The organism is Agriterribacter humi, assembly GCF_009192765.1.
Taxonomy (GTDB): domain Bacteria; phylum Bacteroidota; class Bacteroidia; order Chitinophagales; family Chitinophagaceae; genus Agriterribacter; species Agriterribacter humi.
In genome coordinates this window covers 115,344-173,014 of sequence record NZ_VOHQ01000008.1, presented here as the reverse complement: position 1 = coordinate 173,014, position 57,671 = coordinate 115,344, and the positions used below count along the sequence as shown (strand labels likewise).

Here is a 57,671-nt window from a genome sequence, read left to right as displayed (position 1 = left end):
GCTGTAGTTTCCAATGCAAAAATAATGGAAGTGAGCAGGGCCCTGGATGCGCCGGCAAACATAGCCGACATACCCACTAACGCTGCCAACGGAATAGTAACGCCACTTTGCGGAAAAAAATAAATAATAACGCTCCCCAGCAAAACGCCTGTAGCACCACCTATTGTAAGTAACGGCGCCAATGTGCCACCCGATGTACCACTGCCCAAAGCGATTGCCCATGATAAAAATTTGAGGAGGCACAACGACAATACAAATTGAATGGTAAGCTCCCCGGATAGGATATTCGTTATGTTTTCATATCCCACACCCAGTGTTGCCGGAGAGAAATAACCTATAATACCAACTGCCAATCCGCCAATGGCGGGCCACCACATCCAGTGAACAGGTAATTTCTCAAATCCATCCTCGATATAATAAACGATCTTGGTAACCAAAACCGATAATACTCCAATAACAATACCCATGCCGCTATAAGCAGCCAGTGCAGTGTTGGAAGGAGTTGCTATAACATGTTTAATAGCAAATACCGGATCGGATCCAAATAACAGGTGGTGCCCTGCTGCACCGGTAATACATGCCAGTGCTACGGGAATGATAGAACGTGGCGAAAATTCAAACAATAACAATTCTACGGCCAGGAAAATAGCAGCAATAGGGCTTCCAAAAATCGCCGACATACCTGCTGTGGCCCCAGCCGCCAGTAATATTTTTCTTTCATTGTGGGTAATCTTCATCAGTTGCCCGAGTGTAGAACCCAAAGCTCCACCGGTAGCTATAATTGGGCCTTCTGCTCCGAAGGGGCCACCGGTACCAATGGATACTGCCGATGACAGCGGTTTCAAATAGGTAATGGTTGGTTTTATTTTACTTTGATTGGTTAATATTTGCTCCATGGCCTCCGGAATGCCATGCCCTCGTATTGCTTTCGAACCATACAGCGCCATTAATCCCACTATTACCCCGCCTATTACCGGAACTGCAATTACAAATAGGCCAACCGTGTGATTAACCGGCGTGGAATGCACTGTGGAAAAACTTCCATAAAAAGCCACGTTGGTGATTAAATCAATAAGATGAACAAGCAGTTTGGCAATAATACTGATGCAGAGGGCAACCAGAACAGCCAATACAGAAATGGTTAATAATCTTTTTTTGTCCTGGGCTACCAGCGGCTGATCAATCTCTGCTTCTATGGTTGGATTCAATGAAATGGAAACAGGTATGCCCTTGCTTAAAATTTTACTTTTGATCATTTAATATTTGTCTTTTTACTATCCGCTGAGGATGATACAGATAGCATCAAAATAGATGAAAAAAATTCAGCATTATAAATTTTAAAGACGCGAAGGTAAGCACTAATGAGCAAATCTTTAACATGCGGTTATAATACCAATGACCGGTAGTATTGTGTGATTGCTATATCATTGATTTGTGAGTGGTCTGAAACAATACCAAAAAGACGATTGTATTTTACCTGGCGCTTATCGCTTCCTGGTCTTCCAGAATGGCATTATTTATCTTCCTGTTCTCAAGAATTTTTACATAGCGCAACGCCAGTTTATTATTATAATTCTCATAGGCCTTTTGCGCCCATTTTATAGCCCCGTCAAGGTTGCCATTAATTTCATTAATAATAGCCATATTGTAACAGGCTCTTCCGGCTACTTTACTTTTATCGCTGGTGGTTTCTTTTTCCCATATCGCCGCGGCATCATCCCAGTTACCCGTTTGGGCCTTACGCCGCGCCATTCTGAAATTATCCGTTCCTCTTACATAATAATCTCTTGATACCCTCAACCAGTAAGGAATAATCCGGAAAGCATAATCCTGCCCGGCTTTATTGCTCACCTGCTTCAACGCTTCTTTTCGGCCGATTAATGCGCCAGCTGCTTTCACCGGGTTAATTCCTTTTCCGGTGAATACCATTTTACCTGCCACTGGAAATTCATCTAAAATATTTCTTTCAACAGGATCATATATGCGCCAGCCCGCTTTTACCGTAGTAAGCATTGTAGCCCGGTGCTCAACGCCGGGCACTTTGCCCAATGGTGTGTTAATGGTAACAGGGTTGGCCGCATAACTTATTTTAGAATCGGTGTCGAACAATTCCAGTGCAAAAAGGGCATCCGTATTATTTTCTTTGCATATTTTTTCCACAATATCCCATGTTAGCGGTGACGGAAAAACACCGGGAACCGGGCTTTTAAGCCTGGCATCGTCAATTGTTTTTACCCCGGTAAACCTGTTATTCTTTATCAGCTCATTTTCCAAACCGGCTATACTCGCCTGCGCGCCTTCTTTATCCAGGTCACGTCCTTCCAGCGAAAAAATTTTATCTACCACTTCAACCACCTTATTCTGTTCAGCCACCTCGCTCCTGTTTATTACGCCAATGTTTTTTATATGACCGGGAAGCGTTACAGGAGCCGGTTCAAGCACGCTTAAGCGCACCAGCTCTGTTGATGCACAGGAATATAAACTAACAGAAATTAAAATATAGAACACTGTATTTTTCATACTATTGGATTTATGCATAACATGGGTGTTATACCATATTAAAACGTTTAATATCTATATATAGTATGAGGAAGTGAACAGGCAATGCCTGCCCGGATGACACCAGTCGGACGGGCGCTGGCATTCAGGCGGGCTGAACGCCGCTCGGACGGGGACAATAGTGAATTCAGCGCTACCCTCGCGAGACGATAGATGATAATCGTAAAACCATTCACCCCTCACCTTTTTCGTTTCACCTTTCACTATGATTCAGACCTCTCACACCAGCCTGCCAGCTGGCAGGTTTCACGTTTGACACTAATGCATCACCAATGTGTGTTCTAACTGTTCCAGCGATTTACCCTTTGTTTCGGGCATGATCTTCCATACAAATAGTAGTTGCAGCACCATCATAATGCAGAAGAAAAGAAAAGTATGCCCGCCCCCTATATTTTCGGTAAGCATGGGAAATATAAATGCAATGATGGCCGCCATTACCCAATGTGTAAGACTACCAAGCGTTTGTCCCTTTGCCCTCACCTGGTTAGGAAATATTTCTGAAATAAATACCCATATAACGGCCCCCTGCGAAAAAGCAAAAAATGCAATGTATACCAGCAGCAGGATCGTTACCGAAAATCCGCCAAAATCGTTGAGGTAAAATGCACGCGATACCAGTCCAAGCGTTATTATTAATCCAACGGAACCAATAAGCATTAATGTTCTTCTTCCAAAGCGGTCAATAAAATTAATGGCAAGCAACGTAAATAAAAAATTAACGGCGCCAATGCCAACACTCGACAGCAAAGAAGATTCCTTACCGAGCCCAGTCATTTCAAAAATGCGGGGCGCATAATATATGATAGCATTAATACCCGACACCTGGTTAAATACTGCAAAAACAATCGCTAAAAAAACGGGGAACCTGTTTCTGCGGGTAAATAAAATATCAGATCTTTTCTCATTGTGATTGGCCATATCCTCTTTGATATCATTTACTTCGGTAGCGTAATCCTGCGGGTTTACAATTTTAAGAACGGCTGTTGCTTCTTCTACCCTCCCCTTTTTTACGATCAGCCATCTTGGGCTTTCGGGTACATATTTCAGAAGGATAAGAAAAAGAACGGAAGGAATTACCTGCACACCCAGCATTAACCGCCATGAATGTTCACTATCCTGGCCAATAAGATAGTTGGACAAATAAGAAAGCAGTATACCAAATACAATATTAAACTGGAACAATGCCACTAATCGTCCGCGCGACTTAGCCGGCGATATTTCAGAAATATAAACAGGGGCTGTAACAGACGAAGCGCCAACACCGATACCACCAAGGAAGCGGAAAAATAGAAAAATATACCAGTTGGTGGCAAGAGCGGTACCCACTGAAGCCAGGAGGTAAATGACTGCAATAATAATGAGTGTTTTTTTACGACCCAGTTTTTCCGAAGGTATACTTCCGGTTAATGCACCGAGTATAGTGCCTATTAACGCAATGGAAACGGTAAGTCCGTGTTCAAAAGTTGAAAGCGCCCAATATTGCTGAATAGCCTGTTCTGCTCCCGAAATAACAGCCGTGTCAAATCCGAACAGAAAACCTCCAAGTGCTACTACAATACTCCAGAAAATAACCTTTTTATTCATAGCGGCAAGTTTATATCTTCTAAATATACAAAAGGAATGGATGTGGTGCAGATTCCAGGTTTCAGGTTCCAGGTTCCAGGTTCCAGGTCTCAGGGTTCAGGTTAACTGATACCTGTTCATAGCAGGTGAAGCGGGGAAAGTAAAATAGCGATGATACAGCTTTGGAAAAGGCTGAAAGAGGAAGATATTGAGCCCGCGCACATATCCCGCACTACAGGAATTTGCTTATAAAAAAAGAAGATAAAAAACACCAGAAAACGGAAATTATTTCCAGGGGGTCAGGGATGAGGTTATGGGACTATTTACTCAAGGGTAAAATTTCCATCTTCTGGTGAGGGTTCAGGGTTGTTTCTCAGGTTGTGGTTTCAGGTTTAATACTTTTTCTTTCGGTTGCAACAGCTTTATACTTTATACTTTAACAAGGAAAAGGGAAGTCCAGGGCTTACGGGATTAGGTTCTTATTGATCAATGATGGTACAAAGAAAATGCATAACGGGGCGATAAAAAATAGTACTTTATATGTTTGTTGTGTACTATTTATAATAAAAGACCTGTAGGTCTTGTACTACAAATTATACTGCGTTTGCTGCTGAAGTGCTGACTATGGATCAGCATTTCTTTTATACTCATTATCAAAAATGAAAATATTTTACTTGCATTTATAACAGGATATGAGTATATTAAGACTTTGTTTGCTAACGCCAATTATTATAACCTAATAGCTTTTACCTTTGGAAAACATGACCTCTTTCGATACATCTAATGTACATTTTCAGCGGGCGCTGCAGTTTGTAAATCAAACCAACAGGCATATTTTTTTAACCGGTAAAGCAGGCACAGGCAAAACCACTTTCCTGCGTTATATACGCGAAAACTGTTTTAAGAAAATGGCTGTGGTAGCACCAACCGGTGTTGCCGCCATAAACGCCGGCGGCACCACCCTTCATTCTTTCTTTCAACTGCCTTTTGGACCCTATCTGCCCACGCATCATTCATCTGTAAATGAAACGCAGGTTACCAATGAACATACCCTGTTCAGAAATTTAAAGTTGAACAGCAGTAAACGGGAATTGCTGCAGGAGCTGGAATTACTGGTGATAGATGAAGTAAGCATGATGCGTGCCGATACCTTAGATGCCATAGATACTATACTGCGGCACTTTCGCCGCCAGCTTTTAGTGCCTTTTGGCGGCGTGCAGGTATTGTATATCGGCGATCTGTTTCAATTGCCGCCGGTAATCAATAACGCGGAGTGGGAAATATTACAATCTGTTTACAAAAGCCCGTTCTTTTTCGATGCGCTGGCTTTACAACAAAGCCCGCCTGTATACCTGGAACTGAAAAAAATATACCGTCAGAATGAAGCGGATTTTATACAGATATTAAATAATGTCCGGAACAACAATACTACGGCTGCCGATCTCGAACGTTTGCATCAATATTATAAGCCAGGCTTTGAACCGCCCAGGGAGGAAAATTTTATCGTGCTTACCACGCACAATGCCCGCGCCGACCAGATCAACAGGCAGGAACTGGAAAAGCTTCCCGGAAAACCATCTGCCTTTGAGGGGGAATTAACAGGCGACTTCAATGAAAGGGCACTTCCTGCAGAAAAAATACTGAAGCTGAAACCCGGAGCCCAAATCATGTTTACCAAAAACGACAAAGGTGAGATCAGGAGATTTTACAATGGAAAGATTGGTATGATAAGCCGCATCAGCAAGGACAAGATTTATGTAAAGTTCCCGGATGACGATAGTGAATTATTGCTTGAAAAAGAAACCTGGAAAAACATCCGCTATAATTACAACAAAGAAAAAGACAATATTGAAGAAGAAGAATTAGGCGCTTTTATACAATATCCTATCCGGTTGGCATGGGCAATTACCATTCATAAAAGCCAGGGACTTACATTTACAAAAGCGATCATTGATGCAGGCGCATCCTTTGCACCCGGGCAGGTATACGTAGCGCTGAGCAGGCTTACTTCCCTCAACGGACTGGTACTCTATTCAAGAATACATCCCCAATGCATTAATACCGATCCACGGATAATAACATTTGCCCAAACCGAAATGGGCGATGATGAAGCAGAAGAGCAATTGCAGCAGGAACAAAAAAGATTTATCACGCTTTCATTGGCCCGGGCTTTCAATTTTATAAAACTCTCGGAAAGCATCGCTACGCATTATGAAAATTATGAGCATCGCCAGATTCCCGAAAAGAACACCGCCATACAATGGGCACAAAATTTATTAGCATCGGTACAGTCTCAAACAGAAGTAAGTGAAAAATTCAATAAGCAATTGACGATATTGATCACCGAAGCTGAACAAAATGGATTCGTCAAACTAAATGAACGTATAGCCGCAGCCTATACCTACTTTGCTAGACTATTAGATGAAATGCTGGCTTCCCTGAAACAGCATGCCAATGAGATAAAGGTTAAAAAGAAAGTAAAAAAATACCTGAAGGAATTGCGCAACCTGGAACTGGATATTACCAGGAAAATACAGCAGATCACACAGGCTGTTCAGCTATCGGAAGGCTTAATGAAAGGAACGCAATTATCTGATTTGTTACAATTAACAGAAACGCAAAAAGGCCCGGCAGCCATTGATGAAACAATACCCGCAGCAGAAACCATTATTACCGGAAAAGCTAAAAAGGGCGATACCCAGCGTATGAGCCTTGAATTGTTCAGGGAAGGGAAAAGCATAGCTGAAATTGCGAAACTGAGGGAACTGGCTACCAGTACCATTGAAGGACATCTGGCGTATTTTATTCCAACAGGAGAAATTAAAATAACGGATATTGTTCCCGAAGAAAAGATAGAACCCATCTGCAAGGCCATTGAAGAAACGGGATCAGGTTTTGCCACATCGCCCGTTAAAGAAAAACTCGGAGATGCTTTTTCACATGGTGAGATAAGGGCAGTTATTACTTATTTGAATATCAGGGAAGTTGTTAAAAATTAGTGCTGTGTCAAACGTGAAACGTGAGAAAGTGGTGAATAATGAATAGTGAGCGGTGTAATTCACCATCGCCAATTGCCTATTCACTTACTTTCGCCTCGCTATTTGCCGCCGGCCTGGTTCTTTACATCCATTTGCCAGTTGTTATCAAAAAAGCCTGCCAGTTCAATAGCCTGGCTCCCATCGCGCAGCATATCTAAGCGAAAGATCATATAATCAGGGAAACCGCTGCCTCCGGCAAAATACTGGTTGGCATTGGCGGCATTCATACCTTTTAAGCCGGTGCCTGCAACAACGCCTACAGCGTTCATCGGTGAATTTTTAATGGGCCGGGTGAAATATACAGCCAGGTCATCACCACTCCATGCATTGGCTCCGGCGCTCACATGGTTACGGCTTACCTGCACAGGTGAATCGTTCAGTAACAGGCTCCAGGCCGAATTGGTACTGGCATTTCCATATATGATCACATTGCGGCCTGCATATTCGCTTGTATTATATTCTTTATCCTGAATGATGTCTACTGCCCCATTGCCCCTGTAATACCAGGTCTCCGCATCATAACGGGCCTTATTAAACGCCCATTCGTTTTCGGCTTTATTGCCTTTTGTGCCGTACACAAAAACCATGTTATGATTGAATGATTCTTTGAACGTGCCATAGCGTTGCGGCCCTTTTTGTTCAGCACCGGGTGCTGCCGCAATTTGCCATTGATCGTTTTGCTTTTTTAGCCAGATGCTATCTTCAGCGCTGTTAATGGAATAGTGTAGCGACGCCAAGCTATCCAATGTTATGGTGATGGATGCTCCTTTTCCAAATTGCCCAACCGCCAGTTTCATCGTCTGAACATTTTCGGTGGAACCGGTTATGGTTTTGGCAGCTATATTTCTGTTCAATTGTATACGGCTGAATTGCAAAGGAGCAATTTGTTGTTGTATGGCTGCCCAGCGATAAGAAGAAGATATACCGGGACTTGAAGTTTTGAAATCAATCGTATTTACGGCACTGTCCGGCAAGATAGTGTGCGATTTAAAGAAATTGAATAAAGGAGGCCAATCCACACTCTCATTGCTGAACCAATGGCTCCCCCCGGGATATTCTTTATAAGCGAAATCCGGGTGAAAATCGGCTAACACTTTTTTCATTTGCCGTGCATAGTTTACCGAAACTACCCGGTCGGAGTCGCCATGAAAAATATAAACCCCCAATGGCCTGTAATTTTCGGCCAGCTTTATCACATCGCTTTGGTTACCGGCCTGCAATAATATTTTTTCTGTAAGCGAGTTGGTGCTATCTGGGATCTTACCATCATGTGAACCATACTCTTTAAGGGTTGGATATCCTGCACAAGGTGCTATAGCAGCCCACAATTCGGGGTAGGTAGCGCCCAAAAACCAGGTGCCGTGTCCGCCCATCGAATGACCAGTAAGGTATATGCGTTGGGGGTCGGGGTTAAATTTTTTCTTAGCAATATTCAATACTTCCATCGCGTCTAATCGTCCCCAGTCTTCCCAGTTAAATCCGCGCGGCCTGCGGTTGGTTGCAGCCACGAGCGTGCCCCAGTCTTTTGACTTATAGGCCCGGGCCTGTCCAATGGCCTCCACCCCTGCGCCATGCACCGAAAGAAACAATGCCGCGTTTGTAGTATTTGAGCCCGATTGAGGTGTTACTGCATAATATTGAAGGCTTCCGTCAATAGCGCTTACAAAGGTATTGCTGTACGGTTCACCCTGTTCCACCGCTTCAATAAATATATCCTTTTCATCCAGCGTTTTATTACCGTTTGTGAGCACCAGCTTCATCTCCTGCTTTCCCTTTTGTATAACCTGGGTTGCATTAAACGAAAAGGCAACTTTGCGTGTGCTCATTGCCGGTACAACAGGTAAAGCGGTAACCGTTTCATTGCCTGCAATACTGCTTTTTATTTTTAAATTGCGGACTGGTTTTGAAGAACTGTTAATTACAACCACTGCACCCTGCAGCGATGCATTATTGTTTTGTAAAACAACAACAGGCAAAGTAGGGTCTTCGGTATTTAAACCAACTGATTTTACAGGAAAGATGAGGCTGGCTGTTGTTCGAAAGCCCGATCTGATATAAAATTCATTCAGTCCTTTTTTTAATTGTATTGGAATATACAACCAGCCCGAAGCGTACGGGTCGCCGGTATGAGGTTCTCCGTTTACATATACACTACTGCCACCCCTTGTGTTGAGGAGTGCCGTTTTTTCTTTATCAGCAGTATAGGTAAGATACAGGTACCCGCTATTGAAAAAGCCCTGTCTTCTCATACCATTTTGCCTGGGCATTCTGAAACTGTTCAGGCTGTCTGCATTAACGCCTACCCATTTAACTTCCTGTTGCTCATCGTTAACACCTGCTATACTGCTTTCCCGTGGTTGCTGCAATGTATTATTATATAGCTGATAAGCCAGCAGATCGGTATACAAAGCCTCACGACCATAACGGTGCAATCCGCTAGCCATTAAACCGTTTTTAAAATAAACCGTATCCTGTGCAGTAACAAACAATACGGGGGCCGTAAGAAACAGTAACAGAAAAATATGCAGTTTCTTCATACTTAAAAATTTAGGGGAAGAATCAAAGTTAGCTGAATGTGCTTTGCATACAAAGTATAAACATAAAAAAAGCCCTGTAACCAGGGCCTTAATGATGTGGTTGTACACATGAATGGATTTTAGCAAAAGCTATTCACTATTTATTGCAAAGCAGCCAGGGCTTTTTTAATGCGTTCCACCGCTTTTTCAATATTGGTCATACTGTTGGCAAAAGAAATACGGATACAGGTAGGTTCGCCAAATGCGGTTCCGGTTACCGTAGACACATGCGCCGTATTCAATAAATACATGCACAGATCATCGGCATTGGCAATAACAGCATCTCCGTGTTTTTTTCCAAAATAAGCATCTACTTTCGGAAATACATAAAAAGCACCATCAGGCACTGCACACTGAACGCCGGGGATTTCTTTAAGTAATTGCAGCATACGCTTACGGCGATCTGTAAACGCTTTCAGCATATCGTGAGATGCAGTCAGGTCGCCGGTAAGGGCCTCAATAGCCGCCCGCTGTGTAATGGAGCAGGTAGCACTGGTGATTTGTCCCTGCAATTTTTCACAGCCTTTTACAATAACCGGGTCGGCGGCAATATACCCTAAGCGCCAGCCCGTCATGGCGAATCCCTTACTCAAACCGTTTACAATAATAACGCGGTCTTTAATGCCGGCAAACTGGGCAATACTTTCATGTTTGTCTTTATAGTTGATGTATTCATATATTTCATCCGAAATAATAAGTACATCGGGATGTTTACTAAATACATCTGCCAGCCCTTTTAACTCTTCCCTGCTGTATACAGAGCCGGAAGGATTACAGGGTGAAGAAAACATAAACAGCTTTGTTTTGGGCGTAATGGCCGCTTCTAACTGCTCCGGCGTAATTTTGTAATTGCTTTCTATAGACGACTGAACGAACACCGGTTTACCGTCTGCCAGACGCACCAGTTCCGAATAGGTAACCCAGTAGGGTGTAGGAATGATCACTTCATCTCCTATATCTACAACCGCCAGTATTACATTCGCCAAACTTTGCTTGGCGCCGGTTGATGCCAGAATATTTTCAGGCTTGTAGTCTAAATTATTATCGCGTTTTAATTTGGTACATACTGCTTCGCGCAGGTCGGCATAGCCTGCTACCGGCGTATAATGACTATAGTTGTCATCAATCGCTTTTTTAGCAAACTGTTTAACATGATCGGGTGTGTCAAAATCGGGCTCACCAAGGCTAAGGTCAATCACATCTACACCTTTAGCTCTTAATTCACGGCCTAATTTTGCCATCTTTAATGTTTCCGGCTCATTAAATTTCTGTAATCTCGAAGAAAGTTTCATGTTTGTTAGATATATTCAAAATGTTATACCACTGGTTTTTAAAAAAGCCAGCAAACCTACGTCAAAATGATGATTTTAAGCGCAGTTAATTCAGATATATTGGTTGATTATATTTTCCAGCCATTCCTGCTTGCCGCTCAATTGTTCAGGTTCTCCGTTTTCTGCGGCAAAATTTCTCAGATCTTCTAATTTCAGTTTTCCCTGTTCAAAGCTTTTACCTGTGCCACTGTCAAATGAAGCATAGCGCTCTTTACGGAATTTTTGATAAGGAGATTTTTGCAACACATTGTCTGCAATAACCAGCGCCCTGGCAAATGCGTCCATACCGCCAATATGTGCATGAAAAATATCTTCCAGGTCGGTTGAGTTCCTGCGGGTTTTAGCATCGAAATTGATACCCCCGCCAGCAAAGCCTCCTGCTTCAAGAATGATAAGTAAAGTTTCAGCCAATTCATTCAGATTAGTGGGAAACTGATCGGTATCCCACCCGTTCTGGTAATCACCACGGTTGGCATCCATACTGCCCAGCATACCATTGTCGGCTGCTACCTGCAACTCGTGCTGAAAAGTATGTCCGGCTAATGTGGCATGGTTTACTTCAATATTCAATTTAAAATCTTTGTCTAAACCATAATGCCGAAGAAACCCAATTACTGTTGCGCTGTCATAATCATATTGGTGCTTGGTAGGTTCGCAGGGTTTGGGCTCAATAAAAAAAGTACCTTTAAATCCATTGCGACGTGCATAATCGCGGGATATCGTTAAAAAATTAGCCAGGTGATCCAGCTCCCTTTTCATATTGGTATTCAGTAGTGTCATATAGCCTTCCCTTCCACCCCAAAACACATAGTTCTCACCATTTAAAGCGATAGTAGCATCCAATGCATTCTTAACCTGTGCTCCGGCATATGCTACTGCATTAAAATCGGGGTTGGTAGAAGCGCCGTTCATATAGCGGGGATTGGAAAACACATTGGCTGTGCCCCACAAAAGCTTTACGCCGCTGGCCTCCTGCTTGGCTTTTGCGTAATCCACAATCGCCTGCAGGCGGCTTTCATATTCGGGTAGGGAATTTCCTTCATCCACCAGGTCTATATCGTGAAAACAATAATAGGGAACGCCCAATTTGGTGATGAATTCAAAAGCAGCATCCATTTTATCTTTTGCACGCTGAACGGCATCCTGGTTAGCATCCCAGGGAAAACGTTTGGTTCCCGGCCCAAAAGGATCGGCGCCGGTTCCGCAGAAGGTATGCCAGTAAGCTACAGCAAAACGAAAATGATCTTTCATGCTTTTGCCAGCCACTACCCTGTTTTCATCATACCATTTATAGGAAAGCGGGTTATCGGATTGGGGACCTTCAAATTTGATTTTGCTGATACCGGGAAAATATTCGCGGTTGCCTAAAGTAACGCTCATGATTTTGTTATTATTCGTTTATACAAAAATTAAGGGTGCTAAAGATAAGGCAAAAGGGAATGTGGGAATATGAGAAATTTGAAAAATATGGAAATTAGAAAATTTGAAAATAGCAGAACACACCAGGATAAAATGGCGGATGACATGAGGGGGTATAAAATATACGTACATCCGTTTCAAATACAAATTGCATTCGATACCCGATCCTGTATTGAAAGACTGCATACCCTAACTATAAACTGTAAACTTACCAACTTCCAAACGCCACTCAGCGCTCTTTCTTTACCAGCACTACCCTGCTCCTGTCGGCCTTATACAGTTGATCATAAAACTTCACCAGTTCATTATAATCAGATGGGGGAAACTGGCCACTGAATTTTTCGATATTCCTGTAATATATGATCTGATCAGGCTGAACATCTACAGAAGCACTGTACTTTCCAAATTTGCTTTCTATTTTTACTGCAGCAGGCATGGCTTCTATGCGGTATCCTGCCGGAATATCTATAATTGCCGTATCAATATCATGATATTCAAACTGAAGCGAAATGGGGTATTTCCGTGTTTCATCTGCTTTTAATTTAGATGAAAAACGGCTGATGATATTAGGGGTAATGAACAAACGCTTGCCGGTTATAGATGCGTAATTCAATGCGGTTAAATCCAGTATTTCATTTATTACAGGAAGTTCTGATTTCGTTTCTTTATACTCAAACTTCACTACATCATAGTGCGGCAGATCAATTCCCCTTTTCAGGTATTCCAATTGCTTTTCATGCGAATAACCATTTACCAAAAAATGCAGATCATCCTGTTGCATGGCTCTGTAACGGGTGTTGATTTTTACGGTTAGCAGCCCTTCATTATTTATTTGACCGGACGCCTTTCTTACCTGTGTATTTTGTGCCATACCATACCGTGGTGTTTTTACCAATTTCCCTCCATCTTCATCTACCAGCAATACCGGCCTGTCTGAAGTAAAGCCGCTCAAATACCCTGCAGGTGTTGTTTGACTGGTGCATTCCAGCCACACGGTATCCTTCTGCAATGGAACACATAAAATGATATGATTAAACTGATCGCTTGGGAAATCCTCACGAAAATAGTTTTTTCCGTTACCTGCCTTTACCAATGTATAATTAGATTTTATGCCGGCTTCTTTTAAAAGCGAATACATATAATTGGAAAGCGCTTTACAGTCGCCATATTTCCTGGTAGCCACATAGGTAGCATCAAAAGGCTGAAGCCCTCCTATACCCAGTTGAATACTAATGTACCTGGTATTTTGCTGCATGTAGTTATACAACTTTGCAATTTTTTCTTTGGGATCGGTAATCGGATCCGCAATCTGGTGAACTGCCTGTTTAATGTTTTCGGGTAGTTTATCTCTCCCCTGGTTGAGTGTATAAATAAATTTGCCCAACCCCTGCCAGGTAGACATATCGCCCTGATACTTTTCTATTTCAAATTTTGCAGGAGCCAGATATACCATCGGCACCAGATAATCCCATGCGGGATAGGCATATTCAAGTTCTATAGATTCAAAGTCTTTTATTTCCCACCGGTAGGTCTTATTTCCTTTTTCGGACTTAATCGCTGGTTCTTCTTTATAGTTGAAAGCCTTGTACCGAACCGGGAAATCTGCAGGTGCCACAACCGTTATGGCACTCTGCATCACTGCAATTTTCTCATTATCCACCGGATCCCATGGAGGGAAGAAATAGGTACAATTATATTGTACAACCGTTTCATATTCTACAGTATAAGGATAAAGGCGGTGATAAAAGCCATGTACTTTAATGCGATTATCATCCATAAGGCTAATGTCATCCGTAGCGCTTAAATCTTTGATTTCGCTCTTTTTGAGACTCTTGATTTTCCTCCCATTTGCATCAAACAAGCTGCCTTCCATACTTTTGATCTCCCGCAATTTATCATACCCAATCACTTCCATAGCATATTTATCTCCATTTTCATTAAGTATGGTGAGTGCGTACTTATGATAGTTGCGCGACCTGCCAATGTCCTGTACTTCAAATCTTATTTCTTCCATCCGCTTCACCACATCTGCATTTTTTAACAGTGCTTCGGGTATTTTATTCACGGCATAATCACCATCACCCGCAAAAACAGATACCGGAAATATAATTAGCGCGATTAAAGCTGTTCTAATTTTCATGGCTGATTTTCTTTTTCAATACAATAGGTTCTGCATGCTTTTTTACCACATAACTAAAAAATTCCCGCAGGTCATTGTATTCTTCGGGAGCATAAGTAGCGCGGTTCAGCTTTAGCCGCGAACGGAGCCTGATGGTTTCGCCTGATTTATCTATCATGTATTCAAAAAAGCCATCCGCTTCGCCAAATTTTACTTTTGCAGATCTGGGAATTTCCTCTACGGTATAACCGGCTGGTATGTCCATATTCAGAATATAGGTTTCATCAAACAAATAGGGCATTTCCACAGGATATGATCTTTCTGCCGCTTTAAAATAATTGTCCTTATACCCTTCCCACATCATCGGGTTAAAATAAATCATATCCTCTTCCTCTTTCATAACAAAATCATACTCCACTTTAACCGGACCATCCAGTTCTTTCAATAGTTCGATTTTGTGTTTGCTCAGTGTCATGTCTCCCGTATAAGCTGTTTGTATATTTTTAAAAAAGGGTTCTTCACCTTTATCTTTTATTTTTTCCCGAACACCGATGGATTCGTAGTATCCCAAATTGGTACTGCTATGTCCCTGCCATTCACCCGGTTTTGTACTATTAATAAAAACAGAAGTTAGCTTTTTCTCTACCACTGAATCTGCACTCAGGTAAACAGCTTTAGCCAAATCAGGCATGATCAGCCTTGCATGCCCGTTATAGCATTCATCCGGTAAATGATTAAACCCTAATAAAGGAGTACTGGCATCAAGATAATACAGCTTGTCATCAATATTTACACCGCAGATTACATAATTAAACCTGTCTAATAACGGGTAAAACTCATGTGTATACCCATGTCCACGGGTACTTAATATAATGGGATATGCTTCGATATCCTGTTCCTTCATCATGGCAGTTAGCAGTAAATTGATGTCGGCAACATAACCGTTTTTATTTTTATTGATCGTTTTGAGCGGTGCGGAAAGCCCGATACCTCTTTTGCCGGTAGAAGTAAACCTGTCGCGCACATACGCATATATCTTCTTTGCCTTTTCCAGCTTATCTGCCGCACCCTGAGTAACGGGCTTTAATTCATCATCTAACCAGTTATTATTTTTTAAAAGTCCCGCACCGAAATCATCATCTTTCATTAGCTCTACGGCAAGACTTGCCCAGTTGCCCATAATATCTTTTACCGGCGAATTGGGAAACCGGTATTGCGATAATTGAAATTCTATTTTGGCAATGTGATTGCGGATAGTGGACGTAAAGCTTTCTGTTTTTAATGCGGGCACATTTCTGGCTATCCATTTGTGCTCCACAGCATTGGCGGTAAAACTATAATGAGAAGAACTTGAAGCACCGCCGGGATCCACCATGCTAAAATTATCGCGGGTTGTTTCGGAACTGTGCTCCAATGGAAAACTGCCCTGCGACAAGAACACATAATTAAAGAACTCAGGCATTTTTACTTCGTATTGGCTCCATAAAACAGGATAATCGCCCTGGAATTCCCATGGCTGCAGGTTGCGTAAAAAATCTGATTGAACAGTATATACATATTCAATAAGCGATCCCTCTTTTACAGCAGGGAGTGTGAACTTAACCGTTATATGGTTCTTATCATACTTATCCTTAAAGACAGATTTCTTGTCTAATTCCGTTTCCACTACTTTTCCGTTCTCAAGATTATAAGTGGATGCTTTGAGATTGATCACTTTTTCTTCCGCACTGCCACTTGCATAAAGCGGTATTTCCACATTGGCGGCGTCCATGCCGTTTTTATTCAGGATTTTTATGCGGGTATGCTTTTTAAACGATAATGAAAACCAGCCATCGTTGTTTCCTTCAAAATCAGATTTGCCTATATCCGCAATAACAACCGCACTAACACTGGTATCAAATTTACTTTTGGAGAGATCAAAATCGGAGGAAGTTATTTTTCCGTATTTTATATTCAGCTTTTCCTGTGCAAAGAGATAATTTTGCGAAAGGCTAAAGAAAGCTATCGCAAGGACAAGGGTTTTGCTTTTCATTATTTAACAAGGTTTAAGGGTGTGGTGCGAATATAGTATTTTTCACATATCAGAAGTATAACAATATATTATTTATCAATTTGACTACAAGCCATCATACCGCCACTGTTAAACATATAGCAACGCAATGCGGATTTGATTATTGTGGCATTGCCCGGGCCGTTCCGCTTGATGACGATGCCCGCAGGCTGGAAACCTGGCTGAGCAAAGGCATGAACGGATCCATGCAATACATGGAAAACTATTTCGACCTGAGAGTGAACCCGCTTAAATTAGTGCCGGGCGCTCAATCGGTTATTACACTTTTATTGAATTATTTTCCTGCGAAATCATCCCATCCGGATACGCCAAAGATATCCCGTTACGCCTGGGGAAATGATTACCATGAAGTGATCAGGGCCAAATTGAAGAACTTCCTGCAGGAAATGAAAGCTAAAATCGGGGAAGTAAACGGAAGGGGGTTCGTGGATTCGGCGCCGGTGCTGGAACGCACATGGGCACAGCGCAGCGGACTGGGATGGGTAGGGAAAAACGGAAACCTTATCAATAAACAATCAGGATCTTTCTTTTTTATCGCTACGCTTATTGTTGATCTTGAATTGGAATATGATGACCCGGTAGCAAAAGATTATTGCGGCTCCTGCAGGAAATGCATTGATGCCTGCCCCACTGATGCGATACAGGAAAACCGCGTGATAGATGGCAGTAAATGTATTTCGTATTTTACCATTGAGCTGAAAGACATGCTGATACCCGGTGAAATGAAAGGCAAATTCAACAACTGGATGTTTGGCTGCGATATATGCCAGGAAGTATGCCCCTGGAACCGCTTTAGCACCGCTACACATGAAACGGCATTTGAACCCATTCCGGAAATACTCAATTTTGATACGCAGGACTGGGAAGATTTAACGGAAGAAAGCTTTAAAAAGATCTTTAAAAACTCGCCGCTGAAAAGAGCCAAATTTAATGGCATTAAAAGAAACCTGAAATTTATTCAGTCATAACACGCCTACAAATAAAAAAGGAGCAACGCAAAATACATCACCGCTAACCGTCCCGGATATTTGAAATTTGAAATTTAAGATTGCATCCGTTCCAAATTTGAGTTTGTGGCAATCAGCAATGAGCCGTCAGCAATCAGCGGAGTAACTACTAATGACAGGCAAAATGCTCCTCCTTTTCCCTCTCCTTCGATTTTCAGGCTTTACATCTCATATCTGAAATTTTCTATTTGAATTTTATTTGGTTCTTCAGAATTGTTCAATTTTATTCAATAGTTGAAGTGGAAGAAACTATACCTGACGTTGTTATTAAGCACCGTCCCTCTACACAGTGTGAGAGGGAAAGAGGGTAAGGATTAAAACTGCCAGCCCAGTTTAATCATTAACCGGTTCATGCTATAGGTGAATTTTTGTATATCTACCGTTTCCGTGTTTTCCCCCATAAGGTTAGTAGTGGTTCTTTTCTCACTAAAATATTTATGCGAGTAGCCGGCACTCAGCAAAAAAGCATCCCCACCCTTTAAATAAACGGCGTATCCAAAGCCGGCATCCATATAGGCGCCTCCCTTATATTTATAGTCTGTATTGCTTGGCCAACTCCAGATAGTAAACTCCGGTTCTTTTCTCTTAACCCAGGGCAAATTATAACCGCCATCTGCATATACAAACAGCTTATTTCCTTTCTTTACATCAAACGATCTTCTCAGGTCAAGGAATACAGGCACGGAACGGTAACGGTAAAAATCAATTCCTGCCCCTATGCCGGCAAACCATTTACCATAACCTACGCCGTTAACCGTTTGCAATGCACCCGACACTGCACTATTGCCGTTAACCAGCGCTAACTGTTCAACAGAGTGAAAAACAGGTTTGGGCAATGTTTTTTGTTGTGCCGGCAAATGCAAATCCAAAGCAAAAAGTATTATGATTAAAAAAACAATCTGTTTTCTCATTATTTTTTCACTTTAATTTTACTGAGCAATTGTATATTACTGGGATCAGCGTAAAGGTATTGATACAAACCATCGCTGGTTACTACCAGTGCAATGTTATTCATTGCAATAACATCATAGGTTTCAATTCCTTCAATGGTAGTTATCAGTTCAAGGTTATTTACATCCGCGGCGTTATATACTTTTAACCCATTGGCACCGTCACACACAAATAACATGTTGCCATCTTTAGACAAACCATGAGGGTTAGTCATTTCATAGGTTTTAACCAAAGAAGGAGTATTGATGTTGGCAATATCCAGTATTTCCAGGCGATTATTAACACCATTGCATGTGGTGCCGGTACGCAAGGTTACATAAGCATACTTTTCATCGGCAATTACGGGATCACAACTTTGTACATGTAAAAACTGTCCTTCCTTTACAGGATTATTTCCATTGGCAATACTATATATATACATGCCGGTGGTGGAACCTATAAATAATTTTTGCCGGAAAGGAAAAAGGGTTTCAATATTCCAGCCAATATTTATTTTATTGATAAATGACGGATTTTGAGGGGCACTTATCCCAAAAACATTCAGATCGCTTAATGTAACGCTGTACAAATTGTTACCTGCAATGGCAAATCGCGCCATGGAACCACCTGCGCCAAAAGGTGATACGCTTTTAGATGACGAAGATGAACCGGCATCATTTGAATAATTGGAAAGCGCAATCACATCGTTATACATCAGCACTTCGCTTTTATTAAAATCAATACCAAAAAAACCACCATTGCCACAATCCATATTTACTGTTGTATCTCTTTTCAGCCAATCCACAATTACCTTGCTGGTATCGGCATAAAAGGTACCGTAATAGTGACGGAACGGAAAGGCATTTTCTACTATCTTAGTGGTTTTGGCATTAAGCGGATCGGTAATATCAAGCGCAATCAAATCAGTATATGCATCTGCGTACAAAGTGTTTCCCTTCACCGCCATATCCATATTACCGGGAATATCAATAAAAGCTACATTTTTAGGTGAGGTGGGGATAGCATTATCAATAATATGAATCCCCTTGTCTATTTCATTTAAAAAGATATAATTGCCCCGGATATATAATTTACCTGTTCTTTCTATTTCCCGTGGAGCATTACTTTTAATATTTGCTCTTACTTCTTCGGAGGTTTTGTATACAGGAACAAAATAGCTGTAGGTTTGTGTGCAATGATCTTTAATGCATCCCTGCATAAATAATCCTGCTACCATAAAAACAAGAACAGGGTTGAATATTTTTTTCAGCATGGCAATGGTTTAATGGCTTGACAAACGATCAAGTATAACCGTTGCATGAATAAATTATTTTATCCATGCTGCCATGATATGCTTACAGGAAGAAACAAAAAGCGGGGTATTCTTATTTTTTGAATAGTACCCATTCCGCTTTCAACCCCGCATACAAAAAATGCTGGTTCAAGTTTACAGAAGGTTTAAGTAAGTTGGTAAGATTATACTGAACAACAGGTCCTGCATAGAGCGGTCTGCGGCTGTTGGCAAAAAATTTAGCGGAAACACCTGCATATATCCCCGCTTGTATTTTATTGAATAAAGTCTTGTCTTTATAATACGATCCCGTCTGCGTGTGATAATGTACCGCGGTTGTATTTGCAAGATACGAAACGGATAAACCTCCGTTGAGCAGCAATGGGAATTTGGCGGCTTTATTTAATTGCCATTGTACTCCTGCAGGTATTTCAATAAAATGATAACGGTTGGTATAATTCCTGTTTTCCCTGCCGGCATAATATCCTGCATAACTGGCATTCGCGTCATTTTGGGTATTGCCCAGTGCAAGCCTGTAGTTGTTGATATCATTCCCTACTGCCCTGTTGGTTGAATAATAACCGTACTGCAATCCACCTGTAATCGCCAGCCGCGAAGTCATCTTCCATTTTACAAACCCGCCTGCCTGCCAGGCTAACCCTTTTTTTACAGTGGAGGCAGGAGGTGGTAGGGCGGCAACCAAACTATTTTGCCCGGTAAGAAATCCAATATTATTTGACATATTTGGAGCGTTTGGCATAGCGTTGAGGAGCGATTTCTCAGTGCTGCTATTACCAAAAAGCTCAGATAAACCATCGCTAACTGACGACACCCCGGCCCCACCTGAAATGCCCCATTCCCAACCTTTCTTTTTTGTTAACTTAACCGGGGTATTCGTGTTTTCAGGAACATCTCCTTTTGGAATACCACTAAGCATTTTCTCCGTTTCAATGCCGGGAAGCAATGAAGGATTTGTTCCAACGGACTGCGGTACAGCGGAAAGCGGTGCTGCTGATATTAAATTTTCATTTCCGGAATTAAATGACTCACGCTTGCCGGTGTAAGCCATATCTTTTTTTTCACTTCCTCGTATTGAGTGAACCGGCTTATTCTTTTTTCCGGCAATGACATTACTATTACCGGCATTATCAGGCACTGGTAATTGAACAACGGGCTGAGCCTGTTGTTTTATATTATCCAATGCCTGAATGTTTACCGGTGGCTTCACGGAATTGCGTTGTCCGTTTGAAGCATGAGAACCAGAACCTGAACCGTCGTTATTTAAATTGGCATCAATATCTGCATTGCCAGCAGATGGTGGCACCTCTATATTTATTTTTTGTTGATCTGCTTTTGAAATATCACCGGGAATTTCTGAAATTGAGTGGTCGTGCTTTGCATTTAAAGGAATATCTCTGTTATCGTTTCCTGGAGCAGGAATTGTTTTTGTGATGCGGTTTGAAGGCAGCATGCCGTCATTATTTTGCAGGAGCCAATACCCGCCAGCGCCCAAAAGAAGTAATGCTAAAGGAAGCCATATAAATGCCTTTTTACGTCTCTTTTCTTTACGGATCCGATTGCTCACTTTGGGCCAAACTTCAACAGATGGCTTCAGCCTCATTTCATTAAATAGCTGTTGCACCTGCTTTTCAAAATCATTTTCCGGCATAGAGTCCCAGTTTAGATTCAACAGAATGTTTTTCTATCCAATTGATCAGTAAATTTCTTGCTCTCATATACTGAGAACGGGAAGTACCTTCATTTATACCTAATATCTCTCCAATCTCTACGTGTGTGTATCCCTCAACAGCATGCATATTAAATACCGTTTGATAGCCTGTTGGTAATTGTCTTACTAAGTTTGCCAGTTCTTTTGCCTGCATATATACCTGTGGATTATCTTCCGATACCGGGTGCAGCGCAGGGTCTGTAAATGAAAGATCGTACTGGTATTTACTGTTTTGTTTAAGATAGTTGATAGCTGTGTTCACCATAATGCGTCTTATCCATGCGCCTAATTCCCCATCGGAACGGTACTGGTGTAAATATTTAAAAACCTTTACAAAGCCTTCCTGTAGTACATCTTCCGCATCTGCAAGGGATTTGGTATAGCGATAGCATATGCCAAGCATCTGCTCAGCATACAAATCATACAATTTTTGCTGGGCCGTAGCTTTTCCCTTCAGGCAATCTTTTACTAATTGTTGATAGTCAGTCATCCGGTTCTAACATTCTAACTGACAATGCTACTATATAAACCGTTGCACAGCACCATATTTTATTTGAACGGAAAATAATCGCCTGAAAACCCGCAATTTAGCCATCCGTCCTTTCTGCCTATCTTCGCAACAATGGCCTTATTTGCACTACAAAAGGAGCTTATTTTTCCACCTGTTCACCTGGCAGAACCCGATGGACTGCTGGCTATGGGTGGAGATTTATCAACGGAAAGGCTTCTTTTAGCCTATCGCAGTGGTATTTTTCCCTGGTATGAAGGAAATGTGCCTTTATGGTGGTGCCCCGACCCGCGGTTTGTGCTTTTTCCTGAAAAACTAAAGGTCAGCAAAACCATGCAGCAACTGATCAAAAAAGAGGCGTTTCGTTTTAGCATTGATACCGGTTTCGGGTCTGTTATACGGGCCTGCAAAACCAGCTCCCGTAAAGATCAGCAGGGTACATGGATAACAAACGAAGTGGAGCAAGCTTATTGCCTCCTCCATGAAAAAGGATACGCTCACAGTGCCGAAGCGTGGATGGGGGATGAACTGGTGGGTGGATTGTATGGCATAAGAATGGGCAAGGCATTTTTTGGAGAAAGCATGTTCAGTCATCAAAGCAATGCAAGTAAGTTTGCCTTCATCAGGTATGTGCAGCTATTGCAGCAGGAAGGAATTGAATTAATAGACTGCCAGGTGTATACAGCACATTTAGAAAGTTTGGGGGCAGAAATGATAGCGAGAGAAATATTTATGAAAAAACTAAAGCAGCTTCTGCCTGCAAAATAAGAATGATCTTATGGAATATAACTGCAGCATTGTCAAATACGAACAATAAGTTTCCCGGAAAATTAAAATAAATGAGCTGAATGGAGTGAAAGCCACACTGTAGAATGCAATTATCGCGGCACATATTTCATTAAAAATGCTTCCGGCGTCAAAACTTCGATCTGTGCAAAATAAAAATCGTTCAGATCATTGGTTATTATATGCCCGCAACCGGCATGCAGCGCACAATAATATTGTAAGGCATCTTCAAAATCATGGGCCTGCTTATTTTGAATAGCCATCTTTGCTTCTTTTCCCCCGCAATCTGCCACTTCAATATGTTCCAGTAAAAGCGCTATTTTATTACGGGCCGCTGACGTACCATGCTTTTTTTCAGCAAAATAAAAAGCTATGGCAAGACATACGGATGAAGTGATGAGCGAAAACTGGCTGTACCTGGTAAGGCTTAATAATCTTGCCGAATAAGAAAACAGGGGATATTCTTTATTTAAAACAGAAACGAGAATATTGGCATCTAAAAAAATACGCATTATTGTTTCTTTCTGCTTTCGAAGAATGTTGCTTTAAGCTTTTTGTTGCTTTTGGGTGTGGTAATATATTCGGCCTCACCCTCCGAAACCATGCTCACCCACTCATCAACAGGGAAATCTTCAATATTGCTATAGCCTCCGCTGGTGAGCTTGCGAAGTAAAATTTCAGTAAGCCTGCTAAGGCTTATTCCCTGACCTTCTGCATATTCTTTTGCCTGCTTAATGATTTTTGCATCAAAACTTAAAGTGACTTTGGCATCCATAAAACATTTTTATACGACAAAAATAAAAAATTAATACGTATAAATGTAAAATTAATAAAAATTTAGTTCTTCTTTAATTCAATACTCCAGTCTGATCCGCTCCCAATGGCATATTTTTCAGAAAAATTTCCCCTGTTAAGCGCCAGGGCAATGTTCATCAGGCTGTTCATATAAATCAAAGCATTTTTTTCGCTCACCTCACCAAATGCTTTTAAATAGGGAAGATTACCCGAATAAATTAAGGAATCATTATGCCTGATTTTTACGTTCAGCGTGTCGCCAAAATTGACCTGTAAACGGCCGAAAACAGAAGTATCTATATTGGTCCATGCATTTCCATACTGCGGATCAAGCACGGGAATATTTCCTTTAATTGTACCATTATCATAAACCGGTTGCTGGTAAGGAAGCATTATTATGCCTGCCGGAAGTTTAGGTCCCACTTCTTCAAAACTTATTTTCCCGGAGGCCATCTTAGCGGCTGTATATGCAAAAATATCCCGTCCGTGAAAAGTGTAAGAAGCGGCTGACCCGGGCCGCCTGTTCAGGGTTTCATCAATTTGCCGAACCTGGTCTATCCCCATTTTTTGAGCAACCAAGGTCAAAGAGCCATTATCCGGACTTACAAAATAATGGCCGGTAAGCGTTTTCAATACTACAGGTTTTCGTGCAGTACCCACACCCGGATCTACTACTGAAACAAAGATGGTTCCTTCAGGCCAATAAGGTGCAGTTTGCTGTAAACGATATGCCGCCTCCCATATAAGATATGGAGGAATTTCATGTGTAAGATCAAAAATGGGAATGGATGGAGAAGTTGTAAAAACTACTGCTTTCATTTCAGCTACCGCACCGTCTTTTACACCAAAATCGGTTTGGAAAACAATGGCAGGAGATTGCTTTCGGCTGCAGCTTAAAAAAAACAGGATGACAACAGGTAATAATAAATATCGCATGGGTTAAGATATATCATCGTATTTATCACGACTCACCAGCAGGCAATAATCGTGTTCAATTGAAAGGTACCCATATTCATAACAAAAAAAATAGGTTAATCCTTTTTTAGTAGTATAAGTATGCGTGATAAACTGGAAATTAAAGCCCTTTTGAGCGAGTTTTTTCTTAGGTGCTTTGGCTACCTCCTTTCCGTTTGGAATTAATGTTTCCAATATCCGCCTGTTCTTCCGCAGGATAGTATTAACGTTACGAACAAAATTGGAAGTTTGGCTGTAGCGCTTATTGTTGTGAGCGTTGCGGCACCAGTCGTCACAGAATTTTTTATCAATCCTGCCTTTAACCGGTTTGCCACAATACAGGCAATAAACCTGTTGTGGGGTGTCTGTCATAAGTTTCATTTTGGAAGTAGCGTAAAGTGTTTTTCATCTCCGTATTAAGGAGAACACAATAAAATTAAACTTTTACACTAATATTTCCGAAAGAAATTCACTCTTGTTTATCCGTTTATAAACGCTTATAAACGACTATAATCGGTTTTAAACGACTATATACCGGCTAAGGCTTCCCGGTATTTGCATCTTTGTATGGTCAAAAGGGAAGCGCTTTCACCAGACAACCATAAAAACCCGCAGAAAGGGAATACGAATTTAAAAACAATTAAAAACTTAGTATTATGAACGCTTTACAAAACAAAGTGCAATTGATTGGCAACTTAGGCAATAATCCGGATGTACGCAACACAGAATCAGGAAAGAAAATGGCACGTGTATCAATTGCTACCAATGAAAGTTACCGCAACGCAAAAGGTGAAACAGTAAAAGAAACACAATGGCATAACGCTGTAGCATGGGGCAAAAACGCGGAAGTCATAGAAAAATACCTGACCAAAGGCAGTCAGGTGGCCGTTGAAGGAAAATTAGTTACGCGTAATTATGTAGATAAAGACGGTATTAAAAGATATACCACTGAAGTGCAGGTAAACGATATATTACTGCTGGGTAGTAAGAACAATGGGAAATGAACCCTCCTCCATTCACTTTAAAAGGCCGCTTTAACAGTGGCTTTTTTTATGTTGCAATTGTATTTGCGCCCTCAATTATTAATTGGTAGATTCTTTTCAAAGTCATACAGCGTTACCCGGCGAATGTCATAATAAGATTGCCAGTATTGTTGCAACATTCGCACATAATCTACTATTGCATTATCTTTTGCTTCCTGCGCCAGTCCCAGATCGGTAATACTGATCTTGCCCAGCATATACCTGTTGCGGGCCACTTCATATCTTTTCTGGGCGATCGTGTCGCTTTTTGCAGATATGATCAATGCCAACTGCAACTGTAAAAACTGATTCACCGTGTTTTCAATTTCAAGCTCAAATGTTTTTTTCTGAAAAGCGATCTGGGCCTGTGCAGATTCTAAATTAGCTTTGCTGGCAGCAATATCATGCTTGTTTTTTCCAAATCCAAATAAAGGCAACGAATATCCAATATTCACCTGCTGAAAATCCAGTGGGTTTTGATAGGCTCCCGCCAGTGTCATGGCGGTTTGATTTAGCCCATAACTAAGCCTTATATTTCCACTGGCAAAAGCGTTGGACTGGCTTTGCCTTACCTGCCTCCTGGCACTATTCTCCTGCAAATCGAAACCCAATATATCGCTCCGGTTATTTTTAGCTTCTTCTACAGCGCGTTTCATATCTACCGCAAATACCGGCGCGTTCGTTACAGGAACAAGTTCAAATTCCGTATTGCTGTCTAAGCCCAAAAGGTTCGCCAGTCGTTTTGCATTTGCCTGCACATTCACCTCTCCCTGGGTTACGGCATTGCGGGCATTCATTAACTGCAGTTCAACCTGCAGCAGTTCATTTTCCGCTATTCGGCCCACATTAAAACGACCCGTGGATATTTTATACAAGGTGTCATTTATCTGCACGTTCTGACGTGCATTGTTCAATACCATTTTAGATACATACAAATCAAAATACGCGGCGGTTATCTGACCGGATAAATTTTCATATAATTCTATCTGTTGCTTTGTTGCCTGCTTCATCCGCAGCTTCTCCTGCTCAAAATTCCATTTTACCGTATTAAATAAACTCAGAGGCTGATTGATCCCTACCTGGAAAGGAGCCGTTTGCCACTGGCGTTGGTCGAGCCCAGAACCTTTATTGGTAAACAGATTAGCGCCCGATGAAACAAAAATGCTACCCCCTGTCCAAAAAATATTCTGGGTTACAGTAAGATTGCTTCCTAATATAGAGCGACGTACTGATTGTACCTTATAGGAACCATCCGGTTGAACAATATTAATCAGTGATCTGTCATAAGATGGCAATGTTCCATCCAGGCTTAACTGCGGTTTAAGAGAAGCTTTAAAAGATTTGTACCGGTGCACATAACTGCTGTAATCGGCCTCAATTTGTTTAGCAAGTAAGCTTTGCCCTCTTGCCACTCCGATGGCTTCCTGCAATGATAAAGTCATTTTCTTTTGTGCTGTAACAGGCTGGTACAGGCATATTACTGCAACAATAAGGTATAAAACAGGTTTCAAGTATATAGTATTTTATGGTTTAGAAATCGGCTTAAAAAAGGAGGCTTACATTCAACTGCTTTAATCAGATCTTAACGATACCACAGGATCACTTTTTGCGGCACGCTTTGCAGGCAGTATACCAAATATTAAGCCCACGGCTATGGATATAGTAAATGAAATGATGATAGATGCAGGGGAAATAATAGTTTGTATTCCCGTTGCGCTTTTAATCAGCAAACTGGTAGTAATGCCCAGTATAACACCAATTAAACCTCCTGTAACACTTATACTTACCGCTTCGCCCAGAAACTGCATAACAACGTCTCTTTTAGTTGCACCCAGGGCCAGGCGTAACCCTATTTCACGGGTTCTTTCAAGCACTGAGGCCAGCATGATATTCATAATGCCTATACCTCCCACAATTAATGAAATAGAAGCGATAATGGCCAGCACCACATTAAAAAGGGCTTTTGTCTTTTGTTCCTGTTTCAGCAAGAGTTCGGGCACCACAATTTCATAGTCCTCTACCTGCTGGTGACGTCTTGAAAGCAGGCGGGATAATATTTCCACCGTTGGCATCATCGTTTCACTTTTGGCAACGTGAACCACTATCCTATCCAATTGGTTATAGTTAGAAGGAGATTGATTTCTCCTGTTGCGTATTCTCCTTATTTTCTCAGTGGTTACCAGTGAACGGTTGCTGTAGCGGATAAGCATGGTATTGACGGGAAGGTAAACTTCATTGTTTAGATTACGAACAGACAGCTTCTCCATATCTTTCGCATCTACGTTCTTATTGCCCAGAACCCCTATGATTAATAGCCAGTTATTACCACATTTCAGGTATTGACCAACAGGGTCCTTACCAGCGAAAAGCTTTGTTTTAATGTTTCTTCCTATGATACAAACGGGTTCCGCGTTTTCCATTTGCTGATCCGAAAAAAAACCACCGTCAAAAAGTGTTGCACCCGTGGTTTCAAAATAGTAATTCTTAACCCCAATAAGTTTGCCATTCATATTTAAGCCATCAAACATAAATTGTGTTTGCAACTCTATTTCGGGGCTCACAAATTTCACAGTGCTGACATTACGCATAATGTCATCTGCATCGGACATACTTAATCCGGGAGAAAAATTCTTCTTATCCCGGGTTTCATTACTGTTAGAAGCAGTTGAATTATCGGAGGATTCAGCATCATCATTTTTTCTGGACTGATCGTCCATTTTTGATTTTATAATTACATTATTGGAACCCACCTGCTTGATCTGTTCCAATATTTCTTTTTCCGCTCCTTTACCAATGGCCAGCATAGCAATAACAGAGGCTACACCAAATATTATACCTAAGGAAGTAAGTATGGCCCTCATCCTGTTTTGGAACAAAGCCCGGATACCAATGTCAAAGTTGAATATAATTCGTTGTAATCGCATACTGGCTGAAGTGGTTTATGAAACGTCAATTCGCAATAATGATCCCGCCATTGTCTCCCCCACCCTGGGTTTTGCTTTCCTTACCAGCCTGTTCTTTCAATCGTTTGGCTTCAGTAGTATCAATACTAATCAATTGCTTTGGTTTTATTTCCGCGGTAGAATCCGGCTTAAACATTTTCAGGCCGGTTGTATCAGACGGCAGGCTGTGATAGACCCTGTCTCCTTCCTTCAGCCCGTTTGTAATAAGCGCATTGCTTTCATTAACCGTGTATACTTTTACATATTGTTTTATCAGTCCGCCATCCATTCTTTTAAAAATGAAGCTCCCGTTCGCATCATTGTATATCGTTTCCAGTGGGACCTGCAGCGCATCCTTATATTTCTCTGTTGCAATTTTACAACTTACCGTCATAGCAGGTTTTAAAATAGGATCCTTGGTAAGCACATCAATGAGCACCTCAAAAACCTTCGCATCACTGTTGGGCTTTTCTTCGCCTATATTGGCAACGCTTTTTACAATTCCCTTTAATTTTTTATCCGCGGCGGCATCTAATCCAATCTCAACCGCTTGCCCCACTTTTACCTTTTGTATATCCACTTCATTTACATAAGTAAGCGCCTCCATTTGTGTAAGATCCGGCAATGTTGCCAGTGTAGGATTCCACAATTCAACTAAGGTGCCTACAGCTTTCTTTTGTCCGTTCCAGTTTTTATCATACACCAGCATCCCGCTTTTAGGTGCATTTATAGTAAGCTGGCTTAAAATCCCGGTAAGTCCTTCCATATAGTTTGTCAACTGCTGAAGGTCCGAACCCAGTATCTGCATTTTGGTTTGGGTTTGAATTTGTTTGGTCGTATAATTATCCTTCTTTTGCCTGAGAGTCCTTTGGGCCTTTTCGTATTCTAATTGTACCCTTTTTATTTCAGCGGGAGCTTCATACCGCGATTGCTCCTTTTCAAGTACCTTTTGCTCAAGGTCAAATCCAAGGTTTACTATTTCATCACGAAGCGTTCTCAATTCCATCATCGTATCAAGCGAAGCCTGTTTTATTTCAGCATTCTTTTTGTCTATATTTAGCTGCTGGTCTTTTATCTTGGTCAGCACGTCCGAATTATCCAGCGATACAACAAAGGCTCCTTCTTTCACCAATGTGCCTTCCGGCACCATATCCGCAATTTTGATCTGGTAAATGCCCAACTGCTGAAGCTTTGTGGGCGCAGATATCCTGGTCATGCTTTTGGAGCGCAACTCTCCGGTAGTGAGAATATTCACTTCAAAATCATTTTTCTTTACTTCAACCAGTATATCATTATTTATTTTTGTATCACGGAAGAAAACTGCGTAAGCTGTGGCCGATACTATTAATAGTATACCCGTTGCAATTAGGATTCGTTTAATGGTCATATGAAGATTTCGCTTATTAGAGTATTAGGTATAATAAAACTATAAATTTAGTTTATTTATACCATCAATTGGGTGTTAAATAAAACAAAAAGAACTCCTGACAAGATGCAGGAAAATTAAAATTCCATAAAATTATTTTGCAATTAGGTATCAGGTGTCAGCAATTAGGTATCAGCTGAGAACTACTAACGAGGATGAATACTACTTCTTACTTGTATTGCTTAGAGCTCAAAGCTGATTGCTGACAGCCTCCTTCGAATTTCGTTCCGTACGTACGGGATCCAACTTCGGATTTGAGATTTATCCGTCCCGGCAGACAGATTTGGTTCTTGTTTTTTGGTTTCTTGGTGCTTCGTTCCTTCTACTTCACATTTTCAATTACCATAGCGCTGGCACCACCTCCACCATTACAAATACCTGCTGCACCATATTTTGCATTGTTCTGTTTGAGTACATTGATGAGTGTAACTATAATTCGCGCACCGCTTGCTCCCAATGGATGGCCAAGTGCAACCGCTCCGCCATGCACATTTACTTTTGCAGGGTCCAGATCCATTCTTCTGCTATTTTCAATACCTACCACGCTGAACGCTTCATTCAATTCCCAGTAACTGATGTCCTGCATTTTCAATCCTGCCTTAGCCACCGCTTTAGGCACAGCAATGGAAGGCGTTGTGGTAAACCATTCCGGGGCCTGCTCCGCATCTGCATAAGAAAGTATCCGGGCAATAGGCTTCAAACCCAACTCCTCCGCTTTTTCTTTACTCATTAATACCAGCGCGGCTGCACCATCATTTAAAGTGCTTGCATTAGCCGCTGTTACTGTTCCTTCTTTCTGAAAAGCGGGATTAAGCGAAGATATCTTATCAAACTTAACATTAAAAGGTTCTTCATCTTCTGAAAATAAAACCGGATCCCCTTTTCGCTGTGGCACTTCCACAGGTATTATTTCATCCGCAAAACTGTTTTTTTCCCAGGCCTGCTGGCTGCGCCTGTAACTCTCCACAGCAAATGCATCCTGTTCTTCACGACTGATGCCGCATTCCTTTGCACACAGTTCCGCTGCATTGCCCATGGCCTTGCCATCATATACATCTGTTAAACCATCTTTAGCCAAACCATCTACCATTACAGTATTACCATATTTATTTCCCCAACGCATATCCTCTGCATAAAAAGGTGCATTGCTCATGCTCTCCATGCCGCCTGCCACCACAATATCAGCATCACCCAGCGCTATACTTTGAGCAGCCAGTGCAATTGCCTTCATGCCACTGGCGCATACTTTATTAATGGTAGTACAATTTACTTCATTGGGCAAACCCGCGAATTTAGCGGACTGCCTTGCAGGAGCCTGTCCTAAGTTAGCCTGCAACACACAGCCCATCAACACATCCTGTACCTGTTCGGGTCGAATGCCCGCTTTTTGCAAAGCGCCTTTTATAGCAGCAGCGCCTAATTTTGTAGCTGATATATCTTTTAATGAACCGCCGAAACTGCCAATAGGGGTACGCACTGCGGAGATAATGACAACTTCTTTCATATAACTATTGAATTTAAATGTCAAAGATAGCTAAAGTACCTTATTGTTATTAAGATGGTGTGCCGCACAATGCATTACGTGTACCGGATATTACGGCAAAAAGCAAAAGATGAAGTATAAAATAAATTGGTTTTGGTGATGATTCAACATTAATAACAGCAATAATAAAAATAACATGCCTGTTTTGTATCAAAATAAAACGGATGAAAAACCCGGAGGCTGCTTTAAAAGAAAAAAGGCTGACTTCATTGTCAACCTTTAGACTCTTGCGGTGAGGACGGGATTATTCACATTATCCCTTACGCCTGCGGCGGGCGGGCTTAAATCAAACAAAGCCGGCGCTATACGCTTTTCATTTTTATTTTCATCCGCTTACAAAGCAAGCTTTGAACGCTCCTGAAAACAAAAATGCCCCCTCATGGGGGCTTTGTTTGATTTGCGGTGAGGGCGGGATTCGAACCCGCGGTACAGAGTTACCCGTACGGCAGTTTAGCAAACTACTGATTTCAGCCACTCATCCACCTCACCTTTCGCTGAAAGGACGGCAAAAATAGGGTGAATCATCAAAAAACCCAAATATTAAAACCGTATTACACTAAAATCTTTATAGCCTTTTATTATTCCTTCTTTTATCATTACTTCTTTTACCTCTGCCCGTGGCGGCCCATAATGGCACCAGGCAATTAAAGCACCCACAGCCTCTTCATCGCCTTCTGCTATTAACTGTACAGAGCCATCCGGCATATTCTTTACTTCACCTTTAACACCTGATCGTTCTGCCATTTCGCGTGTGCTTCCCCTGAAAAAAACACCCTGCACTTTTCCTGTTATAATCACAATCCTGTTTATGATCATACTATCCGGCTTTAATTTACTAAAATAAAAAACCCCGGAGTTATTCACGGGGTTATTATTGATTTTTGAATATTTTTTACATGGCCGCTAATTGTACTTTCTGTTGCAGTTCCACTACGCTTTCCCTGAACAACCCATCGGTATCCATAAGATCCTTTACGGTTTGGCAGGAGTGAATAACAGTGGTGTGATCCCTTCCTCCAAAATGTTCACCTATTGTTTTTAAAGAATTTTTTGTAAACTGCTTGGCAAGGTACATAGTGATCTGCCGCGCCTGCACGATTTCCCTCTTACGGGTTTTTTGCAGAAGCCGCTCATACGGAAGATTAAAATAATCGCAAACCATTTTTTGAATGGTTTCGATCGTGATCTCCTTTGAAGATGTTTTTACAAAATTTCGCAACACTTTTTTTGCCAATTCAAGGTCTATTTCCCTTTTGTTGAGCGAAGACTGTGCCAAAAGAGAAATTAAAGCCCCTTCCAGCTCTCTTACATTGCTTTGAATATTGTAGGCAATATACTTTACAACCTCCTTCGGCATATCCAATCCGTCATTCTTCATCTTCTTTTCCAGGATGTCCATCCTTGTTTCATAATCGGGCAACTGCATATCAGCGCTTAGTCCCCAGCGAAACCGGCTGAGTAATCTTTCCTGTACACCTTCCAGGTCTTTGGGCGATTTATCGGAAGTAAGAATAAGCTGCTTACCACTTTGATGCAAATGATTAAAAATAGCAAAAAGCGCATCCTGCGATTTTTCGGCGCGGTTAAAAAATTGCACATCATCCACAATCAAAACATCAATCATCTGGTAAAAATGAATGAAATCATTGATAGCGTTATTACGGCTATGATCCTGGAACTGGTTAATGAATTTTTCAGAACTTACATATAACACCACTTTGTGCGAATGAATGCGTTTTACTTCATTACCTATGGCCTGTGCCAGGTGCGTTTTTCCTAATCCAACGCCTCCATATACCACCAGCGGATTAAATGAAGTAGAGCCTGGTTTTTCGGCAACAGTTTTACCTGCCCGCCGGGCTACGCGGTTACAATCGCCTTCGATAAAAGAATCAAATGAATATATGGGATTGAGCTGCGAATCAATTTGCATCTTTTTCAATCCCGGAATTACAAATGGATTTTTTACCGGATTATTTATGACTAAAGGAAAGTCCATTTCATTATTGGAATACGTTTTAAAACCATGTCCCGGAACATCCATCGTGAGCGGCTTATTTTTGTCGTTACCGCTATCCACCATTATACGATATTCCAGTCTTGCTTCTTTTCCTAATTCTCTCTTCAAAGTCTTTGCCAATAAATTTACATAATGCTCTTCTAAATATTCATAAAAAAATTGGCTGGGAACCTGTATCGTTAAAACTTTATCTTTCAACCCAACTGGCTTTATGGGTTCAAACCAGGTTTTAAAATGCTGCCACTCTACAATATCTTTTATAATGCCAAGACAATTGAGCCATACTTTATCATGCGTTTTATCCATTATCCGTGAAGCAGTTTATATATTGAATTAAGAATATTACATCTGAAAAGTTTTCCATTTTTTTTGATGTGTATAACTCATCAAAAAAAGTAGGGCAGGGCGGCGAATATCAACATTTCCTGTTGAAAAAAAAATTTTTTATTCACTTGATTTTTCCCCAATAACAACAGTGTGAGTGTTTGCCAAATTTTTACTTTTATTCTTCTCGAAAACAAAGTCAAGCCTGCCCAATACTATACCTGCCCAACCCACCTGGTTAACAACAACATCTCCTCCTGATTTATTTTTATAGATAGCCGGTTTATCCATAAAAGTATGTGTATGTCCGCCAATAATGAGGTCAATATATTCCGTTTCTTTTGCTAAAATTTCATCGCTCATTCTGTTGCGTTCATTGTACCTGTATCCTAAATGTGATAAACAAACAACCATATCGCAGCCTTGCTTCTTTTTTAAATACGCAGCAGTAGCATTTGCATTCTCAACAGGATCAAGATATTGGGTGCTGCCGTACAATGCATCCGGCACCAACCCCTTCATTGCAATGCCAACGCCTGTAACACCAATTTTAAGGCTTCCCATTTTAAAAATTTTGTACGGAATGGAGTGGTGTTCCATCGGCGTGTTTTTAAAATCGTAATTGCAGAGCAATATGGGAAAACTGGCATGCTGCAATTGCGTGGCAAAATTTTCCATTCCAGCATCAAAATCATGATTACCCATAGTAGCGGCATCATAATTCATTTTGCTCATGGCTTTTATTTCAGGTTCACCTTTATAAAAATTAAAATAAGGTGTGCCCTGGAAAATATCACCCGCATCCAATAATAATACATGCTCTTCCTGCCTTCTTACGGAACTTATTATTGCTGCACGGGCTGCCACGCCTCCAAGTCCCGCATTCCTGCTTCCATCCATTGGAAAAGGTTCTAACCTGCTGTGCACATCGTTGGTATGTAAAATAGTAAGCCTTTGCAAAGATTCCGTATCACCAGCCAATGCATAGCCTGATGATGCCAGCGTTCCCCCGGCAATGAAGGCAGACTGTTTTAAAAAATTTCTTCTATTGAGCATAGCTTACGCGGCTTTCAATTTTTGCAGTAATTTTTTTTTTCTGTTTATTCCAGTTGCTGAAATAATCAATAAAAGCGTCTCTTACCAGGTAACCGGTTATTGTTGCGGGAATAGCTTTCAGCATATCACAATTATCGCCACCATTAACTATATAATCTGAATTAACAATATTGTAATACGCATTCGCATTTAAAGGCCTTCCTCCTATTACTATATCTGTAGCTTTATTGTTGTTTATTTTCATTGTCAGTCCCGCCACCGGCCATCCTCCCTTTGCAGCCGTAAGGTCAAGGAACTCCTGTAATACATTTCCTTTAAGTTGTTGCAATGCCACCAGGTTGTCAAAGGGCATTACTTCATATATATTACCAACCGATACAGGTCCTTTTGCAATATATGCCATTCGTATCCCTCCCGGATTTAAAAAAGCCGCATCTATATGAACATTGAATTTTTCAGCAGCCATTTCAAATAAAGCATCTGCCAAAAAATTACCCAGGGTGCCTTCAGGTTGTTTTTTTTGCAACGCAGTTTCTGCCATTGCAATAACGGTATGCATGCTTTTATGCACACTATCGCTGTAAGGTTTTAAGAACGCTGCAATACCCGTATCCGTTTCACCTGGATTTTTTATGCGATAGTCCGCATATTGAACTGATTGTGGCTGGTAAGAAAGCTGGCAGGATGCTATAAAAATGAAGGTTAATATTGGTACGGAAATATTTCTTTTCATTTGTACAGCTTTTCGCTTGCTTGCTGGAAGGTAAATTTTTTTTATGCAAAAACAAAAACTAAATTTCAAAAACACCAGTCAGTTATAACCGCTACATTTGCCTTTCAATTATTTACAATGAGTTACGAACTAACCGGCAAATTAATTGCCAAATCAGACACGGTACAACGCACCGCAACATTTAAAACCCGTGAATTTGTGATTGAAAAAACGGAAGACATTGGCGGAAGGATGATTACCAATTATGCCAAATTTCAATGTGTGCAGGATAAGACCAGCATGCCCGATCGTTTTACTATTGGTGAAACCGTGAAAGTATATTTCAACATAAAAGGAAGTAAATGGGAAAAGAACGGGCAGGTGAATTATATAACTAATCTTGATGCATGGAGAATGGAAACGATTAACCTGCAGCAACAGGAGCCGGTTACCACTGCAAATGATTACAGCACCAGCGAAATCCCGTCTTCTGCTGCCGGAGATGACCTGCCTTTTTAAACAAGTGCCTAACTATAAAAACTGAGTTTTAGGATAAACACCTGACCTCTCATATGCAAAAAAAAATTGCACTTCGCCTGCTTCCTTCCCAGGCTGCCGGCGAAGCCTTTATTAAAGAACATATTGCTGCACATGCGGGCATTTCATCTGCTCATGTTTCAGGATTTCATATTCTCAAAAGATCTATTGATGCCAGAAGCAGGCAGGCCTGGATTAATCTTACCGTTAATGCATTTATTAATGAGCCTTTTCAGCAAAGGACACTGCCTGATTTCTATTTTAAGGATGTAAGCCGGGCTCCCAAAAAAACAGTCATTATCGGCGCCGGGCCGGCGGGATTATTTGCAGCCTTACAATTGATAGAAAAAGGTATTCGGCCCATTCTACTGGAAAGAGGCAAAGATGTACGAGCAAGAAGAAGAGACCTTGCCATATTGAATAAAGAAGGCGTTATAAACCCCGAAAGCAATTATTGCTTTGGAGAAGGCGGGGCAGGCACTTACAGCGATGGTAAATTATATACCCGCAGTAATAAGCGGGGCGATATCAACAGGATACTTAACCTGTTCGTTCATTTTGGCGCAGAAGAAAATATTTTATACGATGCACACCCCCATATCGGTACCAATAAACTTCCTCATATTATTGCCGCCATGCGCAAAACCATAGAAGATTATGGTGGTATAGTTTTGTTTGAAAAAAAAGTGGTTGATTTTATTATTGAGCGTGATACCCTGAAAGCTGTAAAAACATTTGACGGAAATGTATTTGAAGCAGATGCATTCATACTAGCCACAGGACATTCGGCAAGAGATATATTCAGTTTATTGCATCAGAAAAAAATAAGTATCGAATTAAAACCATTTGCATTGGGTGTACGTATTGAACATCCGCAGCAACTCATTGATCAGATCCAATATCATTTACCTCAGGGTATATTTCCCCCCCAACCTGGTTTCGATAATCTTCCGCCTGCCTCATACAGCCTGGTAACACAGGCAAATGAACGCGGGGTGTTTTCTTTTTGTATGTGCCCCGGAGGCATTATCGCCCCCGCATCTACCAACCCGGGCGAACTGGTGGTAAATGGATGGAGCCCATCTAAACGAAACAATCCTTATGCCAACAGTGGTATAGTAGTTACAGTAGAAGAGAAAGATGTGCAGGATTTTAAAAAAAATGGAGCACTTGCGGCCATGTATTTCCAGGAAAGTATAGAAAGGAAAGCTTATGTTGCAGGTGGCGGGCAATTTGTTGCACCTGCACAGCGCATGGTTGATTTTACAAAAAACAAAGGATCTTCTACCCTTCCGCGCTGTTCCTATTTACCCGGAGTGGCAACCGCATCATTGACAGATGTTTTACCCGGTTTTGTCTATCGAACATTACAGGAAGGACTTATTGCTTTTGGTAAAAAAATGAAAGGCTATTACAGCAACGAAGCCATTGTTGTTGCCACGGAAAGCCGCACTTCATCACCCGTTCGTATCCCAAGAGACAATATGTTGCTTAATCATCCGCAAATACATAACCTGTATCCCTGCGCCGAAGGAGCAGGCTTTGCCGGAGGAATTGTTAGTGCGGCAATGGATGGCGAAAAAGTAGCAAACGCTATAGTATGCATGGTAAACAAATAATATATCCTCCAAAAACATGTACCGCTTCATTTCTCTCCGTTCTCCTTTACTTATAAGCCCTCACTTCCGCTCATCAATTCCTCAACAGAAATTCCTTTGCAGTACCAAAACTTTTTAGAATCTTTATGCCTTCGTTACCATCTTATTAATTTCTTTTCATACCTCTGTAACAAAATTTAACATGGCGCAGCCCATACACATATGCAGAACATTTTAGAAGTTCATCAGCTTAAAAAATATTTCGCCACACAAAAAGCGGTAGATGATGTTAGCTTTAATATAGAACAGGGTTCTATATTCGGCATGCTGGGTCCTAATGGCGCCGGCAAAACCACTTTGCTCAGGATGATCACAGGAATTTTTTTTCCGGATAGCGGTTCAATCACTTTTGAAGGTAAAAAATTTGACGCCATAAATGATATTATCCGGATTGGTTACATGCCCGAGGAAAGAGGATTATACAAAAAAATGAAGATTGGTGAGCAAGCCCTATACCTTGCCCGGCTCAAAGGATTAAGCAAAGCTGAAGCCATGGAAAAAATCAGGTTCTGGTTTCAGCGCATGGAAATGGAAAGCTGGTGGAATAAAAAGGTACAGGATTTAAGCAAAGGCATGAGCCAGAAATTACAGTTTGTTACCACGGTACTCCACGAACCGAAGCTTATTATTTTAGATGAACCTTTCAGCGGACTGGACCCTGTGAATGCCAATTTAATTAAAGATGAAATATTCAGGCTGGCAAAAAATGGCAGTACCATAATTTTCAGCACCCATCGTATGGAACAGGTGGAAGAGATTTGTGACCATATTATACTTATTAATAAAGGACATAAAATATTAGATGGCTCCGTAAAAAATGTAAAGCAGGAATTTAAGGAGAATCTTTTTCAGGTGGGTTTTGAAAAAAAGCCTGACGCCATCAGCGGCAATACCATTTTTGAAGTAACCGGCGAAAAAGCACAGGGATTAATATTAAAGATCCATGAGGGATATAAACCACACGATGTATTGCAGCATTTACTTGCACGGGGTTACGAGATCATATCTTTTAATGAAATCCTTCCATCTTTAAATGATATTTTCATCAGGCTTGTGGAAGGAACCCCGCTGGCCAGAGAATTTCAAAATATTAACACCTCAGCTTAAAACCAACAGATACAGAATAATATTACAATACTGCAAGTTTATGAATAAAATCCGGCTGATTATTGAAAGGGAATATATGACAAGAGTAAAAAGAAAATCTTTTTTACTCACCACCCTCCTTGTGCCTTTGGTAATTGTAGGATTCTATGCCATCATTATAGCAGTTTCTATCAGCGGCGAAAGCAATACACAAAGAGTAGCTATCCTTGATGAAGCCAACCTGTTTAATGGTAAAATAGAGGCAGGGAAAAATGATAAATCAACGTATACCTTTATACAGAATGAAACAGAGCAATCTTTTAAAAACAAATATAAAAAGGAAGGGTATAGTTTATTTCTGTACATACCCCGGTTAAATGAAGAATATACACAAATAAAAGTACATAGCCAGTCAGCGGTAAACCTGTTTGTAAAGTCGGCACTGGAAAGGAAAATCAACGTGGCAATTGAAAGAAAACGATTAATTGCCGCAAACATTGATCCGGAGATATATAAAAACATAAAGGCCGATATTGAAATTGAAAACGCCATTGACTCGGGTAAAGGAGAAAAGAAAAGTATTGCAGGCGTTGCATATGCTGTTTCATTTATAGCAGGCATTCTTATTTATATGATATTGCTGATATACGGTACCATGGTAATGCGTGGCGTAATGGAAGAAAAAACAAATCGCATTGCCGAGGTAATAGTAAGCTCTGCCAAACCTTTTCAACTCATGCTTGGAAAAATAGTTGGTATAGGCGCGGTTGGATTAACCCAGTTTGCTATATGGATTGTAGTAATGGGGCTGCTGCAGCTCATTATTCCTTTAATTTTCCCGGATGTATTCAGCCAATTATCTAATCCGGCAATAACGGCTGCTGCATCACAGCAAATAAATTCGGGTAAACTGGTTACCATCCTCGAAGGATTGCATTCGCTCCCCATCGGCCTGATCCTCTTTTGCTTTATTTTTTATTTCCTGGGAGGCTATTTATTATACGCAGCTTTGTTTGCCGCTATTGGCAGCGTGGTGAGCGAAGATCAGCAGGAAGCCCAGCAATTGGTTTTTCCCGTAATGATGCCGCTGATCCTGGGTTTTGTTATCATGACCAAAGCCATCAACGACCCCGACAGCGGTATTGCCGTATTTGGAAGCTTATTTCCGCTTACCTCTCCTATTGTAATGATGGGTAGGGTAACTTATGGCGTTCCGTGGTGGCAATTAGGGCTTTCCATGCTTTTATTGGTATTGTCCTTTTTGTTTTTTACCTGGGTTACCGCAAAAATTTACCGCACGGGTATTCTGCTCTATGGCAAAAAAGTTACGTGGAGGGAAATGTGGAGATGGTTAGTGAGAAAGGGATAAGACAGATTTTTGATTTGTTGATTTTTGATTTGAAATTCATCTCAAATACATGTTTGAATGTTGAACGAGTTGCATAAAAACTCAAAAATCGCAAACGACAAACTTCCCATAAATTTCTTCCATGAAACGATCCGGACTTTCTCTTTTATGCCTGCTGTTGTGCCTGGTAACAACGGCCCAATTTACAGTAAGTGATAATAAGCGCTTTCTGTTGCGCAACAATGCTCCCTTTTTTTATTTGGGTGATACCGGGTGGGAATTGTTTCACCGCTTAAACCGCGAACAGGCGGATTATTATTTAAAACGCAGATCGGAACAGGGCTTTACTGTTGTACAAGCTGTAGTGCTGGCCGAGTTTGACGGGTTGCACACACCTAACGCTTATGGAGACCTGCCGTTGGAAAACGACGATCCCACCAAACCCAACGAAGCGTATTTCCGTCATGTGGATTATATCATAGACAAGGCAAATGAGTACAATATAGTAATAGGCTTATTACCTACCTGGGGCGACAAAATATTCAAAAGTACCTGGGGAAAAGGCCCTGAAATTTTTACCACGGAAAACGCCAAACAATATGGCGAATGGCTGGGAAAGCGGTATAAGGATAAAACGAATATCATATGGATAACAGGCGGCGACCGTAATCCACGCAACGAAAATGATGTGGCTATATGGAATAGCATGGCCGAAGGAATTACAGCAGGTTGCGGACCCGGTAAAAAGCCACTCATAACTTTTCACCCCCAGCCTAATCAGCATGGGAGCGCCGAGTGGTTTATGAAAGAAGACTGGTTGTCGTTTAATATGTTCCAGAACGGGCATTGCCGCAATGCACCGGTATATGATAAAATCCAGTTTGTGTATAACATGACCCCTGTAAAACCGGTAATGGACGGAGAACCATTGTATGAAGATCATCCTGTTTGCTTTAATGCAAAAGAACTGGGAACAAGCAATGCCTATGATACCAGGTTATATGCATACTTGGATATGTTTGCAGGCGCACACGGTCACACCTACGGATGCCATGATATCTGGCAATTTTATTCGCCTTACCGCGAAGCCGTAAATGGACCGCATATATACTGGCAGGAAGCTATGGAATTGCCCGGGGCTCAGCAAATGCAGCATCTGAAAAAACTAATGCTTTCCAAGCCTTTTTTAGAGAGGGTTCCCGATCAGTCGCTCATTGTTGAGAACGCTTATGGACCTGCCGACCGGATACAGGCCACCAGGGGCAGGGATTATGCTTTTATTTATACAGCAGCAGGACGGCCGTTTACTATTAACGGAGGAAAAATATCGGGCGATAAATTAAAGGCCACCTGGTATAACCCGCGTAACGGGAAAACCACTCCTGCACGTGAAATCAAAAATAAAGGGCAGGAAAAATGCACACCCCCTTCTTCCGGCTATGGGCAGGATTGGGTGTTAATAGTAGATGACGCAGCAAAGCAATATAAGCTTCCGTAGAAAAAAAAGCCATCAATCAATGGGTACGCTTATAACAAAAATTGCCACTAACAACAAAAGCATACGCCCGTGTTAGTGGCAATAATAGTATCAATAAGTAACGAATTCAATGTTGCGATACAGTTTACTTAATAACACCGCATCCTATCCTGGTACCGGCATTACCGGATGGCTGAGAGGTGTAATCATCAACACCACCATGCACAATAAGCGCTTTATTTAAAATATTTTTTTCCTGACCGCCGCCTAAAGTCCATAAGTCTGTTTCAAGTGTGAGTGTGCCTTTCCCCTGTTTGTCTAATTTCACATTCCCTATATCTCCTGAATGAAAATCGGCGCTTCCCCATTTACCATGTTGTTTGTTGGTGGGATTCCAGTGTCCATGCGACATGCCTCCTTTATCGCCGCAATCACCATGTTCATGAATATGAACGGCCACGCTTTTCCCCGCTTTAGCAGGAATGGTTATTTCCAGTTCCATTTTTACTTTACCATTGTCATCTGCATCAAACTTTGCCGTACCAGATACAGTAGTGTCTGCATACGTACCCGCCAATACGGCTTCTGCATGTTTTACCAGGGGAACGGTAGCAGTATCATTCATGGGCTGGTCGGCAGCGCCGGTAGCAGAATCCATTACATTGGTGCTATCTTCAGTTGTTTCTGTAGTACTGGTTGGATTATTACAGGAAAAAACAAGCGCAACGGCCGGTAAAATGGCCAGCATACACAATGATCGTTGGTTAATGAAGCGAAAATTCATAGCTATAAATTTTTTAAGTTATAAAAGCGTAACAACAAAGCTACAAAAACCTTACCCGCTTATTTCGATTATCTGTCTTTGTTTTAAAAAGTATGCTCTTATAACCATATCCGGCGAATTGGGGAAATTTGTCATCATTTCGGGGAAGCAGGAAAGCGTTTCATTTTTTTTGCCACTGGCTGCTTTTTGTTCAGGTATCCCTGTATCAAATAAAATTCTGTTGCAGCTTTATTTATTTTTAAAAAAATTATATAAATAATTCCGGATGTGTTATTTTTATCTCCTGTTCGAATGCACCCACTATTAGCTTACCTCCGTTATTTCGTCTTTTCAACCTTTAACTTATACGTCAATGAAAAAAGTTTTTTTGATCATTTTTCTTATTGTTATCATCGCTATTGCAGGTATAGCCGGGTATTTAAAATTTGCCCTACCCAATGTGGAGCCTGCGCCCGACCTCACAATAACGGTAACGCCTGAGCGCATTAAACACGGTGAATACCTGGCCAATCATGTAGCTGTTTGTATGGATTGCCATTCTACACGCGACTGGAGCCGTTTTACGGGTCCGCTTTTACCGGGCACCCTCGGGAAGGGAGGAGAGTACTTCGGAAGGGAAGTAGGTTTTCCGGGAAGCTTTTATTCAAAAAATATTACACCCGAAAACCTTGGCACATGGACCGATGGAGAAATTTTCCGCACAATTACTACCGGCGTAGATAAAAACGGGAACGCGCTGTTTCCGGTAATGCCCTATTCGCACTATGGCAAAATGGATAAAGAAGACGTATACGATATCATCGCCTATCTGCGGCAGCTTCCTCTTATTAAAAGCGATATACCGCAGCGCAGTATAGATTTTCCAATGAATTTTATACTCAATACCATTCCTGCGAATGCAGTTCCTTTAGAACGTCCTGCAAAAACAGACCTTGTAAATTATGGCCATTATATTGTTACTATTGCTGCCTGTATAGAATGCCACACCCAGGTTAAAAAAGGACAGATCATTCCTGAACTGGCATACTCCGGGGGCAGGGAATTTCAAATGCCAAACGGCACAGTACGCTCGGCTAATATTACGCCCGATGCAGAAACAGGACTCGGCAACTGGACGGAAGATGCATTTATAGCCCGCTTCAAAGCCTATACTGATTCGGCTAATATAGCTCAACTAGCTGTCAACCGGGTAAACACTATTATGCCATGGTCAATGTATGCAGGTATGGATACCGCTGACCTGAAAGCTGTTTACGCATACTTAAAAACGATCAGCCCCATTAAAAATAAGGTAGAACATTTTCAATTGCAGACAAAGTAACAATTGAAAAATTTAAAAAAAAAAAACGGCGGTTTTAACCTCTTGCTAATGCATATAAGTAGTGTTAGGTTAAGCGGGAAACGGCAGACGGGAAACGTGAGAATCTGACGTCTGTCGTCTGCCTGTCCCGTACGAATGGCTCATCCGGGCGGACGGTGGGCAGTTTTCTCTTCTCCCGTATGAATGAGACAAAATATTGTTTTTACGACAGTAGTTAATATGAACCGTTGTGGAAATAATTATAACGTCTCAACAGTTCACTTCCTTATTTTTGTGATGCTATGTCGCTTTTCATCACATCTTTAAATTCGGGCAGCAACGGCAACTGCTATTATATAGGCAATGAAAACGAAGCGGTATTGATTGATGCGGGCATTTCGTGCAGGGAAACCGAAAAAAGGATGAAGCGCCTGGGATTGGATATTAGCCTTGTTAAAGCGATCTTTGTGTCGCATGAGCATTCAGATCATATCACCGGCATACCAGGCTTGTCTAAAAAATTTCAGCTTCCTGTATATATCACGGATACCACTTTGCGGTCTGCTTCCATTCCTGTTGAAGAACACCTCGTTCAGAATTTTTTCCCGCAGCAGCCGGTAACTATTGGAAATTTAACGATCACGGCCTTTCCCAAATGTCATGATGCCAGCGATCCGCATAGTTTTGTGGTATCAAACAGCAGGGTGCAAGTGGGCGTTTTTACCGACATTGGCAATTCATGCACAAATGTTATTCAACACTTCAGCCAATGCCATTCCGTTTTCTTAGAAGCCAATTATTGCGAGAATATGCTTGCAACAGGGAGCTACCCCTATTATCTCAAAAAACGCATCAGCGGTGGCAATGGGCATTTATCAAATACACAGGCGCTTGAATTATTTACGCAGCACAGGGCAAAGCATTTAACTCATTTGATATTGTCGCATTTATCCAAAAACAATAATAGCCCGGAATTGGTTGAACGGCTTTTCAATAAAGAAGCCAATGGCGCCACCATTATTGTTGCTTCCCGATACCACGAAACGCCGGTTTATCGAATTGATCCTGCTGCGGGATATTCCATTCCCATTAAAAAAACAAGACCAGCCACACATACCCAGCTTTCATTATTTTAAACAGCACACTATCCTTTTCCTCCAACTACTCATTATCGCACTGACCAGTAACATTTTTCGTTATCTTATCTCAATTCCAAACAGGTTTTTAGAATAAAAACCATGCGCTTCAATAATAAAGTCGTTCCGGTTTCCCAATATAGATTACGTATTTTTCCCCGTATTCAATGAAAATTCCTGCATAAATACGGTCGTTGTTATTCGGATCAATGTTGTATTATACAGCATTATACATTGTAAAACGCAGACTGCACAAGCTGCTACGGGTAAATGCTTAATAGCTTTTATCGTAATTTCCCCGCCCTGTAGTGAAACAATGACTAAACAATAATAGGTTGACCTATTTTCCAGGATGGCTAAACGATGTTTCTTTGTGTAACAAATCCAATAGATCCTTAACAAATCCAATTCCTAACCTAATATCCAATATCACGAAAACCACCGATCCGATACCATGAAAAAACCAAAGCTACCAGATCAACGCCAATCCAATACCTGAATGAAAACCGCAGTGCATTTTAACCGTCCGTTTAAATCATTGCAACCTTAACAGCAACAGGAAATGAGACAACCTTATCAGACTGATCCCCTTCACAACCTGAAAAAAATTCTCCGTTTTCTGTTGCTTTTTTATCGCTCTTCCCGATATACAAAACAGTCTCCGCAATATGATCTTCATCTCCTCACTTAGTTTGAGCAAAGAGCGCCGGACATGACTGGCATTTATCTCAATTTTTATATTCCCTCTTTCTGCGTTATTTTCGCTGAAATTTTTACACATGAACTTGCACGAATACCAGGCTAAAGAGCTGCTGAAAAAATTTAATGTTCCCGTTCAGGATGGCATACCCGTAGATACCGCCGAAAAAGCGGAAGAAGCATACAAACAACTGAAAGTGCATTATGGAAACAATTTTGCCGTAGTTAAAGCACAGATCCACGCCGGCGGACGCGGAAAAGGCAAGATACAGGGCTCAGAACAACGGGGCGTAGCCGTTGGTAAAAGTGCAGAAGATATTAAAACCATTGCAGGGAATATTATTGGACGCACCCTGGTAACCATACAAACAGGACCTGCAGGTAAATTGGTAAGCAAAGTATTAATAGCGCAGGATGTATACTATCCCGGGGCAAACCCCGTAAAGGAATTTTATCTTTCTATACTGCTCGACCGCAGCAGGGGAGAAAATGTAATTATGTACAGCACAGAAGGCGGAATGGATATTGAACAGGTAGCGCACGATACACCCGACAGAATATTTAAGGAATGGGTTCATCCCTCAGGAGGCTTACTTCCTTTCCAGGCCCGTAAAATTGCTTTCAATTTAGGATTGAGCGGCGAGGCTTTTAAGAACTGCGTTAAATTCGTTACCAATTTATATAAAGCATATGTTGAGCTTGATTGCGGGATGCTTGAAATAAATCCATTATTTAAAACCAGCGATGAAAAAATTATTGCAGTAGACTGCAAAATGAACCTTGATGATAATGCTTTAATGCGTCATACCGACCTTGAGGCTTTACGTGATATCAGTGAAGAAGATCCTACGGAAGTAGAAGCGAATAAATACAATCTTAACTTTATAAAATTAGATGGTAATGTAGGCTGTATGGTAAATGGCGCCGGATTGGCCATGGCTACAATGGATATGATTAAGCTGAGTGGTGGCGAGCCTGCCAATTTTCTTGATGTAGGCGGCACAGCCAACGCGCAAACCGTGGAAGCCGGTTTCCGCATTATTTTAAAAGATCCTAAAGTAAAAGCTATTCTCATTAATATTTTTGGGGGTATTGTGCGCTGTGACCGGGTTGCCCAGGGTGTTATAGACGCTTATAATTCAATAGGAGACATCAGGGTTCCTATTATTGTACGTTTGCAGGGCACCAATGCAGAAGAGGCAAAAAAACTAATTGAAGAAAGCGGTTTGAAAGTACAATCTGCTATATTGCTGAGTGAAGCTGCTGCACTGGTGAATAAGGCTGTGAATGCTTAATGATTGTTATGCTATTATAAAAAAAGGTGAAGGATTAAACTACTTTCACCTTTTTATATGTCCTGCCTCATCTCTTTAAACGAATAGAAATGAATCCCCGTTTATTGCATTACGTATACGGTGCATCCATGCTGGCGCTTACACTTTGCTGCCTGCCGGCCTGCAAAAAGGGAGTTAAGCAGCAGGAAGATGAATTGTATTCCCGGCATCTCCAGCGCAAGGTAATGCTAACGGTAATCAGTACACCCATGCCCGATAACAATGCGGAGATTAACCTGCTGGTTTGTAACGATGGACAGTTGTTTGATCAGTTGAATATAAAAGCCATCGCAGACAGCCTTTACAGGAAGAAACTCCTTTTGCCATTGGTAATCGTGGGTGTTCATGCGGGCAACCGTTTGGAGGAATATGGCGTATCGGAAAAATCGGGCAAAGCAGTTGCGGGCGGAAAAGCTGATCATTACGACAGCTTCTTCAATAATGAGCTGTATCCTTATGCAAAGAAAAAGGCAGGGGTAAGAAAATTTAGATCTGTGGCCATTGCCGGCTTTGGCGCCGGAGGATTATCAGCGCTGGATATAGCATGGAACCACCCCGACAAGGTCAGCAGTGTGGCTGTATTTTCCGGTTCTTTTTCGAGAAAGGAAAAAGATAATCCCGCGTTAGACTCTCTTGCTCAGGGAATGATGTACGAAAAGTTGAAAAATTCTAGAAAGCGACCCCGCCTCCAATACTGGTTTTATGCAGGCGCCAGTGGCGTTACAGATATTGCAAAAGATGATGCGGAACATATTGCAGCTGCTACATATGCTGTTATACAGCTTTTGGAAGATAAGAGCTTTATTACTGAAGGCGATATGGTTTATAGCAAAGGAGCTACCAATAATAGCAAAGCCTGGCAGCAAGCCTTTCCCGATTTTTTATGCCGGGCATTTGGAAGATAGGTGAAAAATTTAATCGCATTTCCATTTTTGAGTTTGGATTATGGGTTTCAAATATAGTCTGTGCAAGTTTGTAAAATAGGATAAGAGGAATACATTACAGCTTTGCGGGTTTTACACTTACGACCTTGTAAATCCCTGTTTTTTACCGGAATAATTGCTTTTATTGACTAAGATTGTAATGATAAAAGGATTGATGTAAGCCCGGAGGAGTCATCTTCTTTGGGCTTTTTTTATCAAAATAATGTATTATATTGGTATCCGGTTCTCCAGGGTTTAGGGTAAAAAGTCCGGGTACATTATCCGGGCTTTTTGTTTCACCTCACATGATACTTCACCGTGTAATACATTAAAAGACCGCAATAAAAAATGCCGCAGATTCGCAGATTTTATCTGCGAATCTGCGGCAAAAGAACTAAGCGCGTCATTAAAATTAATTTCAGACCGCTTCTTACACATTCAGGCTCCATCCATCGCGGTATTCACGCTTAACGAACTGGTTGGCCTCATCAAAATTAGTGATCTTCATATTTTTGGCATCCCACAACAGTTTCTTTCTGCCAAGATACTTATCATCCCAACCTTTACCGGAAGGATTCTTTAAACTGTAGCTACGCAACGCCAGGTTACTTATAAGAATACTTTCAACGAAAGGACCCGCATAAGCAAAATTGGAACTGGTTTCTGCTTTGCCATAACCGGCTATACATGCGTTCACCCATTGCAGATAATGCCCTTCGGGTACGCGTTTGATGGTTTCTTTTACGGCTTTGGCACTTTCATTTTTAGAAAGCGGTAACAATCTTGGATTGGCGCCATAACAATCGGCTAATAATTTACCCTTTGTTCCTATGAACAGTACACCGCCGTCCCAGTTACCAAATGGTTCACCCGGTTCCAGTTCATCCGGCCTTTCAGGCATTATACCGCCATCATACCAGCTTACTTTAATGGTTCCCTTACCGTCTGTACGCGGATAACTTAAATGGATAGCCGATGCTGCGGGAGCGCTTTCCGGATTGTCGGTTTCCTGGAAAAATCCACTCCAGCTATTGGCTACACTACATTCAACGGAAGTAGGATAATCAATAGGAAGAATTCTATAGATAGGATCCATGATATGACAAGCCATATCGCCCAAAGCACCTGTGCCAAAACGCCACCATCCGCGCCAGTTAAATGGCAGGTAGCCGGGGTTATAATCCATCATAGGGGCAGTTCCCAGCCATAAATTCCAGTCTAATTCCTTTGGTATATCAAACTTGCCTGTTGGTGAAGCAATACCCTGCGGCCATACAGGACGATTGGTCCAGGAGTCTACACTATGCACTTCACCAATTAAACCCGCATCATATAGTTCTTTCATCCTTCTAACGCCATCGCCGGAACCTCCCTGGTTGCCCATTTGAGTTACAACCTTATATTTTTTTGCCGCCTCTGTAATCATCCTGGCCTCATAAATATCATGTGTTAAAGGCTTTTGCGTGTACACATGTTTGCCCAGTTGCATTGCCGCCATTGTAGCAACCGCATGGGTGTGATCGGGTGTGGAAACAGAACAGGCATCAATATTGTTCTTTTCTTTTGCCAGCATTTCCCTGAAATCTTTATAATATTTTGCTTTAGGGAACCTTTGCCTTGATTTTACAGCCTGGCGATCATCTACGTCAACCAATGCAACAATATTAACATTAGGGCTTTTAGAGAATTCGTGAAGATCGCTTTCTCCTTTTCCACCTGCACCAATACCTGCAATATTTAATTTATCGCTGGGGGCTACAAATCCTTTGCCCAGTACATGGCGGGGTACAATAAAATAACCTGCTGCGGCAAGGGATGCATTGCGCAGAAATTTTCTGCGGGAACCTTTGGACTTTGATTTTAATTTTTGGCTCATCGTTTATGAAATTTTGCATTAAGGTAAGAACATCTGGTGAGATTTGGGATTTGAAATTTCAAATCTGCCTGCCGGCAGGCCGGTTTGAGATTTTATTGATCCGTTTCGGATACCCGCTACCGCTTACTCCTTTAATATATCCGCATCAGCACTGGAAGAAAAAGAATAGGGATAACTGCTTTGTTTGACGCCACGCTCTTTATTGGGAGCGGCACCCATCGTAACATTGAAACTGCCGCCTTTCTCTATATCAGAATGGCCGATCCAGTTGTTTTCATACTTTTTTCTATTGAGCTGCACTGACTGAACATATTTGGCCAGTTCGCTGTTGCCGGGGGCGTTGATAACAAACTGTTTACCATTCTCTAACTGCAAAGTGGCTTTTTTAAATAAAGGCGCACCCAGCACATATTGATCCGTAGCCGGACAAACGGGATAAAACCCCAGCGCAGAAAAAACATACCATGCAGATGTTTGCCCGTTATCTTCATCACCGCAATAGCCATCCGGTGTTGGCTTATACATCCTGTTCATGACTTCCCTGACCCAGTATTGGGTTTTCCAGGGCTCACCTGCATAGTTGTACAGGTAAGTCATATGCTGTATGGGCTGGTTGCCATGTGCGTACTGACCCATATTGGCAATCTGCATTTCACGTATCTCGTGAATAACGCCACCATAATAACTGTCATCAAATAACGGTGGCATTATAAATACCGAGTCAAGCATCTTTACAAAATTCGCTCTGCCGCCCATCAGGTCCGACAGTCCTTTAACATCATGAAATACGCTCCATGAATAATGCCAGCTATTGCCTTCCGTAAAAGCATCTCCCCACTTTAAAGGGTTAAATGGTTTTTGAAAACTGCCATCCTTATTCTTTCCCCGCATGAGTTTGGTTTCAGGATCAAACAGGTGACGGTAATTCTGGCTCCGCCGGGCATACAATTTCTGTTCTTCCAAGGGACGGTTAAGCGCTTTTGCCAGTTGATATATGGTAAAGTCGTCGTAGGCATATTCCAGCGTACGGGCTGCATTTTCATTGATCTTTACATCGTAGGGCACGTAGCCGAGACTGTTATAATATTCAACTCCTTTTCTTCCCACAGCGGTCAGTGGACCTTCGTTATTAGCGCCATGCAGCAAAGCTTCATATAAGGTGTTGATATCGTAATTGCGCAAGCCTTTTATATAAGCGTCCGATACCACGGAAGCCGAATTATTGCCCACCATTACATTTCTCAAACCAGGACTCGACCACTCCGGTAAAAAGCCACTTTCTTTATAATCGTTGATAAGACCTTCCTGCATTTCTTTATTAATGGAAGGAAACATAAGGTTGAGAAAAGGATATAAGGCCCTGAAAGTATCCCAAAAGCCCGTGCCGCCAAACATATAGCCCGGTAATACTTTTCCATTATACGGACTGTAATGAACAATATTACCATTCACATCTTTTTCATACAGCTTGTTGGGAAAAAAAACCATACGGTATAAGGTAGAGTAAAAAGTACGCATCTGGTCTACGGTTCCGCCTTCCACCAGAATACGGCTGAGCGTATTGTTCCAGGTGTCGCGTCCATTTTGTTTAACCGTTTCAAAAGGATTATTGCCAATCTCCTGTAAATTGAGCTCTGCCTGTTCATAGCTGATAAATGAGGAAGCTACTTTTGCGTTAACACGTTCTCCTTTGTTAAAAATTTTGAACGACACTACCGCGCCGGCATGATTGTCTTCCACTTCCATGCGGGTAAGATCCAGGTTATCCCCGTTAAAAGTGGCTACATTACTGAAAGGATGATCGAACTCAATAACGAAATAGTTTTTTAAATTATCAGGCACTCCCCCGCTGTTCCGGGTGGAATAACCAATGATCTTATGCTGAGCCGGGATGATCTTTACATAGGAGCCTTTATCAAAAGCATCCACCACTACAAATGCACTGTCGGTTTTGGGAAACGTAAACCGGAACCGGGCGGCTCTTTCTGTTGGTGTTATTTCGGTGGTAACATCATAATCGGCAAGATATACGCTGTAATAGTAAGGCATTACCGTTTCCGACTTATGGCTAAACCAACTGGCGCGGTCATCTTCTTTAAACCGCAATGAACCGGTTACCGGCATGATGCTGAACTGCCCGTAATCGTTCATCCAGGGCGAGGGCTGGTGTGTTTGCTTAAACCCTCTTATTTTATCGGCGCTGTACTGGTATTGCCAGCCATCGCCCATTTTGCCGGTTTGCGGCGTCCACACATTCATACCCCAGGGCAAAGCGATGGAAGGGTAGGTATTGCCGTTAGACAGGCTGTGTTTGGAGTCTGTACCCATTAAAGGATTTACCCAGTCTACAGGATCGGTTACTTTTGTTACCATTTGGGCCATGGAAACAGATGTAATACAGCCGAACAAAACAAATAATATAACTTTTTTCATAACTGTGTTATGTATTTGTTCTGCGAATATACCGGAAGTGGAAAATAAAAACTGTATAAAGCAGAAGAATGGGGATATGGCTTACGCCGCTGGAATGAGCTTATCGTTTAAAATTATTTAAAAAGGTTATCATTTTGCGGGACAGAGTTCCGGAAGAACATATGGGGTACGAAGTTGGAAATCTTCCTTCAAAATTTTTCATTATTTACCTTACTTAATAGTTAAAAAACTTCTTTAAACCCGCCCCATATCTTCGCCATCTTCCCGGGGTGTTTTCTCCAGGATATTGTAATAGAGAGGATGGCAACATTTTTATAAACGATACATCACCCGGTGTTACCCGGGAATTGCGCACTCACAAATTCAGAAATCTTCTTCGCGTTATTTCCGCCTATGCCTTCCACTTGTTTTAACTCCTCCTCTGTGGCATTGATAACCGCTTTCAAACTGCCGATTTTTTTTAACAGGCGGGTAGCTAATACCGGACCAACATCGGGTATTCCCTGTAGAAAAAACAATTGCCGGTTTCTGAGTTTTTTAGGGCGATAGTTTTTAGTAGCTGCAAGTTGTGATATTGCGGTAGTATCTTGTCTGGCTGCCATTAACAGTAACGCAACAGTATTTTCCCTGCTTTTTGAAAATATTACAGGCACCTGCCAGGAGACTAAAACAGACAACACCGCACCACGAATAGCACAGTCCTGAATTTTATGATCAGTCATGTAAGGATTGCCTTCCACAATCAGCAACAAGCGTGGCACCGACCGTTTCAGCCTGGCTATCTGATCAAACAGGCGATTGGCTATAATACTCTGCACAAAATCTTCCGCTGATTTACGTTCTATCCCAATGGTTTCATTAATAATATAATCACCCGCAGGTAAGGAAGAAACAAGCAGTGATACCCCTGCATTTTCGGTAAGAAGCTTCGGGATACCGGAAGGGTTTTCTCTATAGTCTGCCTGTATGGAAATAAGCATAGGAAAGCAGTTGTAATGAATCCAATGTGCATTAAACTTAAGCAAAAGTTTTGTGAGATAAAAGCCAGCCGAAAGCGAAACCCCAGATAATAGGCGCTATCTGCCTTTACAGAAATTATCATTTTGCGGGACAAAGTCCCGGAAGAACATATGGAGTACGAAGGAGACATCGTACAGCGTGGGGCCGATATGAAAAGTGGGATTGGGGTTTGGGGTGAGGACATGAGTCTTATTTTTTTTAAAATTAAAAGGGGTTATTGGTGATAATAATGTCTGCATATTGTTCGCAGCATTCTTTTTATGCAACAGGCTCACAACCATTATCACAAAAGTTTTCGTTCAAAACTGGCATTTTTGCAGAGTCGTAGGCCCATAGCTCAGTATTGTTTTAAAAGATTAAGGATAAGAATTTTTGCTTGGCTTTGTTCGTCGGCTGGAACTATTGCTGATAGTGATTTGCAGCCCGATGTTTCAACGTACAGCCCCACTTGCAGCAATCCTTTTATTATGTGTCGCTTTTCTTGTCTACGGTTTTAAAGATTAGCAAAGTCCCTAAAGCTATAAAAATAAGTAAGGTGAAATAGTCAATAATTGTTGGAAAGACTGGAGCATTTGTGCTTATAATTGTTCTTATTGACCAAACCCCAGTAAACAACCCAATTGATTGTGCTAAAACATCAGTTTTTGATTTATTACTCCAAAGATAAATTGTATAAAAACTAATTAATACTAAAAAAACGATAGCAATAGTTTTAAATGTCCATGACCTGCTAAGTTCAAAATCACCAAGACCATTTTTTGTGATTATGAAATTTGGTGCTTTACAATTAACTGTAATTTTTTCTGGCGATATATTAGTAACCATTCCAATGTAAGATGCTTGTTCTTCAAAATCCAGATGGAATTTGTAATAGTCAAAAGGATAGAAAATAGATGTTTCTATATTAGGTGTCCAAGATACACTTTTAGAAGGTAGTGTTTCAATAAAAGAAGGTATCTCATAACAATAACTGCCTTCCTTATTTTCTAGAAAAGTTACAATCCAATCTATTTTGTTTGGGTATTTAAGTGTACTATCAAAAATATATGACCTAAGCAATAGGTTCCCGAATTTTGTACTGTCAAAAAATGATTTTTCTCTATTAAGATAGAAAAAGTTAAAGTCTTTTAACCATATATTGCATTGGAACTGTCGCTGTTTAAGGTCGTTAATTTCAATCAAATATTCTGATTGAGGATAAAAAAATAAAGCGGAAGTGTCCTGTCTGTCAGAAGGATAATTGTAAACGATTGAATTAATATTATAAGCGTCTTTATAAAAGAAAATTGATGTAATTACAATCAATAAAATTAGAAGAACAAAGGCTACCTTTTTCATTTTCTAAATTTCTATAATTATATTTTCATGATTGAAGACTTCAAAATGGCGCATGACACACTTAGCGTTGATGTTATAAGAAGTGTTTCCTCAAAAATATCTTCCTTGACAATCAACATAACCGCGATATGCATTTTAATTGTTGTTTATACAATCTGATTTACATCTTTGAATACTTCCCCTTGTTAATGAATTCTCTTAAAGCAATTCAATCCAAAGCTACTCCTTCAAATCACACTTTAATAGAGGAAAAGCCTCATTTCCTTCATGGAAAACCACTATAATTTTTTTTGTAAAAATCCATGGCGTGTTGGATCCTTAAAAAACCATTAGAGATAAAAGATCAGGAAATGTTTGATAAGATGTGAGAGTATATCAGTTAAATCCTGCAATGGCGGGTTTTGTAACTAAACTCACAAGAAAACAAGGATAAAAGCCAAGGCCAGCGTGGGGTTACCGCAGGTTAAATATTCCCAAAATTACACTTCTCAAAATTTTGAAATTAATTTCCATATTACATAGATGTATAATAATTCTATTAGAATTTTATTCTCCAAGTTGAATTTGCTATCAGGTAACCATTCAAATATAAAAACACCTATTACGATAAGAATAGATATTCCCACTAAAAATGGTATAGGGGCTAAAAAACCAATTATTTTCCAGAAAAGAGGTCTTTTAAAAGGCACAAATGCCGAAGCATTATTTGTCACATTCCCATGTACCATAAAGTAAGCAATTTCATTCCAGTATTTTTCTGTAGTTCCTTCGCCATGCCCACCTTTTAAATATTTTAATTGACTATTTGCAGGCATGTTTCTAAAACCATCGAACCCGCCAGAGCCTAAATCTATAAAAGGTAACTTTTCAAATGCTTTGGGAAAAATCCCAACTACCCAGTCGTCAGTTGCTGTAAGATTAAAATAATTGGTGATTCTTTTCTGGTTTTTTAAATTATCCCACGCAAAGCTTTTTTGTACAACACTTCCTGCAAGAACTACATTTTTAAATTTTATAGCGGGGTACTTCTTAAACGCAGCTGCTAAAAGATAGGTACCGTTGCTGTGCCCAAAAAATGAAAAATTATCTTGAGCGTTAGGATAAAGTGCCAGGTTTTCTATATATTGATCTACCAGCCATTCCATTTTAGCTGTGCGTCTCCCTAAAAGAAGAAATTGAAGCATTGAAAAATACCCGTATGAAGAAGTCTCTGTTGCAAATTTTCGACCTTGGGTGTAACCATAAGCTTTTATCCTGTTGGCCATTTTTTCAGTCCAATAGGCAGTATCTCTAATACCATGAATTACGAATACTACATCTGTTATGTCAGACTGTTCTTTAGCCGAGATTTCACCGACTGTTACTTTTTGCTCTTCCAATAATTCATTTCTATTTTTCAATAACGCATTTTTCACAACTGCTGCTCTTAAATTTCTTTTTTCAATTTCATCATTACTTAGACCCTTGATGGAATCGTTCAACTCCAAAATATTGATATGACCTGAATTGGGTACTTCAAGATAAATAAAGTTTGATCCGCTGTAAATATCAATATTGTTATCAGGAGGTACTATGTCATCAATCGTCCCTAAAAGTTGGATTGTAAGTGGTTCCGGGATATTCCTAGCCTTGGATTCTTTCTTCATCCATATCCATTGCAAGCGAAGATTTGAAATAAATGGACTTCCCTTACGAATTTGAAATGCAAAAAGCTTTTTAGGGGAAAAGAATTCAACTATATGACCCAATAGTATACCTATTCCGATGCTAATGGCTTTCTTATTATTAAGATGATGGGTCGTTGTCCAACCATTATTAACCCCTGCAAGTAAAATTATTCTTGATACATGCTTTGCCCATTCTTTCGGCTGCTTGTTATTTACATCATGCTCGAAGAGACAGTTTTCGGTTTCTCCACATGCGACTATGTACAATTTTCTCGCCAACAAGCATCCAGCACTATGGCCTACGATAATTATTTCAGGTGGTAGATCTTCAGGATAACTGATTAATAAATATTCTTTCCATGCCTTGTCAAGAACCTGCAATAAATCATTAACAATTTTATTTGGTTGGATTGTCGAAAATAGTGGCAGTGGAAAGTATGGGATTATTGGATCGCAGCCGGGATAGGATTTTTCAACTATCTCTTTTAATTCTGCATACTTTTCCTTGTGGGATGCAAACCCATGTATAATCAGGACTATAGGAGGACTAACTTTTTGTTTTTCCACAAGTCGATTTTTAGAATGTTACAATTTTAATCAGCGTTCTTTAAATAATTACGGAACATCTTTTATTCCCCTTTATTACGTTCAAAATATTTTCAATCATTTTTCTACTCATTTTTTTGTTCCCTTTCTTTTTTTCTTTTTACCTTTTTTATTATCATAGTTCATTTCTCTCTGCAGGCACAAAAAAGCTAATTCACTTTTCTGTATGGCTAAGATTTCTTTGAAACCTTCTATTTTTAGAAATCATGTTCTTTATGTTGGTCGGTGATAAACACTGAAGTAAGCCCCTGATCCAATTCTACTTCTTATAATTTTTCGTCCAGAAATTTGCCAATGGAATATCAATTGTTATAAACCAATTGCTCCTCCATCTTGATTTGTCAGAAATTTCAAGTTTGCCATCTTTCTTATTATACAATTTGGAACCATATTGCCAACCATAACCAATGGACAATGGCACATAAGACAATCCTTTAAAAGGTACTCCAATGCCATATACCAAATAACCACCGGGAGTAAAGATGTCATTCAATGTAACTTTTTGGTCAAGCGCAGTACTGTCATCATTCAACCTGTAACCTGCAATGGCCCCTATGTCTATTATGGTGCCGAATAAACTAAGGGCGCCGATGGGGGATCCATTTTTATAGTGACCTAGGCCGAGATTAAATGCTATTCCAATCGGTGCCGTTACTCCTATCTTTGAATTATTGCCATCTGTTTCGTCGGATTCGCCTACATGTTTGCCAAAATAGCCACCTATATAT

At 41.0% G+C, this 57,671-nt stretch carries 44 protein-coding genes and 1 tRNA gene (2 of these 45 cut by a window edge); 13 read left to right on the top strand and 32 right to left on the bottom strand.

From position 1 onward, the window contains the following. The 3 genes from FRX45_RS14800 to FRX45_RS14790 all read right to left on the bottom strand — a co-directional run. On the bottom strand, window positions 1-1,256 hold the 5' portion of the coding sequence (locus tag FRX45_RS14800; RefSeq protein WP_152269221.1) for a chloride channel protein. The gene continues 640 nt to the left of window position 1, outside the view; 1,256 of the gene's 1,896 nt are visible here — the first part of the coding sequence; its start codon is at window positions 1,254-1,256; its stop codon lies beyond the left edge, outside the window. Window positions 1,257-1,473: 217 nt separating this feature from the next. Then, on the bottom strand, window positions 1,474-2,520 hold the full coding sequence (locus tag FRX45_RS14795; RefSeq protein ID WP_152269220.1) for a DUF6340 family protein: 1,047 nt from the start codon (window positions 2,518-2,520) through the stop codon (window positions 1,474-1,476). A gap of 297 nt (window positions 2,521-2,817) precedes the next feature. Then, window positions 2,818-4,143, bottom strand: coding sequence for a sugar porter family MFS transporter (locus tag FRX45_RS14790; protein WP_152269219.1), 1,326 nt, complete (start codon window positions 4,141-4,143; stop codon window positions 2,818-2,820). A 740-nt stretch (window positions 4,144-4,883) separates the two neighbouring features. Between FRX45_RS14790 and FRX45_RS14785 the strand changes: the two genes are divergently transcribed. Then, the gene (locus FRX45_RS14785; RefSeq protein ID WP_152269218.1) at window positions 4,884-7,121 is read left to right on the top strand and encodes a helix-turn-helix domain-containing protein; all 2,238 of its coding nucleotides are present in this window, start codon (window positions 4,884-4,886) and stop codon (window positions 7,119-7,121) included. 98 nt (window positions 7,122-7,219) lie between these two features. Here the strand turns inward: FRX45_RS14785 and FRX45_RS14780 are convergent, their stop codons facing one another. From FRX45_RS14780 to FRX45_RS14760, 5 genes are all read right to left on the bottom strand, one after another. Continuing rightward, window positions 7,220-9,697 carry a carboxylesterase family protein gene (locus FRX45_RS14780; protein WP_152269217.1) on the bottom strand — a complete coding sequence of 826 codons (2,478 nt, stop codon included), beginning with the start codon at window positions 9,695-9,697 and terminating at the stop codon, window positions 7,220-7,222. 140 nt (window positions 9,698-9,837) lie between these two features. Beyond that, a complete protein-coding gene (locus tag FRX45_RS14775) occupies window positions 9,838-11,028 on the bottom strand; it encodes a pyridoxal phosphate-dependent aminotransferase (protein ID WP_152269216.1) in 1,191 nt (396 codons plus the stop codon). A 90-nt stretch (window positions 11,029-11,118) separates the two neighbouring features. Continuing rightward, on the bottom strand, window positions 11,119-12,447 hold the full coding sequence (gene xylA, locus FRX45_RS14770) for a xylose isomerase (protein ID WP_193311711.1): 1,329 nt from the start codon (window positions 12,445-12,447) through the stop codon (window positions 11,119-11,121). A 268-nt stretch (window positions 12,448-12,715) separates the two neighbouring features. Beyond that, window positions 12,716-14,626 (bottom strand): DUF3857 domain-containing protein, encoded by a 1,911-nt coding sequence (locus FRX45_RS14765; RefSeq protein ID WP_152269214.1) that lies wholly within the window; start codon window positions 14,624-14,626, stop codon window positions 12,716-12,718. Beyond that, entirely contained in the window at window positions 14,616-16,637 is a 2,022-nt protein-coding gene (locus tag FRX45_RS14760) for a DUF3858 domain-containing protein (RefSeq protein ID WP_152269213.1), read from the bottom strand. The genes FRX45_RS14765 and FRX45_RS14760 overlap by 11 nt, the downstream gene beginning before the upstream one ends. A gap of 80 nt (window positions 16,638-16,717) precedes the next feature. Here FRX45_RS14760 and queG point away from each other — a divergent pair, with 80 nt between their 5' ends. Next, a complete protein-coding gene (gene queG, locus FRX45_RS14755; RefSeq protein ID WP_152269212.1) occupies window positions 16,718-17,644 on the top strand; it encodes a tRNA epoxyqueuosine(34) reductase QueG in 927 nt (308 codons plus the stop codon). Between the two features lie 353 nt (window positions 17,645-17,997). Here the strand turns inward: queG and FRX45_RS14750 are convergent, their stop codons facing one another. From FRX45_RS14750 to FRX45_RS14735, 4 genes are all read right to left on the bottom strand, one after another. After that, complete coding sequence (locus FRX45_RS14750; RefSeq protein ID WP_152269211.1) at window positions 17,998-18,594, bottom strand: hypothetical protein; 597 nt, start codon at window positions 18,592-18,594, stop codon at window positions 17,998-18,000. Further along, window positions 18,594-19,886 (bottom strand): LVIVD repeat-containing protein, encoded by a 1,293-nt coding sequence (locus FRX45_RS14745; RefSeq protein WP_152269210.1) that lies wholly within the window; start codon window positions 19,884-19,886, stop codon window positions 18,594-18,596. The genes FRX45_RS14750 and FRX45_RS14745 overlap by 1 nt, the downstream gene beginning before the upstream one ends. Before the next feature lie 112 nt (window positions 19,887-19,998). Further along, window positions 19,999-21,573: an outer membrane beta-barrel protein gene (locus tag FRX45_RS14740; protein ID WP_152269209.1), complete on the bottom strand. Its 1,575-nt coding sequence runs from the start codon at window positions 21,571-21,573 to the stop codon at window positions 19,999-20,001. Next, window positions 21,560-22,123, bottom strand: coding sequence for an RNA polymerase sigma factor (locus FRX45_RS14735; RefSeq protein ID WP_152269208.1), 564 nt, complete (start codon window positions 22,121-22,123; stop codon window positions 21,560-21,562). The genes FRX45_RS14740 and FRX45_RS14735 overlap by 14 nt, the downstream gene beginning before the upstream one ends. 132 nt (window positions 22,124-22,255) lie before the next feature. Between FRX45_RS14735 and aat the strand changes: the two genes are divergently transcribed. Further along, on the top strand, window positions 22,256-22,909 hold the full coding sequence (aat, locus tag FRX45_RS14730) for a leucyl/phenylalanyl-tRNA--protein transferase (protein ID WP_152269207.1): 654 nt from the start codon (window positions 22,256-22,258) through the stop codon (window positions 22,907-22,909). A gap of 110 nt (window positions 22,910-23,019) precedes the next feature. Here aat and FRX45_RS14725 read toward each other — a convergent pair whose 3' ends face one another. The 4 genes from FRX45_RS14725 to FRX45_RS14710 all read right to left on the bottom strand — a co-directional run bounded on the left by FRX45_RS14725 (window position 23,020) and on the right by FRX45_RS14710 (window position 25,048). Then, window positions 23,020-23,439, bottom strand: a complete 420-nt coding sequence (locus FRX45_RS14725) for a type II toxin-antitoxin system VapC family toxin (RefSeq protein ID WP_152269206.1) — start codon at window positions 23,437-23,439, stop codon at window positions 23,020-23,022. Then, window positions 23,439-23,702, bottom strand: a complete 264-nt coding sequence (locus tag FRX45_RS14720; RefSeq protein WP_152269205.1) for a DUF6364 family protein — start codon at window positions 23,700-23,702, stop codon at window positions 23,439-23,441. The genes FRX45_RS14725 and FRX45_RS14720 overlap by 1 nt, the downstream gene beginning before the upstream one ends. A 62-nt stretch (window positions 23,703-23,764) precedes the next feature. Then, the gene (locus FRX45_RS14715) at window positions 23,765-24,658 is read right to left on the bottom strand and encodes an SAM hydrolase/SAM-dependent halogenase family protein (protein ID WP_152269204.1); all 894 of its coding nucleotides are present in this window, start codon (window positions 24,656-24,658) and stop codon (window positions 23,765-23,767) included. Between the two features lie 3 nt (window positions 24,659-24,661). Next, a complete protein-coding gene (locus FRX45_RS14710; RefSeq protein WP_152269203.1) occupies window positions 24,662-25,048 on the bottom strand; it encodes a hypothetical protein in 387 nt (128 codons plus the stop codon). Between the two features lie 284 nt (window positions 25,049-25,332). Between FRX45_RS14710 and FRX45_RS14705 the strand changes: the two genes are divergently transcribed. Continuing rightward, window positions 25,333-25,680 carry a single-stranded DNA-binding protein gene (locus tag FRX45_RS14705; protein WP_152269202.1) on the top strand — a complete coding sequence of 116 codons (348 nt, stop codon included), beginning with the start codon at window positions 25,333-25,335 and terminating at the stop codon, window positions 25,678-25,680. Between the two features lie 71 nt (window positions 25,681-25,751). On the opposite strand, the gene FRX45_RS14700 is transcribed toward FRX45_RS14705, so the two are convergent. The 9 genes from FRX45_RS14700 to FRX45_RS14660 all read right to left on the bottom strand — a co-directional run bounded on the left by FRX45_RS14700 (window position 25,752) and on the right by FRX45_RS14660 (window position 35,742). Continuing rightward, the gene (locus FRX45_RS14700; protein WP_152269201.1) at window positions 25,752-27,209 is read right to left on the bottom strand and encodes a TolC family protein; all 1,458 of its coding nucleotides are present in this window, start codon (window positions 27,207-27,209) and stop codon (window positions 25,752-25,754) included. Window positions 27,210-27,269: 60 nt separating this feature from the next. Further along, on the bottom strand, window positions 27,270-28,622 hold the full coding sequence (locus FRX45_RS14695; RefSeq protein ID WP_152269200.1) for an ABC transporter permease: 1,353 nt from the start codon (window positions 28,620-28,622) through the stop codon (window positions 27,270-27,272). Window positions 28,623-28,647: 25 nt separating this feature from the next. Beyond that, window positions 28,648-30,027, bottom strand: a complete 1,380-nt coding sequence (locus FRX45_RS14690) for an efflux RND transporter periplasmic adaptor subunit (protein ID WP_152269199.1) — start codon at window positions 30,025-30,027, stop codon at window positions 28,648-28,650. A 361-nt stretch (window positions 30,028-30,388) separates the two neighbouring features. Next, window positions 30,389-31,570, bottom strand: a complete 1,182-nt coding sequence (locus tag FRX45_RS14685) for a thiolase family protein (RefSeq protein ID WP_152269198.1) — start codon at window positions 31,568-31,570, stop codon at window positions 30,389-30,391. Window positions 31,571-32,009: 439 nt separating this feature from the next. Beyond that, a tRNA-Ser gene (locus tag FRX45_RS14680) sits at window positions 32,010-32,098 on the bottom strand. A gap of 51 nt (window positions 32,099-32,149) precedes the next feature. Continuing rightward, window positions 32,150-32,425: an acylphosphatase gene (locus FRX45_RS14675; protein ID WP_152269197.1), complete on the bottom strand. Its 276-nt coding sequence runs from the start codon at window positions 32,423-32,425 to the stop codon at window positions 32,150-32,152. Window positions 32,426-32,501: 76 nt separating this feature from the next. Beyond that, a complete protein-coding gene (gene dnaA / locus FRX45_RS14670; protein WP_152269196.1) occupies window positions 32,502-33,935 on the bottom strand; it encodes a chromosomal replication initiator protein DnaA in 1,434 nt (477 codons plus the stop codon). A 138-nt stretch (window positions 33,936-34,073) separates the two neighbouring features. After that, window positions 34,074-35,009, bottom strand: a complete 936-nt coding sequence (locus FRX45_RS14665; RefSeq protein ID WP_152269195.1) for a bifunctional metallophosphatase/5'-nucleotidase — start codon at window positions 35,007-35,009, stop codon at window positions 34,074-34,076. Continuing rightward, window positions 34,999-35,742 (bottom strand): 5'-nucleotidase C-terminal domain-containing protein, encoded by a 744-nt coding sequence (locus FRX45_RS14660; protein ID WP_152269194.1) that lies wholly within the window; start codon window positions 35,740-35,742, stop codon window positions 34,999-35,001. The genes FRX45_RS14665 and FRX45_RS14660 overlap by 11 nt, the downstream gene beginning before the upstream one ends. Window positions 35,743-35,859: 117 nt before the next feature. On the opposite strand from FRX45_RS14660, the gene FRX45_RS14655 reads away from it, so the two are divergent. The 5 genes from FRX45_RS14655 (at window position 35,860) to FRX45_RS14635 (ending at window position 41,848) form a co-directional block, all read left to right on the top strand. Continuing rightward, window positions 35,860-36,240, top strand: a complete 381-nt coding sequence (locus FRX45_RS14655) for a DUF3127 domain-containing protein (RefSeq protein WP_152269193.1) — start codon at window positions 35,860-35,862, stop codon at window positions 36,238-36,240. A gap of 53 nt (window positions 36,241-36,293) precedes the next feature. Next, window positions 36,294-37,877, top strand: coding sequence for an NAD(P)/FAD-dependent oxidoreductase (locus FRX45_RS14650; RefSeq protein WP_152269192.1), 1,584 nt, complete (start codon window positions 36,294-36,296; stop codon window positions 37,875-37,877). Window positions 37,878-38,078: 201 nt separating this feature from the next. Then, entirely contained in the window at window positions 38,079-39,023 is a 945-nt protein-coding gene (locus FRX45_RS14645) for an ABC transporter ATP-binding protein (RefSeq protein ID WP_152269191.1), read from the top strand. A gap of 40 nt (window positions 39,024-39,063) precedes the next feature. After that, window positions 39,064-40,371 carry an ABC transporter permease gene (locus tag FRX45_RS14640; protein WP_193311710.1) on the top strand — a complete coding sequence of 436 codons (1,308 nt, stop codon included), beginning with the start codon at window positions 39,064-39,066 and terminating at the stop codon, window positions 40,369-40,371. Between the two features lie 121 nt (window positions 40,372-40,492). Next, a complete protein-coding gene (locus FRX45_RS14635; protein ID WP_152269189.1) occupies window positions 40,493-41,848 on the top strand; it encodes a glycoside hydrolase family 140 protein in 1,356 nt (451 codons plus the stop codon). A gap of 124 nt (window positions 41,849-41,972) precedes the next feature. On the opposite strand, the gene FRX45_RS14630 is transcribed toward FRX45_RS14635, so the two are convergent. Then, window positions 41,973-42,611, bottom strand: coding sequence for a superoxide dismutase family protein (locus tag FRX45_RS14630; protein ID WP_226805396.1), 639 nt, complete (start codon window positions 42,609-42,611; stop codon window positions 41,973-41,975). 352 nt (window positions 42,612-42,963) lie between these two features. On the opposite strand from FRX45_RS14630, the gene FRX45_RS14625 reads away from it, so the two are divergent. From FRX45_RS14625 to FRX45_RS14610, 4 genes are all read left to right on the top strand, one after another. Next, window positions 42,964-43,932, top strand: a complete 969-nt coding sequence (locus FRX45_RS14625; RefSeq protein ID WP_152269188.1) for a c-type cytochrome — start codon at window positions 42,964-42,966, stop codon at window positions 43,930-43,932. 281 nt (window positions 43,933-44,213) lie between these two features. Further along, entirely contained in the window at window positions 44,214-45,047 is an 834-nt protein-coding gene (locus tag FRX45_RS14620; protein WP_152269187.1) for an MBL fold metallo-hydrolase, read from the top strand. Window positions 45,048-45,826: 779 nt separating this feature from the next. Continuing rightward, on the top strand, window positions 45,827-47,041 hold the full coding sequence (gene sucC / locus FRX45_RS14615) for an ADP-forming succinate--CoA ligase subunit beta (protein ID WP_152269186.1): 1,215 nt from the start codon (window positions 45,827-45,829) through the stop codon (window positions 47,039-47,041). Window positions 47,042-47,130: 89 nt separating this feature from the next. Beyond that, window positions 47,131-47,985, top strand: coding sequence for an alpha/beta hydrolase (locus FRX45_RS14610; protein ID WP_152269185.1), 855 nt, complete (start codon window positions 47,131-47,133; stop codon window positions 47,983-47,985). Window positions 47,986-48,433: 448 nt separating this feature from the next. On the opposite strand, the gene FRX45_RS14605 is transcribed toward FRX45_RS14610, so the two are convergent. The 6 genes from FRX45_RS14605 to FRX45_RS14580 all read right to left on the bottom strand — a co-directional run. Further along, complete coding sequence (locus tag FRX45_RS14605; RefSeq protein WP_152269184.1) at window positions 48,434-49,879, bottom strand: Gfo/Idh/MocA family protein; 1,446 nt, start codon at window positions 49,877-49,879, stop codon at window positions 48,434-48,436. A 123-nt stretch (window positions 49,880-50,002) separates the two neighbouring features. Further along, window positions 50,003-52,312, bottom strand: a complete 2,310-nt coding sequence (locus FRX45_RS14600; RefSeq protein ID WP_152269183.1) for a GH92 family glycosyl hydrolase — start codon at window positions 52,310-52,312, stop codon at window positions 50,003-50,005. A 326-nt stretch (window positions 52,313-52,638) separates the two neighbouring features. Next, window positions 52,639-53,292 carry an ERCC4 domain-containing protein gene (locus tag FRX45_RS14595; RefSeq protein ID WP_152269182.1) on the bottom strand — a complete coding sequence of 218 codons (654 nt, stop codon included), beginning with the start codon at window positions 53,290-53,292 and terminating at the stop codon, window positions 52,639-52,641. Between the two features lie 505 nt (window positions 53,293-53,797). After that, window positions 53,798-54,670, bottom strand: coding sequence for a hypothetical protein (locus tag FRX45_RS14590; protein ID WP_152269181.1), 873 nt, complete (start codon window positions 54,668-54,670; stop codon window positions 53,798-53,800). Window positions 54,671-55,158: 488 nt separating this feature from the next. Then, window positions 55,159-56,904, bottom strand: a complete 1,746-nt coding sequence (locus tag FRX45_RS14585) for a lipase family protein (protein WP_152269180.1) — start codon at window positions 56,902-56,904, stop codon at window positions 55,159-55,161. Between the two features lie 298 nt (window positions 56,905-57,202). Then, window positions 57,203-57,671, bottom strand: partial view of a hypothetical protein gene (locus tag FRX45_RS14580; RefSeq protein WP_152269179.1) — the end only. 1,466 nt of this gene lie beyond the right edge of the window; only the last 469 of its 1,935 coding nucleotides appear in the window; its start codon lies beyond the right edge, outside the window — the gene reads right to left on this strand; it ends in the stop codon at window positions 57,203-57,205.

Coding starts and splice junctions, on each gene's coding strand:
- FRX45_RS14795 (WP_152269220.1), bottom strand. CDS start 2,520: ATGAAAAATACAGTGTTCTATATTTTAATTTCTGTTAGTTTATATTCC.
- FRX45_RS14790 (WP_152269219.1), bottom strand. CDS start 4,143: ATGAATAAAAAGGTTATTTTCTGGAGTATTGTAGTAGCACTTGGAGGT.
- FRX45_RS14785 (WP_152269218.1), top strand. CDS start 4,884: ATGACCTCTTTCGATACATCTAATGTACATTTTCAGCGGGCGCTGCAG.
- FRX45_RS14780 (WP_152269217.1), bottom strand. CDS start 9,697: ATGAAGAAACTGCATATTTTTCTGTTACTGTTTCTTACGGCCCCCGTA.
- FRX45_RS14775 (WP_152269216.1), bottom strand. CDS start 11,028: ATGAAACTTTCTTCGAGATTACAGAAATTTAATGAGCCGGAAACATTA.
- xylA (WP_193311711.1), bottom strand. CDS start 12,447: ATGAGCGTTACTTTAGGCAACCGCGAATATTTTCCCGGTATCAGCAAA.
- FRX45_RS14765 (WP_152269214.1), bottom strand. CDS start 14,626: ATGAAAATTAGAACAGCTTTAATCGCGCTAATTATATTTCCGGTATCT.
- FRX45_RS14760 (WP_152269213.1), bottom strand. CDS start 16,637: ATGAAAAGCAAAACCCTTGTCCTTGCGATAGCTTTCTTTAGCCTTTCG.
- FRX45_RS14750 (WP_152269211.1), bottom strand. CDS start 18,594: ATGAGAAAACAGATTGTTTTTTTAATCATAATACTTTTTGCTTTGGAT.
- FRX45_RS14745 (WP_152269210.1), bottom strand. CDS start 19,886: ATGCTGAAAAAAATATTCAACCCTGTTCTTGTTTTTATGGTAGCAGGA.
- FRX45_RS14740 (WP_152269209.1), bottom strand. CDS start 21,573: ATGCCGGAAAATGATTTTGAAAAGCAGGTGCAACAGCTATTTAATGAA.
- FRX45_RS14735 (WP_152269208.1), bottom strand. CDS start 22,123: ATGACTGACTATCAACAATTAGTAAAAGATTGCCTGAAGGGAAAAGCT.
- aat (WP_152269207.1), top strand. CDS start 22,256: ATGGCCTTATTTGCACTACAAAAGGAGCTTATTTTTCCACCTGTTCAC.
- FRX45_RS14725 (WP_152269206.1), bottom strand. CDS start 23,439: ATGCGTATTTTTTTAGATGCCAATATTCTCGTTTCTGTTTTAAATAAA.
- FRX45_RS14720 (WP_152269205.1), bottom strand. CDS start 23,702: ATGGATGCCAAAGTCACTTTAAGTTTTGATGCAAAAATCATTAAGCAG.
- FRX45_RS14715 (WP_152269204.1), bottom strand. CDS start 24,658: ATGCGATATTTATTATTACCTGTTGTCATCCTGTTTTTTTTAAGCTGC.
- FRX45_RS14710 (WP_152269203.1), bottom strand. CDS start 25,048: ATGACAGACACCCCACAACAGGTTTATTGCCTGTATTGTGGCAAACCG.
- FRX45_RS14705 (WP_152269202.1), top strand. CDS start 25,333: ATGAACGCTTTACAAAACAAAGTGCAATTGATTGGCAACTTAGGCAAT.
- FRX45_RS14695 (WP_152269200.1), bottom strand. CDS start 28,622: ATGCGATTACAACGAATTATATTCAACTTTGACATTGGTATCCGGGCT.
- FRX45_RS14690 (WP_152269199.1), bottom strand. CDS start 30,027: ATGACCATTAAACGAATCCTAATTGCAACGGGTATACTATTAATAGTA.
- FRX45_RS14685 (WP_152269198.1), bottom strand. CDS start 31,570: ATGAAAGAAGTTGTCATTATCTCCGCAGTGCGTACCCCTATTGGCAGT.
- FRX45_RS14675 (WP_152269197.1), bottom strand. CDS start 32,425: ATGATCATAAACAGGATTGTGATTATAACAGGAAAAGTGCAGGGTGTT.
- dnaA (WP_152269196.1), bottom strand. CDS start 33,935: ATGGATAAAACGCATGATAAAGTATGGCTCAATTGTCTTGGCATTATA.
- FRX45_RS14665 (WP_152269195.1), bottom strand. CDS start 35,009: ATGCTCAATAGAAGAAATTTTTTAAAACAGTCTGCCTTCATTGCCGGG.
- FRX45_RS14660 (WP_152269194.1), bottom strand. CDS start 35,742: ATGAAAAGAAATATTTCCGTACCAATATTAACCTTCATTTTTATAGCA.
- FRX45_RS14655 (WP_152269193.1), top strand. CDS start 35,860: ATGAGTTACGAACTAACCGGCAAATTAATTGCCAAATCAGACACGGTA.
- FRX45_RS14650 (WP_152269192.1), top strand. CDS start 36,294: ATGCAAAAAAAAATTGCACTTCGCCTGCTTCCTTCCCAGGCTGCCGGC.
- FRX45_RS14645 (WP_152269191.1), top strand. CDS start 38,079: ATGCAGAACATTTTAGAAGTTCATCAGCTTAAAAAATATTTCGCCACA.
- FRX45_RS14640 (WP_193311710.1), top strand. CDS start 39,064: ATGAATAAAATCCGGCTGATTATTGAAAGGGAATATATGACAAGAGTA.
- FRX45_RS14635 (WP_152269189.1), top strand. CDS start 40,493: ATGAAACGATCCGGACTTTCTCTTTTATGCCTGCTGTTGTGCCTGGTA.
- FRX45_RS14630 (WP_226805396.1), bottom strand. CDS start 42,611: ATGAATTTTCGCTTCATTAACCAACGATCATTGTGTATGCTGGCCATT.
- FRX45_RS14625 (WP_152269188.1), top strand. CDS start 42,964: ATGAAAAAAGTTTTTTTGATCATTTTTCTTATTGTTATCATCGCTATT.
- FRX45_RS14620 (WP_152269187.1), top strand. CDS start 44,214: ATGTCGCTTTTCATCACATCTTTAAATTCGGGCAGCAACGGCAACTGC.
- sucC (WP_152269186.1), top strand. CDS start 45,827: ATGAACTTGCACGAATACCAGGCTAAAGAGCTGCTGAAAAAATTTAAT.
- FRX45_RS14610 (WP_152269185.1), top strand. CDS start 47,131: ATGAATCCCCGTTTATTGCATTACGTATACGGTGCATCCATGCTGGCG.
- FRX45_RS14605 (WP_152269184.1), bottom strand. CDS start 49,879: ATGAGCCAAAAATTAAAATCAAAGTCCAAAGGTTCCCGCAGAAAATTT.
- FRX45_RS14600 (WP_152269183.1), bottom strand. CDS start 52,312: ATGAAAAAAGTTATATTATTTGTTTTGTTCGGCTGTATTACATCTGTT.
- FRX45_RS14595 (WP_152269182.1), bottom strand. CDS start 53,292: ATGCTTATTTCCATACAGGCAGACTATAGAGAAAACCCTTCCGGTATC.
- FRX45_RS14590 (WP_152269181.1), bottom strand. CDS start 54,670: ATGAAAAAGGTAGCCTTTGTTCTTCTAATTTTATTGATTGTAATTACA.